At 42.7% G+C, this 57,671-nt stretch carries 34 protein-coding genes and 4 pseudogenes (1 of these 38 running past the window's edge); 12 read left to right on the top strand and 26 right to left on the bottom strand.

Going from position 1 to position 57,671, the window contains the following annotated elements:
- The 5 genes from LC586_RS17480 to LC586_RS17460 form a co-directional block, all read right to left on the bottom strand.
- Nucleotides 1-621, bottom strand: the 5' end (the start) of a protein-coding gene (locus LC586_RS17480; protein WP_229486019.1) for a CO2 hydration protein. It extends 687 nt beyond the left edge of the window; the window shows 621 of its 1,308 coding nt (coding positions 1-621); its start codon is at nt 619-621; its stop codon lies beyond the left edge, outside the window.
- A gap of 133 nt (nt 622-754) precedes the next feature.
- The gene (locus tag LC586_RS17475; protein ID WP_229486018.1) at nt 755-2,251 is read right to left on the bottom strand and encodes an NADH-quinone oxidoreductase subunit M; all 1,497 of its coding nucleotides are present in this window, start codon (nt 2,249-2,251) and stop codon (nt 755-757) included.
- A 147-nt stretch (nt 2,252-2,398) separates the two neighbouring features.
- The gene (locus tag LC586_RS17470) at nt 2,399-3,115 is read right to left on the bottom strand and encodes a carbonic anhydrase (RefSeq protein ID WP_229486017.1); all 717 of its coding nucleotides are present in this window, start codon (nt 3,113-3,115) and stop codon (nt 2,399-2,401) included.
- 52 nt (nt 3,116-3,167) lie between these two features.
- Nucleotides 3,168-5,045 (bottom strand): NAD(P)H-quinone oxidoreductase subunit F, encoded by a 1,878-nt coding sequence (locus tag LC586_RS17465; RefSeq protein WP_229486016.1) that lies wholly within the window; start codon nt 5,043-5,045, stop codon nt 3,168-3,170.
- A 370-nt stretch (nt 5,046-5,415) separates the two neighbouring features.
- Complete coding sequence (locus LC586_RS17460) at nt 5,416-5,601, bottom strand: hypothetical protein (protein ID WP_229486015.1); 186 nt, start codon at nt 5,599-5,601, stop codon at nt 5,416-5,418.
- An 810-nt stretch (nt 5,602-6,411) separates the two neighbouring features.
- Between LC586_RS17460 and LC586_RS17455 the strand changes: the two genes are divergently transcribed.
- The 3 genes from LC586_RS17455 to LC586_RS17445 all read left to right on the top strand — a co-directional run bounded on the left by LC586_RS17455 (nt 6,412) and on the right by LC586_RS17445 (nt 14,602).
- On the top strand, nt 6,412-7,926 hold the full coding sequence (locus LC586_RS17455; protein ID WP_229486014.1) for a hypothetical protein: 1,515 nt from the start codon (nt 6,412-6,414) through the stop codon (nt 7,924-7,926).
- A 588-nt stretch (nt 7,927-8,514) separates the two neighbouring features.
- A complete protein-coding gene (locus LC586_RS17450) occupies nt 8,515-13,935 on the top strand; it encodes a phytase (protein WP_229486013.1) in 5,421 nt (1,806 codons plus the stop codon).
- Between the two features lie 352 nt (nt 13,936-14,287).
- Complete coding sequence (locus tag LC586_RS17445) at nt 14,288-14,602, top strand: hypothetical protein (protein ID WP_229486012.1); 315 nt, start codon at nt 14,288-14,290, stop codon at nt 14,600-14,602.
- A 184-nt stretch (nt 14,603-14,786) separates the two neighbouring features.
- Here the strand turns inward: LC586_RS17445 and LC586_RS17440 are convergent, their stop codons facing one another.
- From LC586_RS17440 to LC586_RS17430, 3 genes are all read right to left on the bottom strand, one after another.
- Entirely contained in the window at nt 14,787-15,188 is a 402-nt protein-coding gene (locus tag LC586_RS17440) for a hypothetical protein (RefSeq protein ID WP_229486011.1), read from the bottom strand.
- 572 nt (nt 15,189-15,760) lie between these two features.
- A complete protein-coding gene (locus LC586_RS17435; RefSeq protein ID WP_229486010.1) occupies nt 15,761-16,771 on the bottom strand; it encodes an alpha/beta fold hydrolase in 1,011 nt (336 codons plus the stop codon).
- Between the two features lie 77 nt (nt 16,772-16,848).
- Nucleotides 16,849-17,358: a HugZ family pyridoxamine 5'-phosphate oxidase gene (locus tag LC586_RS17430; RefSeq protein ID WP_229486009.1), complete on the bottom strand. Its 510-nt coding sequence runs from the start codon at nt 17,356-17,358 to the stop codon at nt 16,849-16,851.
- Nucleotides 17,359-18,025: 667 nt separating this feature from the next.
- On the opposite strand from LC586_RS17430, the gene LC586_RS17425 reads away from it, so the two are divergent.
- A complete protein-coding gene (locus LC586_RS17425; RefSeq protein WP_229486008.1) occupies nt 18,026-19,510 on the top strand; it encodes a CIA30 family protein in 1,485 nt (494 codons plus the stop codon).
- A gap of 63 nt (nt 19,511-19,573) precedes the next feature.
- Nucleotides 19,574-19,921, top strand: coding sequence for a hypothetical protein (locus LC586_RS17420; RefSeq protein ID WP_229486007.1), 348 nt, complete (start codon nt 19,574-19,576; stop codon nt 19,919-19,921).
- 17 nt (nt 19,922-19,938) lie between these two features.
- On the opposite strand, the gene LC586_RS17415 is transcribed toward LC586_RS17420, so the two are convergent.
- From LC586_RS17415 to LC586_RS17400, 4 genes are all read right to left on the bottom strand, one after another.
- On the bottom strand, nt 19,939-20,262 hold the full coding sequence (locus LC586_RS17415) for a transposase (RefSeq protein WP_229486049.1): 324 nt from the start codon (nt 20,260-20,262) through the stop codon (nt 19,939-19,941).
- A 128-nt stretch (nt 20,263-20,390) separates the two neighbouring features.
- Nucleotides 20,391-20,726, bottom strand: a complete 336-nt coding sequence (locus LC586_RS17410; RefSeq protein ID WP_229486006.1) for a XisI protein — start codon at nt 20,724-20,726, stop codon at nt 20,391-20,393.
- The gene (locus LC586_RS17405) at nt 20,714-21,067 is read right to left on the bottom strand and encodes a XisH family protein (protein WP_229486048.1); all 354 of its coding nucleotides are present in this window, start codon (nt 21,065-21,067) and stop codon (nt 20,714-20,716) included. The genes LC586_RS17410 and LC586_RS17405 overlap by 13 nt, the downstream gene beginning before the upstream one ends.
- 284 nt (nt 21,068-21,351) lie before the next feature.
- Nucleotides 21,352-26,715: a translocation/assembly module TamB domain-containing protein gene (locus LC586_RS17400; protein ID WP_229486005.1), complete on the bottom strand. Its 5,364-nt coding sequence runs from the start codon at nt 26,713-26,715 to the stop codon at nt 21,352-21,354.
- A gap of 625 nt (nt 26,716-27,340) precedes the next feature.
- Here LC586_RS17400 and LC586_RS40695 point away from each other — a divergent pair.
- Nucleotides 27,341-27,463: a hypothetical protein gene (locus tag LC586_RS40695; RefSeq protein WP_267921695.1), complete on the top strand. Its 123-nt coding sequence runs from the start codon at nt 27,341-27,343 to the stop codon at nt 27,461-27,463.
- 80 nt (nt 27,464-27,543) lie between these two features.
- On the opposite strand, the gene LC586_RS17395 is transcribed toward LC586_RS40695, so the two are convergent.
- Entirely contained in the window at nt 27,544-27,741 is a 198-nt protein-coding gene (locus LC586_RS17395; RefSeq protein WP_118166258.1) for a hypothetical protein, read from the bottom strand.
- Between the two features lie 201 nt (nt 27,742-27,942).
- On the opposite strand from LC586_RS17395, the pseudogene LC586_RS17390 reads away from it, so the two are divergent.
- Nucleotides 27,943-28,803: pseudogene (locus tag LC586_RS17390) on the top strand (chloride channel protein); the annotation flags it as partial.
- A gap of 86 nt (nt 28,804-28,889) precedes the next feature.
- On the opposite strand, the gene LC586_RS17385 reads toward LC586_RS17390, so the two are convergent.
- Complete coding sequence (locus tag LC586_RS17385; RefSeq protein WP_229486004.1) at nt 28,890-29,033, bottom strand: hypothetical protein; 144 nt, start codon at nt 29,031-29,033, stop codon at nt 28,890-28,892.
- Between the two features lie 43 nt (nt 29,034-29,076).
- Between LC586_RS17385 and LC586_RS17380 the strand changes: the two are divergent.
- Both LC586_RS17380 and LC586_RS17375 read left to right on the top strand, forming a co-directional pair.
- Nucleotides 29,077-29,529, top strand: a pseudogene (locus tag LC586_RS17380) (RNA-guided endonuclease InsQ/TnpB family protein); the annotation flags it as partial.
- A gap of 2 nt (nt 29,530-29,531) precedes the next feature.
- Nucleotides 29,532-29,759, top strand: a pseudogene (locus LC586_RS17375) (chloride channel protein); the annotation flags it as partial.
- A gap of 196 nt (nt 29,760-29,955) precedes the next feature.
- Here the strand turns inward: LC586_RS17375 and uvsE are convergent.
- The 6 genes from uvsE to glf all read right to left on the bottom strand — a co-directional run bounded on the left by uvsE (nt 29,956) and on the right by glf (nt 40,640).
- Nucleotides 29,956-30,912 carry a UV DNA damage repair endonuclease UvsE gene (uvsE, locus tag LC586_RS17370; RefSeq protein ID WP_229486003.1) on the bottom strand — a complete coding sequence of 319 codons (957 nt, stop codon included), beginning with the start codon at nt 30,910-30,912 and terminating at the stop codon, nt 29,956-29,958.
- 346 nt (nt 30,913-31,258) lie between these two features.
- Complete coding sequence (locus LC586_RS17365; RefSeq protein ID WP_229486002.1) at nt 31,259-32,572, bottom strand: ScyD/ScyE family protein; 1,314 nt, start codon at nt 32,570-32,572, stop codon at nt 31,259-31,261.
- Between the two features lie 280 nt (nt 32,573-32,852).
- Complete coding sequence (locus tag LC586_RS17360; protein ID WP_229486001.1) at nt 32,853-33,425, bottom strand: hypothetical protein; 573 nt, start codon at nt 33,423-33,425, stop codon at nt 32,853-32,855.
- 725 nt (nt 33,426-34,150) lie between these two features.
- Nucleotides 34,151-35,137 (bottom strand): UDP-glucose 4-epimerase GalE, encoded by a 987-nt coding sequence (gene galE / locus LC586_RS17355; RefSeq protein WP_229486000.1) that lies wholly within the window; start codon nt 35,135-35,137, stop codon nt 34,151-34,153.
- Between the two features lie 144 nt (nt 35,138-35,281).
- Nucleotides 35,282-37,594: a family 1 glycosylhydrolase gene (locus LC586_RS17350; protein ID WP_229485999.1), complete on the bottom strand. Its 2,313-nt coding sequence runs from the start codon at nt 37,592-37,594 to the stop codon at nt 35,282-35,284.
- A 592-nt stretch (nt 37,595-38,186) separates the two neighbouring features.
- A complete protein-coding gene (glf, locus tag LC586_RS17345) occupies nt 38,187-40,640 on the bottom strand; it encodes a UDP-galactopyranose mutase (RefSeq protein ID WP_229485998.1) in 2,454 nt (817 codons plus the stop codon).
- A gap of 797 nt (nt 40,641-41,437) precedes the next feature.
- Here glf and LC586_RS17340 point away from each other — a divergent pair.
- A complete protein-coding gene (locus LC586_RS17340) occupies nt 41,438-42,184 on the top strand; it encodes a DUF4142 domain-containing protein (RefSeq protein WP_229485997.1) in 747 nt (248 codons plus the stop codon).
- 142 nt (nt 42,185-42,326) lie between these two features.
- Here the strand turns inward: LC586_RS17340 and LC586_RS17335 are convergent, their stop codons facing one another.
- Together LC586_RS17335 and LC586_RS17330 are read right to left on the bottom strand one after the other, a co-directional pair.
- Nucleotides 42,327-43,334, bottom strand: coding sequence for a glycoside hydrolase family 43 protein (locus tag LC586_RS17335; RefSeq protein WP_229485996.1), 1,008 nt, complete (start codon nt 43,332-43,334; stop codon nt 42,327-42,329).
- 708 nt (nt 43,335-44,042) lie between these two features.
- Nucleotides 44,043-44,852, bottom strand: a complete 810-nt coding sequence (locus LC586_RS17330; RefSeq protein ID WP_229485995.1) for a phytanoyl-CoA dioxygenase family protein — start codon at nt 44,850-44,852, stop codon at nt 44,043-44,045.
- A gap of 936 nt (nt 44,853-45,788) precedes the next feature.
- Between LC586_RS17330 and LC586_RS17325 the strand changes: the two genes are divergently transcribed.
- Nucleotides 45,789-47,648: a glycoside hydrolase family 2 protein gene (locus LC586_RS17325; protein WP_229485994.1), complete on the top strand. Its 1,860-nt coding sequence runs from the start codon at nt 45,789-45,791 to the stop codon at nt 47,646-47,648.
- The gene (gene galT, locus LC586_RS17320; RefSeq protein ID WP_229485993.1) at nt 47,627-48,727 is read left to right on the top strand and encodes a galactose-1-phosphate uridylyltransferase; all 1,101 of its coding nucleotides are present in this window, start codon (nt 47,627-47,629) and stop codon (nt 48,725-48,727) included. Before LC586_RS17325 ends, galT begins: the two co-directional genes overlap by 22 nt.
- Before the next feature lie 995 nt (nt 48,728-49,722).
- Here the strand turns inward: galT and LC586_RS17315 are convergent.
- From LC586_RS17315 to LC586_RS17295, 4 genes and pseudogenes are all read right to left on the bottom strand, one after another.
- A complete protein-coding gene (locus tag LC586_RS17315) occupies nt 49,723-52,317 on the bottom strand; it encodes a beta strand repeat-containing protein (protein WP_229485992.1) in 2,595 nt (864 codons plus the stop codon).
- An 853-nt stretch (nt 52,318-53,170) separates the two neighbouring features.
- Nucleotides 53,171-53,662 (bottom strand): annotated as a pseudogene (locus tag LC586_RS17310) (thiamine pyrophosphate-dependent enzyme); the annotation flags it as partial.
- 42 nt (nt 53,663-53,704) lie between these two features.
- Nucleotides 53,705-54,451: a hypothetical protein gene (locus LC586_RS41160; RefSeq protein ID WP_306423263.1), complete on the bottom strand. Its 747-nt coding sequence runs from the start codon at nt 54,449-54,451 to the stop codon at nt 53,705-53,707.
- A 471-nt stretch (nt 54,452-54,922) separates the two neighbouring features.
- Nucleotides 54,923-57,671 (bottom strand): 2-oxoacid:acceptor oxidoreductase family protein (locus tag LC586_RS17295; protein ID WP_229485991.1); only part of this gene is annotated, 2,749 nt, incomplete at its 5' end.

Here is a 57,671-nt window from a genome sequence, read left to right as displayed (position 1 = left end):
GCCCAGATTAGCGTAGTATGACATCTGGCGGCACTGTTCTAAAAACATATCTGGGAACAGCTTGTAAAGTCCCAGCATTACGGGGTTCCCTTGGAAGTAAGCTTTAATTGCTCGGTCAGCGTTGGCTTTGTATTCTTCTGAATCTAGGTAAGGGTCAAATTGTCCACCCATCCCTCTGTGCCACAACATCGCCCGCATACAAGCTTCAGCAAATTCCATGTTAATGCGATCGTGGAATAAGTGATGCAACAACTTGGGCATTTTGAAAGTTTCACCTTTCTCAATAAATGCCAAAAGTTCTGGATGTGCAGTAGCTTCGCCGCGCCAAATTCGTAAATCGGCATCATCGCCAGCGTAATGATTATGCCGTTCTAAATACTCTTTGGGTAAGAAGTATTTAAAGAAGGGAAGCGGGTTTAAAAATTCGCGTTCGGCAATATAAAGTAGGTCACGCCAGTAAAAATCCATCGGCACAGCATAAGCTTTGTATAAACCGATGATTTGCATTAAATTTTCTGGAGTATCAGGTAACATTGCACCGCCTGCTTCTAAGCGGTGAATTACTTCAGCAAATTCGTGATTAGAAGGAGGTAATTTAATTGCTGTTTTAATTGCTGTCATGGTAATCGGAAATTGGTAGAAACGCGATTTATCGTGTCTGGGGGATAGGTTTTGAGAGGTGATTTATCGGGTCTGGGGGATAGGTTTTGAGAGGCGATAAATCGCCGTCTCTACAAGTGTTTTGATTTATTTTCTATTTCAGCGCTACTTCAGAGATTACGGTTTTTTCTAAGGAGGGAATTGCAGCCACCATTGTTGTAGTTGTGGATTCGCTCCAACGCACTAACCAAGTGGGTTGTACTCCCAAAAAGATGATAAAAGCTGCCAAAATTAAAGCTGGTATTTTCTCAGACCAAAGAACTTTAGGATAGTAGGCGAAGTTATCGAGTTTACCAAAACAGGTACGGTTGAGGAGGATGACAAAATAAACTGCGGTTAATCCACTAGCCACTACACACAAAATTGTCGGAATGGGAAAGGCAGAGAAACTACCTTGAAAGACGATAAATTCTGCGATGAATCCTGTTAAACCGGGAATACCTGCACTAGCCATCCCACTTAAAACTAGTAAGGCACTAATTAGAGGTAAGCCGCGTATGGGACTCATCAAACCATTGAGTTTATCTAACTCGCGCGTTCCGACTTTAGCTTCTACAACTCCCACCAAGTGGAAAAGAATCGCCAGGATGATACCGTGGCTAAACATTTGGGCGACTGCACCTACAAGCGCTAAGGGAGTACTAGCAGCACCAGCTAGCAAGATATAGCCCATGTGACCGACGGAACTGTATGCTACCATGCGCTTGATATCTTTTTGAGCGATCGCAACTACTGCCCCATAGATAGCGCTGACTGCTCCCCAAATTGCCAGAGTCGGTGCAATAATACTCCAAGCATGAGGAAACATACCCAACCCAAATCGCAACAATCCATAGGTTCCCAGCTTTGCTAACACGCCACCGAGAAGAATGGCAATTGGTGCTGAAGCTTCAACGTAAGCATCCGGTAGCCAAGTATGGAAGGGAACTAAGGGAATTTTGATCCCAAAACCTAATACTATCCCTGCTAGTAAAAGGATTTGTTTTGCTGTTGACAAGTTTTCTGTTGAGACTGCATCAAAAGCAAAATTGGTAGAACCACTCAGCCACACCATACCCAAGAATGTTGCCAGAATTAATGCTCCCGAAACAGCAGTATAAATCAGGAATTTAATTCCAGCATAACCCCGTTTTTCTCCTCCCCAAATGGAAATTAGTAAGTAAAAGGGGATTAATTCTAATTCGTAAAACAGGAAGAATAGTAGTAGATTTTCAGCCAAGAAAGCACCTGCGACTCCTCCACTAACTAATAAAATCATGGAGTAAAACAGCCGAGGGCGTTCAGTTTTTTTACTACTGCTGTAAATAGAAATCCAGGTGAGCAGGCTATTTAACACCAACATTAATATAGAAAGCCCATCAACACCTATTTGATAGCTCAATCCAAGGGTTTCATTCCAGGGTAAATACTCTTTAAATTGCATTCCTGGATTGCTGATATCAAATTTTAGCAGGATAAAAAGGTTCCAGAAGATAACTATTCCAGAAAAAACTAATGCTGCTAAACGAATACGATCTTTAGGGATACTTACAGGTAATATTGCTATGAAAATAGCAGCGAAAATTGGAAGCCAAATCAATACACTTAACATGGTAATTTTGTCCTTTTTCCTTCGTTTTTTGTCCTTCGTCCTTTGTCGTTTGTCCTTTATGAATTACTCTTAACCAATACTTCTCTACGAGAGGCTGCGCCAACGACTGCGCTCAGTACAAGTGACTAATGACAAAGGACAAAAAAGCTAACTAACTACGCTGATTTTCCCAGTATCTAAATCGTAATAAGCTCCGACTATTTTCAGCTTTTCTGCCTTGATTAACTCAGATAAAACTGACGAGGTTTTCAATCTTTCAACCTGCGCCGCAATATTTGCTTTACAAGCGTTTTCTAACTTATCTCCTGATTCTCCTTTTGAGCTTTCTACGCTTGGTTTAATTGCCTCAAGCAAACTTCCAATTTTTCCTGGTACTTGAGCGCCTTTGATTGCGGCATCTACTGCACCACATCTTTCATGTCCCATTACCATAATGACTTTGGAGCCTAATACTAAACTGCCAAATTCTAAGCTACCAATTTGCTGTGTTGTGGCAATATTCCCAGCTATACGGCAGACAAATAAATCTCCAAGTCCTTGATCAAAAACAATTTCTGAAGGAACTCGTGAATCTGCACAACCTAGAATAGAAGCAAAGGGCTTTTGACTTTTGGCAACTTCGACTAAACGTGAATAAGTTTGGTTGGGATTGCGCCGTTTTCTTTTCACAAACCTGTCATTCCCATCTAATAACTCTTGCAATGCCTTATCCGGAGTAATGTCATCTTCTGCTGGAGCTTTTTTTTCGGCTGCAAGTAACTTTGAGCCAAGTCCGGCTGTCAATACACCTGTACCGATCGCACCTGCACTAAACTTGAATAAACTTCTTCTGGAAAGATTGAATTGGGGATGTTGTATGCTCATAGAATTCTCCTGAAAAGATTAAACTGTCTGCTTGTAATAAAACGGTGCTTAACTACCCAAGTGTCGAGATTTGAAAAATCAAATTTAAAAACTGCATTCCCCAAAATGGCCAAGTTACCCACATTCCTAAAACACCTACTCCTAAAAGAACGGTTAAGGCATAAAACTGGGTTTGACCAGAGGTGCTGTATTTAAGACCTTCACCACCCAAAAGCGAAAATAAACCAACGAAATTAACAATGCCATCGACTACAAAACGGTCAATCATATCGGCAAGTTGGGAAATTTTGGCAACGCTGAAGATAATCGTCATCCGATATAGTTTGGGGGTGTAAAAGTCGTATGCGAACAAGTCCTGCAAACCTTGCCAAGGCAGACGAATCGGTTTAGGAATATTACCTAAATAAATCACGCCAGTTATACTGCAACCGAAAATACTCGACCAAATTAAAAGCAGTGCGACATCTTTATTGAGAGTTGCCCAATCTGGTAAAAGTGATAAGCTTTGCAACACTAAAGGAAGATGTAGACTGACAGCAAGTAAAATTATCATTGGCAGAATCATCGGCCAGTGTGCTTCAGGCGATCGCTGACTCATTTGTCTAGCTTTACCGCCAAAAATTAAACCGAATTCTCTGGTTAAACTCACGGCTGTCAAAGCATTTACCGTTATTACTACTCCCACTAACCAAGGTTGCGTTTCCCACAAGCCATCTGCTAATTTGATCAACGCCCAAAAGCTACCCAAGGGTGGAAAACCAATTAATCCCAAAGTCCCGACGATAAAGGCTATTGCTGAAATCGGGCGACGTGTCCACAATCCGCCTAATTGGGTTACGTCTTGGGTGATGCTATTCCAAATAATTCCCCCGGTACTCATCACCAACAATGCTGCTGATATGGCATGGGTGAGTACTAACAACAGCGCCGTTTCGTATTGTTGCACTCCCACGGCAATGAATACTAAACCCATGTAGGCACTGACAGAATAGGATTGGCAGCGTTTAAGATCAATTTGAGCGATCGCAATTAAAGAAGCACCCAACGCTGTCACTACCCCAATGGCCACCATAGCCGAGGAAACTATGGGCGAGATAGTTAACACAGGTTGCAATTTAATCAGCACCCATGCACCACTAGCTACTACTACCGAATTCCGCAAAATCGTACTGGGAACAGGGCCTTCCATCGCTTCATCTAACCACAGATGCAGGGGGAACTGGGCACATTTACCCATCGGCCCGGCAATTAAGGCTAAACCTACCAGTGCCATTGTTGTCGGGTTGACGTTAGCAGTAGCCGCCCACTTGGCTAGTTCTGGATAACTCCAAGTTCCGGCTAAGGGCCATAATGCCAACACGCCCATCAGTAAGAATAAGTCTCCCACCCGCTTAGTTAAGAAAGCATCTCTCGCACCTGAGACTACTAACGGCTGGCTAAACCATAAGCCGACTAGTAGGTAGGTTCCCAGCGTCAGGACTTCCAAAATTACATAGCTGAAGAACAGGTTATTACACAGAACAAGGGCACATAGTCCCGCTTCAAATAATCCTAATAAGGAATAGAAGCGTCCCCAACCCCAATCCATTTCCATGTAGCCGATGGCATAAATCTGCGCCAGTAAATTCAAGCCAGTAATCACAACCAAAGCGCCGACACTCACCGAGGATATTTCCAAAGCAATGGTGAGGTCTAAACCAGCTGTAGATAACCAAGGAATAAATACTTCTTGGGCTGGCTGATTCCAAGTTGCTTGTAAGGCGATCGCACTATGTACAAACGCCAAAAATGTCATTACCAAGTTTACATAACCCGCCGGTCTTGGCCCCGTTTTCCGAATGATCCCCGGCGACCAAGGTACGGCTAACAAGCCACCTATTAAGGCATAGCACGGAACTAGCCAAACAGTCTCAAGTAGAAACTGAGCCATCAACTTACCTCTATATTGTCATCAAAAATTTGGGGTTTTGAGTCAACTCGCGTTGATCCCCGTTAACCCAGCGATGTCTACGATAGGCTACCCCTACGCAGATCAGACAAATTTATCTTTATTTAATTTTCTTAGAAACAGCTTACCGTTATCTTTGTCAAAATGGTATTACTTTATCTAAACAAATTTGAGATCAATACTCTAAATAAATCTTATATAAAAGACTATTGGAGTAATGAATAATAGCTATTGTTTTTTATCTATGAATTAACTGTTGGCTTAATCAATATTCATTATGAGTTTTTACTTATTGACATAAATGATAAAAGACGCAAAGGACTTGCGTCTCTACAATTCAGCTAAATGTGATTCACGCTTCGGTAATTTTGTCAACCTGCCAAAAAACAGAAATAATCGCAGGTGTTTGGTCAAATTGGCTGATGGGGGCGGGTTTCATGTCCCGGTAGTCCAACAGTTGGACTAAGATGAGGTAAGCGATCGCTAAAATGATCGAAATCGCACCTGTAATAATGGCAACTAATTTTGAACGCTCCATCAGTATTTCCTTTAATGCAAGTTATTGTACTGTGTCTATATTCACATTAATACTTGAGACACACACCACACGGTTGACGGTTGACGGTTGACGGTTGACAGTTATCGGTCATCAGTCAACGGTCAACAGTCATCAGGTAAATGTACTAGTTTTATGCGTAACAGCTTAGTACCAATATCTGCATTTAACCTAATTATTGCTGCTTAATTTTTAACTTCCTGTGGTTTGTGTACAGTTTTAAATTAAAACACAAAGTTTGGTCTTGCTCACAAGTCAAGAATACCCTTAAATGAGCGCTTATATTTAAGTCATCTCGGTAAATGCATTCGACTTATTTATCTTTATATAGTTTAGTTTTTTCGTGCCTATCTACTTATTGAAGCAAGATATCAATATAGAGTTTTGCTTACACTGCAAACATTCGCAAACCCTAAAAAGTGGGGCATAACATAACAAAGTTAAGATTAAAGTTAAGTAACAAGAGGCTTATAGCCATTCCTTATTACAGTTTCTTTACAGTTTATAAACATTATCTAAACATTATCAGTGACGGAGAAGCTACATACTTACTGTTATCTCGCTAGGATATTCACTTAGGGCTATTTCATTCTATACATAAACCGCCCAGAACTAAAGTTCTAGGCTAATAGCTAAAGTCCGTTAAAACGGACTAGAACCTTTTCTCAGTCATCTTTAGATGACTTTCGCTATTAGACTCAGAATTCATTCTGAGGCGGGCTAGATGAGAATGAAATAGCCCTGCATATTCACTAGTGCGGGATAATCACTTATATTTAAATTAAAAGTGTCATGATTAGTATTACTAAATTAAATAGAATTGACTTTCTAGTTATGATTATTATTGTCATAATTGGTCTTGTACATTTACCTTTTCCATTTGATGGAGATCAAGCCTTTTTTAGGCTAGGTGCTTTAGAGATGCAACAAGGAAAAGTACTCTATCGTGATTTTTGGGATGTAAAGCAACCAGGGATTTTCTGCTTTTATTTTTTGGCGGGAACTTTGTTTGGTTTTAATGAGATTGGCATCCATGCCTTTGAACTTATTTACATGCTATTTTTTTCTATAATATTACTGCTGACTCTAAAAAGCTATTTTCGGCATCAGATAATCGCAAGCTTAGTACCTTTGTTAACGGTTGGTGTTTACTATGTTGTCTCAGGCGCTTGGCACCTTACTCAAGTTGAAGCACTGGTTGGTTTTCCTTTATTCCTTTGCCTTTGGCTAACTTTTCAATCTTTTAAAAACGAAGGAAAGCAAAGATTTATCTTGCTTTTACTCTCAGGCTTGATTGGCGGAATTGTCCTGCTATTTAAATTAATATTTTTGCTTATATTGTTTTCGTTTTGGCTAACTATATTGATGTATTCTGTTTTAATAAAACGGCAGGGTATTCAAAAAATATTTATTGAGATTTGTTTGCCAATTTTTATAGGGATTATCTTTCCTCTTGTAGTCGTTGCCAGCTACTTTGCCTGGTATAACAGTTTTTCAATAGTGTATCAGACATTTTTTATATATCCACCTCTTATTATTGCTAATTCTGCATTAAATCAAAAGGACTTTGTTTCGGGAATCAAATGGTTTTTACAGAATTTTTACCCTTTAGTTTTAATAGCTATTATTGCAATAGATGCTTCATTGCGTAAGTCTAAGAATGTATTGACTTTGTTACTTGTTGTTTGGTGTGTTTTTGGTTTGAGTGTTATTACTTTACAATATAAAGCATTGTGGGAATACCATTTTTTACTATTGTTTGTACCCATAGGGATTTTAGCAGCTAAAGGATTAGATATATTATGGGACTATTTAAAAGAATTAAGGTCTCAAATACCGACAATTCTGCTGATATTTTTATTGTTCTTTCCTTTATCATCCACTCTTACAAAAAAGAGTATGACTCTGGTTAATAATAACTTTGCTTTAACTGAAGATACGCGATTAAAATATCAGACTGTCTTTAGAAAAAAATATCCATCCCTTCACTCAGAGGCTAACCTTATCTCTCAAGCAGGAAGTCTTGCTGGTGAGATTTATGTAGCTGGTGATCCATCTATTTACTACTTTTCTGGTCGGACTCAAGCAACAATCCTCCGTGGTTGGGCACTTGAATATTTTCTGCCTGAGCAATGGTTAACACTTAGAGAGCAGTTAGATTCATCAAAGCCTCCTTATATCTTTATTGATTATGTCCCCCAGGCTATAATCAAAGAAAATTTTCCCAAACTGCTAGAATTTGTTGAGCAAAAATACCAAATTTTACGTCAAAGTAATAATGGTATTTGGTATATCATCAAATCATAGTTGAAGAAGAATACAGAATGCAGAATGGAGTTGCACTAGTAGTCTGTCCCATTAATTCTGATAGGTGAATCAAATTTAAATTTCTCTTCTTTCCTTCTTCCTTTGCGCTCTTTGCGTCCTTTGCGGTTCGTTCTCTTATCCCTAAAATTTAATGAGACAGACTACTAGGATGAGGTAGGCGATCGCTAAAATAACAGAAATCGCATCTTTAAGCTGTGGGACAAAAGCATCCCTAAATCTGCAATTATTTTTTTCTTAACCCTTTGCTAGCCGTTTCTTAATCTAACTGGGATACTTTGAGAGTGCCCAATTCGCAACTCATAACAAAAACTTATATAGCTGTCTTCTAATCATCTCTAAAAATAGTGTTTTAGAAGGCATATTTTATATTGTCCATGTTGATATTGCAAACTCTCTAACTGCAAAGATGCACTTCGCAGTTAACGGTCTTTTACTGACAATATAAATGGCATTTACACTGAAAGTTTTTCACACTTTTGCAGCGATGCAATTGGGCAACTTGGTTCTGTGGTCTTCGCAGACAACCACTAATTTCCGCAAAACTTGAATCTACCCTAGCACCAACTTATGGTAAATAATAAGACAATCCGCTTTTCCCAATTCAATGCTTCCCTAAACCGCAGCGCTCAAGGCCAATTAGTGGCCGATTTGTCAACTCCCGATAATGCTCAGGCAAAAGCTGTTGCAGAAATTATCCAGCGTAACAACCCGGATGTGCTGTTAATTAATGAGTTTGACTACTCTCAAGAGGCAGTTCAACTATTCCAGCAAAATTATTTAGCTATCAGCCAAAACGGTGCGACTCCCGTTGACTACCCCTACTTCTATATTGCTCCTTCTAACACGGGTATTGCCTCTGGTTTTGACTTGAACAACAACGGCGCAGTAGTTACAACCCCAGGCGAACCGGGATATGGCGATGATGCCTTCGGATTCGGCAATTTTCCTGGTCAATTTGGGATGTTGTTGCTGTCTAAATATCCCATCGATACAGCTAACGTCCGCACCTTCCAAAACTTCCTCTGGAAGGATATGCCCAATGCTTTGCTTCCCGATGATCCTACAACACCACAGCCAAATGATTGGTATTCTCAGGACGAACTGGAAGTTTTACGTCTCTCCTCCAAAAGTCATTGGGATGTCCCAATCCAGGTAAACGGCGAGACAATTCATATCCTCGCCAGCCACCCCACACCCCCAACCTTTGATGGGCCAGAAGACCGCAACGGGAAGCGCAATCACGACGAGATCCGCTTTTGGGCAGACTATATTACTCCTGGTAAAGGTAATTACATCTACGATGATCAGGGAAAAATCGGCGGGATTGCTGCTGGGTCAAGCTTTGTGATTGTGGGTGATCAAAATGCCGATCCGGTGGATGGTGATAGTTTTGACAATGCTATTCGCCAACTATTGCAAAACCCCAATATCAATACTAATGTCATTCCTACTAGTCTTGGTGGCCCCCAACAAGCAGACTTACAAGGTGGTGCAAACGCTAGCCAAAAAGGAAATCCTAGCTTTGATACCGCAGACTTTGCTGATACGGCTCCAGGCAACCTGCGGACTGATTACGTGCTACCTTCACCTGACTTGACAATTGCCAACTCAGGAGTATTTTGGCCCCTGAATACTGACTCAACGTTCCCCTTGGTGGGTACTTTTCCCTTCCCCAGTTCTGACCATCGCTTAGTATTTACAGATGTACAAACTGGGCCAACTGAACCAGGTAAAACCATTTCTCGTATAGGATTTCAGGGGCAGTCTACTTTCGTTACTGGTTTTATTCCTGCTGGCGCGGCGGGAACTGTGAATGGAGGAGAAACTCCACTGGGTGGATTGTCTGGTGTTACCTACGATGCAGCTAACAACCGCTACTACGCTATCTCAGACGATCGCTCCCAATTTGGCCCCGCCCGCTTCTATACTTTCACTGCTGATACTGGGGTGACTTTTACCAATGTCATACCCCTGAAAGATAACAATGGCAACTTATTTGCAACCAACAGCCTTGACCCTGAAGGCATTGCTTTGACCAATAATGGGACAGTCTTCATCTCTTCAGAGGGTGAAGTTAATCCTACTGCTGGTCGTGTTACCAATCCCTTTATTAAGGAATTTTCCCTTACAACGGGGCAAGAAATAGGATCGCTACTTATTCCCAGCAAATTCCTGCCAGTAGTTGAGGATACCAACAGCAACGGTATTGTAGATGTAGGTGATACGCAGACATCAGGCGTTTACAATAATTTGGCATTTGAAAGCCTCACCATCACACCCGACCAGAAAACCCTATTCACCGCCACCGAAAACGCGCTTTCTCAAGATGGATTAAGGGCTTCACTCACTAGTGGTAGCCGTTCCCGGATTCTGCAATACAATCTGGTTAGTGGACAACCAGAGAAAGAATACCTCTACATTACTGATGCGATCGCCGATGTGCCGAACCCTAGCACAGGTTTCAGTGACAATGGTTTAGTAGATTTACTAGCGATCGATAACCGGGGAACCTTACTGGCGTTAGAACGTTCCTTTGCACAAGGTGTCGGCAACACCATCAAAATCTACGAAGTTTCCTTGCAAAGTGCAACAGACATTAGTTTCTACGATTCTCTCAATAATCTGAGTACTGAGCAACTAGCTGCTATCCAACCCGCTCAAAAGCGCTTACTGTTGAATTTAAATGATTTAAACTTGCCTAACGGTACAGATAACATCGAAGGTATCACCTTTGGCCCCAAACTAGCAGATGGTCGTCAGTCGATTGTGCTGGTAAGTGATAACAATTTCAATCAAAGCCAATTTACCGAAATTCTCACACTGGATGCAGACTTAGTTCCAACTGCTGCACCCACGCTAGAAACCCGTCCCGATTTGTTGGACGATGAAACACTCCCAGTTGATCAACGGGCTGATGCTGATGATCCTGCCATCTATGTTAATGCCACAAATTCTGCCGATAGCCTAGTATTGACCTCAGTAAAAAATGCCGGGCTGCGGGTTTATGACTTGTCTGGTAATTTGTTGCAAACAGTTAATCCGGGTGGTATTCGCTACAACAATATTGACCTGCAATACGGTTTTAAATTAGGCAATCAATCTGTTGATATTGCTGTAGCTAGCGATCGCGGTAATGATAAACTAGCAATCTTCAAAATTAACCCCAACCCTACCACTCCCGGTAACTACCTGGAAGACATCACCGACAGCAATATTGCAACCCTTTTCCAAGGGCTACCTTTTGCAGAACCTTATTCCTCATCTTCTCGGAGTGCTTACGGGCTTACCCTATACCGCAGTCCAATCACCAATGATTATTATGTCTTTGCCAATCGCCGAGAAACCGGAGATGTCGCTCAGTTTAAACTGATTGACAAAGGTAATGGCAAAATTGGGACTGAACGAGTGCGAGAATTTACCGTACCCACAATTGAGGGACGCGATCCGCAAACAGAGGGTATGGTAGTAGACCAGGAAACTGGTTTCCTCTACATCGGCCAGGAAAATGTCGGGATTTGGAAGTTCCAAGCAGAACCAAACGGTGGCACAACTGGTAAGCTAATTGATCAAGTCAGAGATTTGGGTGGTAGTTATCTCACCGATGACGTAGAAGGACTGACCATTTATTACGGCAAAAATGGCACAGGCTACTTATTAGCATCTAGCCAAGGCGACAACACTTTTGTTGCTTACACTCGTGAAGGTAACAACGAATATCTGGGTAACTTTGCCGTTGGTAACAATGGGGCCATTGATAGCGTACAAGAGTCAGACGGTGCAGATGTAATTAACGTGCCACTGGGGCCTAACTTTCCATTTGGTTTATTTGTCACTCAAGATGGTTCCAATGAACCTGCCAAAATAGTTAGCGATGAAGGTGAAGAAGAAAATATTAGTTCTAACTTCAAGTTTGTACCTTGGGAAAATATTGCCAATGCCTTCCCTAATTCTCTAACTATTGACACCACTAGTTACGATCCACGCAATCCTGTTGCTCAATCCAAGCTGACTATCTATGAATTTGAAAACCTACCCAAGTTAGGAACAACCTCTGAAAATCAAGATATTTTCTTAGGTGGTTTCTCTGGGTTGTATTTTCAAGGATTTGCAGCAAATGGCAACCTGAAGTTTGTCACCCACACAGACCGAGGCCCCAATGGAGAATCTGAGGGTTCAAACAGACCATTTTTCTTACCCGACTTCCAACCAGAAATAGTCAGTTTTGAACTCAACCGCACCACAGGTGAAATCAGCATTACCAATAGAACAGGACTATTCCGCCAAGATGGGACGACACCATTAACTGGATTGCCTAATTTGCAAGCTGGGGCAAATGGTTTGGCTTACACTGATGAAATTGCTGTTGACTTAGACAACAATATTCTAGCTAACGATCCTTTGGGTGCTGACTTAGAAGGTATTGTAATTGCGGAAAATGGAGACTATTGGATGGTAGATGAATACCGTCCGGCAATTTACCACTTTGACGTTAATGGTAAACTAATTGACCGCTTTATTCCTCAAGGAACTGCCACTGCACCCAACCCAGATCAACCAGTGGGAACTTTTGGAACTGAGGTATTACCATTCGTTTATGCCCAACGCCGCAATAACCGGGGATTTGAAGCTGTAGCCCTGGAAGGTACTAAATTATACGCTTTCATCCAAAGTCCCATTGACAATCCAGATGTTGCTAATGACGCGACATCTAAAGCTTCTCTCAACCTGCGAATTCTAGAGTTTGATATTGTCACCAAGCAGGTAACAGGAGAATATTTGTATCTCCTGGAAGGTTTACCTGCAACTGACAAAATTGGCGATGCAGTATCTTTAAGTAACGGCAAATTTGCAGTAGTTGAGCGAGATGATAATGGTACATCTGCTGGCAATAAACTAATTTACCAAATTGATTTAGCCGGGGCAACGAACATCAATAACCCTGCTAACTTTACTTTGCCAGCTAATAAAACCATCGAACAACTTTCCTCTGCGGAGTTAGTTGCTGCCAATATTACCCCTGTCACCAAAAGCCTAATCGCTAATGCCGCTCAATTGGGTTACACCGGGGTGGAAAAATTAGAAGGTCTGGCACTGGTAGCACCGAACACTCTAGCTTTGATTAACGACAACGACTTCAACATTACAGGTAATACGGCTGCTGAAAAACTCGGCATCCTGGAACTACCAAATAATCTGACAACTGTACAGCCTACTTTCCCGAACGGTTTTGGTTCTAGCAACAGCGATACTGTCAGTCTTCAGCCAGGACAATTCTTTAGTGCAGGTGACGGAGCAGATTTTGTAGAAGGCGCTCAAGGTAACACAATCCTAGCTGGAAACGGTGATGACACAGTGCTTGCAGGGAGTGACTCTTCAGTTTCCGGGAATGACGGTAACGATCAGATATTTATTGGTCAAAATGGCCCCGCTCAAAATACCAGCGCTGATGCTGGCAATGGTGATGATTTGATTGTCGTGCTAGAAGCCAGTGGTAGTAATAATCTATTTGGGGCGGCAGGTGATGATCGTCTCACAGTAATTGAAGGTTCTCGCCAATCATTATTCGGTGGCTCAGGCAATGATACCCTTAGCAGTGGCGGTAGCAATAACCGTCTCTACGGTGGTTCTGGAGATGACAAACTCTTCTCTAATGTCAATGATTCGCTATTTGGTGGCGATGGTGATGATGTGCTATTTGCTGGTCAACAGGGTAGCGGCCTCAGTGGTGGTGCTGGTGCTGACCAATTTTGGATTACCAATGGTAGTCTGCCAATTAGTAATAACATCGTGACTGATTTTACAGTCGGGATTGACAAAATCGGACTTGGCGGTGTTGGCGTAACTCAATTTAGTGGGCTAACACTGTCGCAACAGGGTAGTAACACTTTAGTAAAAATCGGAAATACAGAGTTAGTTTCATTGCTAGGAATTATCTCAACCAGCCTGACTGCAAATGATTTCGTTTTCTCTGCTAGCGTCGTGGCTTAGTTTGTTGCCTAGTGTTATCCCAATCCTAAATCATTTGTGAACAACGAGATACCTGACTTTCTTAAGAAGTCGGGTATCTAAATATTTCATTAGTTGCAAATATTTTCACAAATCCAGGACTTATGCAAAGCTGGTGAAACTTCTGCATCAAATGTCTTTTACTGCTTGCAAATAACAAGCTTTAATAGTTCTCTTTATTTATGCCAACTTACTATGATATTATTTAAAGTTATTTTTTATCTTGTATTAATCTGAATTTTGCAGTGCAGATGTATGTATCCAACAAGGTGCAGGCGATGCCTCAATACGGTTCGGATAAGCAAAAGAAGCAGGGGAGGAAAGAGGGTTATTGTTGAGTAATTCTTCTCTCAAGAACAGCTTCTCTTCTCGAACTGCCTCAACCAAGAAATTCCTTAACCGAACAGTATTGGGCGATGCCTACGACGGGTTATATCATGTCCGGCAAATTGCTTATGATATGTCATTGCGAGTGCAACGAAGTGGAGCGTTCGCGGAGCGTCTCGTAGAGAAGCAATCACAAGGACTCTGCGATTGCTTCACTTCGTTCGCAATTGACTTGTGTTCAACCGGACATGATATTATTTGGCATCGCTTCTCAAAAACTAGCATTCTTTGGATGCAACATGCAGTATGGGCGCACAGCTAGCTGTACGCCCATACTAAAAGACTATATTTTATGCAACTGAGAAACGCTACAATCAATCATCTGCAAGAGTAAGCGCGTTACCCAAGTATTAGAATTCGGTGGTTGAACACCAGCGTCCCTATTATTACTCTTTTATTGGCGAAAAGTTATTAGTACTCGCTGCCAATAGGATATTGTAACGCATCTAGCGTCCAACTTTGTTTGAGATATCTTTGGCTGCTTCTGCCGCACTGTCCCCTACATCACTAGCAGTTTCTTGAGCGCCCTTTACGTATCCAGATCCAAACTCTTTAAGGGCTTCTCCTGACTGTTGCCCAATTTTCTGAAGTCTTTCACCAGGAGAACCTTCCGTTTCACGAGCGTCCTTATACCACTGCCCTACTGTTTTCGGTCTTTCAGCATCATTTTGCTCTACCTGTTCGCGAACTCTCTCCTTTAAGCCTTTATCATTCTGTCCCTGCCCATAATTAACATTCGTTGTCAGCACTAGAAAACCAACTACGACAACAGCCAAAAAAGATTTTACCTGAAGTCCTTTAAGTAAGGAACTGATGTTAGCAATCGTTCTATAAATCAAATTTATCATGCCAATTAGCTTTTTTTTTGACTACAAATAAAGATTAACTATAGAAAGGTAATTATCCTTCTAGCAAAAGGCAGATTTTAGTTATAAAAAAGAAAGGATTTTTAAATCTTTGGGAAGAGGTGATTTGTTAGATGCATGGATATTTGCAATTCGTCTATGGGCACGAGCAATGAGCAAGGCTGCCTTTCTCCAGAGAGTTTGTATAACAAGGCAGAGAGAGCATTATCCGAAATTGACTGCTGAATGAATACATCAAAATGTTATTAGAAACTCGATAAAGGGCTAAACCTTCCTTGATTTGCAATTTTTTCAATCCACTCAGGTAAATCATTATGTTCAAAAAAATACAACATTAGAGAAAACACTGGTTATATTCCTAGACTTGCAGATGACAGAGTAGGATATTTTATTACTGCTTATGAACTACTCACCCCTACAACGTTATCGGGGTGAGTTTCTACATCCACCCCAGTAGAATTGAGTTTTCCCACTTAGAAGCTTCTGGCGATCGCATCGCTAAAGCATTAAATGCACAATTACTTTCTAAGTAGATATTGGTCATTTGTCATTGGTCATTTGTCATTAGTTATTCTCCCCCTGCTCCCCCTGCTCCCCCTGCTCCCCCTGCTCCCCCTGCTCCCCCTGCTCCCCCTGCTCCCCTGCTCCCCCTGCTCCCCCTGCTCCCCACTCCCCACTCCCCCAAGATACATTTGCAATAAACCAATTACAACTTCTGGCATTTCCAAATGAGGTAATATTCCTGCATCTGCGATCGCATAAAAATCTCGAATTGCACTTGGATTTAAATTTGCCAAGCGTTGTCCTAATTTGATGCTGGTAAATTGTGCCTTTTCTCCCCAAAAGATGACAGTAGGAATTGTCAGTTGTTTAATATATAAACTCAGATCAAAGTAAAGATCGCCCCGCAAAAATGACAAAGCGGCAAACTTGGCATTAGGCTGTTGTGCAGAGGTTAAATAAGCCTCCACCATTTCTTGAGAAACTCGTTGTGACTTGGCAAACAGAAAACTTTGTAAAAAATTTCGGACTGCAATTTCATTTTCAGCACCAAGCATATAAATAAAATTGTCCAACAGAGGCGCATTGATCACCGAAAGCGGAAGTCTGCGTCCAGCACCCTGCCCAAAATCATCAAATCCAGAGGGGGACACCAAAAACAGTGCTTTGAATAAATTGGGTTGAACAATAGCTAGGCGAATAGCAAAAGCGGCTGTCAGAGACGATGCTACCACCGTCACTGGTTGACGACAAGTTTCGATGATAAACTCTGCGATCGTGCTGAGATAATCCCTAATTTTATAATCCCGGACTGGATGAGCCGATTCTCCCCAGCCGATTAGATCGGGAGCTAAAATGTGGTAATTAGAGGCAAAAGCCGGATAAACTTTAGACCATTCATACGCAGACGCCCCACCACCAAAGTTATGGAGAAACAGTAGTGGAGGTAAATCTTCAGTATCAGCAAATGCCCAAGGTGCATTCGTTTGGGTATAGTAAACCATTGCCCCCAAGGATGTATGGATAAGTTTATGTCCAAAGCCAGGAGGTTGAAACTGAAGCATAAAATTAAAAAGTATAGTTTAATAGCACTTTACCCGAAGGCAAAATTACGAGTTTGCATACAGTCAAACTAATTGATTCATCCTTGCTTTTTGTCGGCATCTCCTGTGATCTGAACAAGTTGATGGAGGTTATCGCCACTAATATGATAGGCTGCCCCAAAACCAACTACAAAACGACCTTCACTCGGAGTTAGCTGGAAAATCCGAAAGTCAGACAAGCCGCGCAGAACCTCGATAATTTCACCAAACCGCCCTTGAAATTGCTCAACAATTTGATTCCACTTGTCAGTTTCACGCTCTATCAAAGTTGCCGTACAATCAAAACTCAAACGACGACGGGCAAAAATTAGATTACTCTTGGCTTCATCCTCGATAAACAAGACACTAACATGAGGATTGACATAGAGATTTTTGGTATGAGTTGAAAGACCACTGACATAAATGTAGATGTTTTTGGAATCATCTATTACAAAGGGAGCATAACTAGCATTGGGTATTGCCTGTGCGTTCACGGTGCTAATAATTACACTCTCAACTTCTTCAGTAAACTTTTCGTACTCAGCTTGAATGTTTTCAAGTTGGCTCATAAGTAAATTACCGTTTAATTAGGAACACCTAATTAAGTATCCTAGCGTGCTTGAGCGATATCTACGACGGGCTATGACGCTCGATAGCGCAGCGTAAGCCTTCTCTTCTCCTTCTCCTATCAAAGACGCACTCGCACTCGAGAGGCAACGCCTTCTCTACGAGACGCTGCGCGAACGGCATAGCAACGCTATGAGCGACGCAGGAGCGTCTGACTGGCTAACGCTTCGCTATCGGCTTGGCATGGAATGCCAAATGATTTGGCTTAAGGGAATAGGTTACAGCAAATGCGATCGCTCAACAAGCAAATGCGTACGCTCAACAAGCAAATGCGTACGCTCAACCTGACTTTTCATATCATGTCCGCATAATTAGTTATGATTCCCACAGTCATTGCACCCCACCCCGCCAAAGCTACGCTTTGTCTCCCCTCCCCGCAAGCGGGGAGGGGATTAAGGGGTGGGGTTCTTCGGGTTTAATAAGTAATCAAACGGACATGATATCACGGGATGTGGAAAAGGGGATAGACTTTTGCAAGAGGTCTAGTGTACATGGTCTGCTTCGCCATTAAACTCTAGCAAGGTACTGTCAATATCCAAGCTCTGAGTACCGGAGGATTTGGAGAAACAAACATTGGGCTAAACTAAAGAAAGTTATGAGGACGCAAATATGACTGACAAAAATCGTTCTCAATGGGATTTAGGCAGGTTTATTGAAACCCTGACTTACTTTGAGGTAATTCCTTTCCTTAACTGGGTACAGCAGTTAATCCAAGGCCGTCCTAAGGATAATCAATATAGACCCAATGGAGGAAGAAATGTGGGTGTAATATTAGTAGCAGGTGCAACAGGCGGTGTAGGTAAACGAGTGGTGCAGCGATCGCTCCAAGAAGGTTATAAAGTTCGCGCCCTAGTTCGAGACATTGACAAAGCTCGGTCAATTCTTGGTAATGATATAGACTTGGTAGTTGCGGATATCACTCAACCAGAAACTTTAACTCCTTTAGTTATGGCTGATATACAAGCTGTAATTTGTTGTACAGCAGTACGCGTGCAACCAGTTGAGGGAGACACAGCAGATAGAGCCAAATATTATCAAGGTGTTAAATTTTACCAGCCAGAAATTGTTGGCGACACCCCAGAAAATGTAGAATATCAAGGTGTTAAAAACCTAGTCCAAGCGGCTGCAAAATATTTACCCCAAGCAAACGAAAAACCGATATTTGATTTCACCAAGCCATCAGCAGAATTAAAAGATTACTGGGGGGCGCTGGATGATGTCGTCATGGGTGGCGTGAGTGCCAGTAATATTCAATTAGTAGAAAATACAGCTTTGTTTGCTGGTAATGTCTCCACGGCTAACTCTGGTGGATTTGCTTCTATCAGAACCAAGAATTTTGATCCACCCTTCAACTTATCTGATTGCGAAGGTGTGAAATTGCGCGTCAAAGGTGACGGTCAGCGTTATAAAATATTTCTGCGGACAGATACAAAATGGGATGGGATTGGCTACAGCTATTCTTTCGATACCGTAGCTGATACCTGGATAGATGTTCACATTCCCTTTGCAGATTTGATTCCCGTCTTTCGGGCAAAAGTTGTCAAAGATGCGCCACCAATTGAGCAGAATAGAGTTTGTTCATTCCAACTGATGTTGAGCAAATTTGAATATGATGGCGCTTTGAATCCTAAGTTTTCTCCCGGTGGTTTTGCTTTACAGTTGGAATCAATAAAAGCTTACGGTGGGACAACTTTACCACAATTTATTCTCGTCAGTTCAGCAGGCGTGACTCGTCCCGGACGCCCCGGCATTAATTTAGATGAAGAACCGCCAGCAGTGAAATTAAATGACCAATTGGGAGGAATTTTAACTTGGAAGTTGAAGGGAGAAGATAGTTTAAGAGAAAGCGGAATTCCTTATACGATTATTAGGCCTTGTGCTTTAACTGAAGAAGCAGGAGGTAAGGAATTAATATTCGAGCAAGGCGATAATATTAAGGGCAAAATCAGCCGTGAGGATGTAGCAGAACTTTGCGTGCGATCGCTAAATTTAGGAAAAGCTTGTAATGTCACGTTTGAAGTAAAACAGACAGACAATACTGTTAACTCTATCGATTGGCAGAAGTTATTTTCTAATTTAGTAAAGGATAAATAAGTGAAGTAACTACAGACTTCTACTCTGTAGTCATCCCAACACATCCTGTCTAAATAGACTGCTATGAAAAAAATCCAAGTGCTAATATTTGCCGGGATTTTAGCAACAATTCTCTGGGGTGGGTTATTTGGAAACACTGCTTCATCCCAGCAAGTAGAGTCCCGTATCAACAACCTGGAAGCGGACTTTAATCGTGTCGAGTCACGATTAAACCAGTTAGAGTCTCAACTCGGTCGAAGTCGCCAGTCTTCATCCCCAAGAACAACACTTACCCCACGACAGTCAACTGGTTCCAGAAGGAACTTATCACAGCAAGATCCGATGTTTGATCGGCTGGCAACTTTGGTGGTTGAATTGAAGCAACAAGTCAACAAATTAGAGGCGCGAGTTTCTAAATTAGAAAGTCCCTGAGTATTTAGGGCGTGTCATCAATTGAGCCAAATGACACAAACAGCCAGATAAATTGCACCCATAAAGTTTGCAGCGCGTTTGTCATAGCGTGTGGCGTAGGCGTAGCCCGCCGTAGGCATCGCTCGATACTGCTTGAGTTTGGCAAAGAAGTTTTCAATTAAATGACGGGCTTTGTACAATTCCTTATCGTAGTGACGAAGGCTAGTACAGTTGCGCTTGGGGGGAATCACTGCGGTTTTGGCCTGTGTCTGAAGTCGCTCAATCATTCGCTCCGAAGCATCATAGCCATAAAATCTAGGACTAAAGTCCTTACTACAAACTTGTTCACCCTTCGTAACCAATGGGATAGACTACTAGGTGAATTTAGTAACTGAAAAATCGGGGGTGTTAAATCTGGGCGTTGAAGAAATGATGCTGGTTGAGGCTGTATTTGGTTTTATTCTAAATTGTAAGCCATCCAAATTTGGAACTAACCCACTGCAAACCCAGTATATTGCCTCACCAAAGGTTCATGAAATGCCAAAACAATATCTGACTTTGGCACTCCCAACTTTACTAATTCATCGGCAATACCAATTTCCGTACCATCATGGTGTATCCAAATTTTATCACCTTTAATATCCAGATGCAAAACACAACCGTACATTGGCTGCCGATTCTTCCATCCTGTATGAACAACTTGATAGCGATCGCGCTCAACATCAAAAACTAGCTCAGTTTCAGCTTCACCATCTGATGGACTAATACTTGCATAATCACTCAATAATTTTTTGATATAAGTTCGATAGCGTTCTAGTTTTTCCATTCTAAAATTACCTCGCCGATTGGATCGTAAATGATTAATGTAATTTGAAAACGTTGAATTATGGTTTGGACAAAGGTCAGCATAAAAAACTTGCGATATACACCTATTGGAACTGCTAAATATAAAATTCGTTCGGGTTGCCGTTCTTCCAAGGCTACTCGATAGTTAATAAACTGCCCTACCGCAGTATGAAATTCAGAAATATTTGATGTGCCGATAAAACTTTTAATTTCAACAGCGATTTTTTCCTCTCCCCGTTCTGCCGCGATGATTTTTTCTGCTCCCAAGTCAATTTCCATATCAGCCCCACCTGCCTTAATCCTCAATGGGTCATCTGTAATCCAATACGGTTCACTTAAGGCTAAAACTCTTTGTCAAAGTCAATTTTTTTAACGAACCGCAAAGGACGCAAAGGACGCAAAGAGAAGGAAGAAATGCTTAACTGAACTGTATTGATCTGTAATCAGCCAACCTTCCTTTTCTAAAAAATCAGAGTTTGAGAGATATTTTGCGTAAGTCCTATGGAAGTCCCTGACGATAAGCAGTCTTTTCTGGAATTGAGCCAGCCGCAATGCATCGACTCACAAAGCCATTGCATCGGCTTGTAAAAATTAGCCCATCCTACCTAAAATCTAGTTTCATACTGAACTTGGAATTGATTTTCATCCCCTAAATTAGTTGAGCCTCGCATCAAAATTTCATCATTGAGTCGATAAAGCACGTTATAACGGAAAGACTCATCGCTAGAAAGAGGGCGTGATAAAGAAGCAGAGAAATTTCTATTGATGTCAAATACACCTTCTGCTGATAAATTCAGAACTGAAGTTCTCGTTGTTTCATTACTAGTAGTAGGGGTGGGAAATATCCGAAATTCGCTGAAACCAACAGCCTGTCCGATCGCAGTAATAGTTCCTTGCAAACCACCTAAAATGGTAGAGCTAGCGAAATTAGTCAGCCCTTGTCCTGCATCTGTTTGACCGAAAGAATTAAGAATCGAGCCACCCAGTAAAGCAACTATTTCTCCCTTACTACGGCTAGGTTCACTCGTCAGTTCGAGATTGTCGCCCAATTCACTAGCTGGACCGTTGGCCCTGGCTTGAACGCGAACGGTACGTAAAGTCCCGAAGTTGGTAGCAGAAACATCGCTGATTTCAGCAGACAATGGTGATTCCAAAATTCTACTGTTCGTTCCTGATGCTTCAGGTACAATTGCGGTAAGTCGGACATCCAGGGTAGGGTCAAGCCCTTGACTTGGAATAAACCGCGCAGTTTGTTCGTAACCTCGCGCCAAGGTAAACTCAGTGGAAAATATGCTGAGTCGTCCTCCTGTCAAACGAATCACTCCTTCGGGGAGTGGCTTGGCTAACGTACCATTGATAGTTAGACCGCCTTTTGCCTGAAAGTTCAGTATGGGCTGACTCAATGCGGCTCCTCCTGGTACAAAGTCGAGTAGTGACTGAGTTGTAACGCTAACATCGTCGTCTAGAATTAACCTTAAATCTGCAAACTCTATAGGTAAATTGGGTGGAGTAACTGCGCTAGCGTTAGTATCTGCTGTAGTGACTGGGCTAGCGTTACTCTCTGTTGTAGGTGTGACATTAACTTTAACCTCTTCTCTATTTATGACGTTCGCGTTAGCTTCAGATGTAGCTGCTGATTTTTTGTTAGCAGTAGCCGAGTTTCCAATGATTACCCGACCATCACTCAGCTGAATCTCTCCACCAATTACAGGTTTTAGTGCTGTTCCCCGAATTACAACATCGCCGCCGACACCGCCTTCATACAGTCCTGCAAGCTTAAAATTGAGTTTGTCTGCTATTGATACTGTGAGGGGATTCGCTGGGGCTTGCTGAGGATCAAAAATTGGGAGGATGCCTGATGCACTTATTTGCCCTTGATTGTAAGTGCCTTGGATACCTTGGACATTCACTGTATTGCCATTAAATTGCGCTGTCCCTGTGACATTCGTTAGGGGTTCAGATAAGGCTTCAGCGCGAAAAGTTGCATTGTTGAGTGTGGCATTTCCGTTAATAATTGGTTCGTTCAAAGTACCCTGAACGTTTAAATCTACTTGTCCTTGACCGTCTACCCAAGCGACTTGATTGTTGGTAAACAGGTTTAACAGTGCCAACCCTTCATTGTTCACGCTGGCGTTGATGCTGATTTGATTGCTATCTGGTTGCACTTCGGCAAAAGGCAAAGCAACAGGTACGCTACCTGTAATTGTAACTGGTTGCGTTCCTGTCACTAGCAAAGTACTGTCAAAATTCAAGCGAGCATTGTTGTAGCCAAAGTTCACCTGTCCTGTTTGCACAGGTTGCTTGTTGAGAGTCGCATTAGCCAGTGTTACTTCCCCTTGCACTCTGGGATCTTGTAAACTACCTCCTAAGGTGGCATCAGCATTTACATTACCAGTGATATCTATCGGGTATTTTTCTATAAAAGGTTGTAAAAGCGATAGAGGTAAACTTGCTACATTCAAGTTTCCAGATAGTTGCTCAGTTCCTAACTGTCCCGAAAAAGCCACCAGTCCTTGATTGATACCAACACTCAACGGCGAAAGTGTGACGACGCCATCAGCAAAATTGCCTTGAGCAACGACTTCATTAATAGAGTATTCACCCCATTTCCAATTAGCACCTTGGAAATTAAAGCCGACATTTAACCCAGATTTTAACGAGCCATTAGCTGTAATTCCTCCGCTTAAAACACCCGTTAATTCTGCAAGGGTGGGTAAAGACGCGTCTTCTTTTGTTTCTTGTTGCTGTTGTTTTGCTACTAATGTTGTAATTTTTGAGAAATATGCTAATTGTGTGAGCAAATCTGTATCGGGTAAACTGACAGGTTTGGTATTAAGTACCTCTGCTCCAGCCAACTTTGGAGGCTGCAACCCCGTGCTAAGGTCTTGAAAATCAAAGATATTAAACGCTTGTAATAGTCTCTCAACTCTGGCTTGGTCTAAATTAGCTTGGAATTGAAATTGCGGGTCATTCCCTGTTTGTACATTTCCACTGAGGGCGATGTTGCTATCTGCAATTCGCAATTGACCATTAGCCAAGCTAGCAGTACCATCAGCATAATTAATAGTGCCGCGAAATTCATCTGCTGCGACTCTGGCAACACGAGGCCCTGCGATCGCAACGTCTCCCGCAATGGCATAATTATTCAGATTAACAACTAAATTCCCCGATAGTTGCCCCGCCAAAGGTTTCAATTGATTGTTCGGTAAAAAGCCCCCAACCAAAGCTATAGGAAACTGTTGAGCGTTGATGAGTAAGTTCTCTCCCTCAGTTCTACCTGTGGTAACTGCATCATCCCGCTTGACTAAAAATGAAGTCGGACGATAATCTGCACCTAAGTTAAGTGCAATCCTGTCTTGCTTCCCGGCTAATCGCAGACTTGCCCCTTGTCCTCCCTGAAAATTCACGTTTCCAGTTAAAAGTGGGTCAAATGCCAAGTTACTCACATTGAAATTCCGCAGCCGGATATTACCATTAGCTTGAGGTACATCTGGAGTACCTGTAACTTGCCCATTAAAATCAAGTAGCCCCGCTAATGCTACGTCTCCAGGAACTTGAAAGCCAGTATTTTTTAAGTTAAAATTCTGCGCCAGCACATTTAAATTAAATCCCGCAATTTGGGGTGCGCCAGTTGGTGGAGTTTGAATAGCGATCGCACCATTAGCATTCAATCCTTGGGTACTTGCGTTTTCAACGATAATCTGCTGTCCATTCCACTGAAATTGAGCCGTAAGCGGTTTTGCCAGCAGTGCTACTCCTTGGGAAAGGCGGATTTGTCCGGCGGCGCGAATATCTGCAAGCTGGAAAGATTGAGTTGTGCCTGCTAACTGAAGATTGCTATTAAGCCGTCCTCGCAGTTGTGGTGAGAAACGGTTGAGTTGAATTTGGGAAGCGTTGACAACTCCTTGCCAGCGTTGTTGTGCAAGTTGACCTCTAGCTCTGATTGTACCACCTGCCACGTTCAAAACCGCATCTGGAAAGACGATATTCTGTCCTTGTTTGGCAACAACAACTCGTCCGCTAGTGGGATAGGTGGCTTTCGGCGCTTGCACCCGCGTTACTGCTTGCAGATTGCTCAGAGTGCCAGAAATATTGGCATTTGCTGATACATTCCCAATGGTGATGCCGGGTGAAGTGTTATAGGCTCGTGCGATCGCATCCCCTGGTAAATTTTGTGCTTGCACATTAAATGATACCCTGCCTTGGGGTGCAAGCTGAAGTTGGCCACTGGCTGTTACTTGCCCTCCCACCTCTGGATTTGCTTGAACGCTAGCAACATTTACGTTTAATGGTCTACCTAGAGAACCAGTAACTTTTGCGTTCGCAGATATACCTCCAATATTAATCGGGGTTGAAATACCGTAACCTTGAGCGATCGCATTTGCTGGTAAACCTTGAGCTTGAATACCTAAAGCTACTTGACCTTGAGGTGCTAGTTGAACTTGACCACTGGCTGTAATTCTTCCTCCTGTTGGCGGCGTTACTTGAACACTGGAAACATCAAGTTTCAATGGTTGTTTGCCAAGTGAACCAGAAACTTCTGCTTTTGCTGAAATATTGCCAACTGCGATCGGTAGAGCAACGCCGTAGTTACGCGCTAGTATATCCCCGGATACACCATCAACTTGAGCATTAAAGATTACGTTGTCTTTGGCTCCTATATTAGCTTGACCGCCTCCTGTGATTTGACCACCTGCTGCGGGGATTATTTTCAGATTGGAAACTGCAATTTGAGATGCAGTTTGAGATACATTCAAGCGGAAGTCAGTATTGACGGCTGTGAAGAGAACGCGGTCAACTTGAATCGGTTTTGTATTGCTTACTGTACCGCTAACGACTGGCTGCTGTAGTGCGCCGCCTACCTTAATATTTGCTTGAATTTCGCCACTAGCTGGGACTGGCGAATTTACATTCAGTGTGTCTAAGATATTTTTCGCACTAACTGGTTTTATTTGAGCCGAGAGATTAAAACCTGTTTGGGTATTAATTGTTCCATTAGCCAGAATAGGAACTTTGCCAAAGTTCGTATTCAGATTTTCTAAAGAAACTGTCTGACCTTGAAATATAAAACTCCCATTAAAATTAGAAACTTGCTGAGGAATCTTTGGAATTTTAGCAGCGATTTGATTAGCTGTAGCTGTTCCTGTAACAGCTATTTCTGACAAGTTCGGTGGAATCTGAACCCCTAAGTCAGCATCTAAACGCCCTGCTTGCAAGGCAATTGGCAACTCAATTAATCGACTTATATCAGATGCTTGTAAATTTTGTGCTTGTAGCTTGAGGTTAGTTTGTTGAGCTTTTGTTTGTGTCTCACCAGAGATTTTAACTGCGCCTCCTCTAGCGAGTTGACCATTAATGTCATAACCAATTCGTTGATTTTGATCAAAAAATCGGGCAATACCACCAAATTGATTTAATATTACTGACCCTTTCGGTCTGGTTGGTGCGGAGGCTGGCAATAACTCTACATTCCCATCTTGAATTTGAAGTGTCTCCAACTCAGTTTGAATAGCACCTTTTCCTTCCGCAGCCTTGACTTGGGCTGTAACCCAGCGACCATCCTGATCTTGTTGGATGTAGACATTGGGTTGAACTAACGTGACATTTAATGCTAGTTTTCGGGTAAGGAAAAGTTGCAAGGGCGAGAACTGCACATCTAAGGCTTTTGCTACCACCTGATCTGAATCAGTGGAAGTTGCTGGTATTGATAGAGAGCTAAATCTTAGACTACTTAGCGAAAAACGTTCAACTTTCCCTACTTTTACTGGACGCCCAAGCAATTGTTCGAGATTTTGCTGTACTAATGGCGCTAAATCTTTATATATGTAGCTTCTAGCCCACCAAGCACCGACTGCAATTCCAACCAGCAAAACGACACCAAAAGCCAAACTGGTACGTCCTAAGAGGAGGAGCCATAAACGACGATTAGGTGGTTTCTGGTTATTTTCTGATTTTGGAGAGTGCGTCATTATCGTTACAGTACTTTTATCTGGAATAAGCCGAGAGACAGGCTAGTAGCAGTTGTATCAGCCAGTTGCATGTGGCTTTTTAATATATTTTGAGTAACAATTTTCCCAAAATTAGTTGTTCTCGCCTTTCAATTTGGAGATTTCATCTAGAGTATGGTACTTAATTAGCACTTCCTCAATCTGAGCAGTAATTACGTTAATTCTCTGCTTCACCTTTTGAAAGTCTATAGTAATCCAAATAGCTGTTTGACAAATTTTGTCTCCTTTTTGTTAGCCAAAGTATATAATTATATGTGTTTTTCCACAATATTTATATTGCCATAAACTATCTTTTTGTATAAATAATTAATATCTTTAGATAGATTTTATTTTCTTAATACTATACCTCAAAGTTTAGGTAACAAATCATTGAAGATTAAACTACTATAGGACTTACGCACTGTACAAATGCATCGTGATGTCCATTACCTATCTTGAGGAAGTTTTCAGGCTTTTCTTAATTATCCTGCGATCGTAAATAGACCATGCTGTAGGGGCTAAGCATTGCTTAGCCCTTACAAAAGATATGGTTTTTAACCTTAATCCATATTTGGTATTCATTGTCAATGCGTAAGTCCTATACTATATGAAAATTACTGTCAAAGAATTTTATCCAGTAATTCATCAAGTGAAATTTGATACTCCGGCTGTGCTATTAGACATCAACACGCCAGAAGTATATCAGGAAGAACTGTATAATCTTGGGTAACAACAGACTACTAACAAGATTCCCGACTTTTTAGAGAAGTCGGGAATCAGAGCATTTTGATTACTTTTTCGCAAACCCAATCAATCATCAGTTGGATCATCGATCATTTCCGGTACTAAAGCTGGGTTACTTTTACGTTCTTCTGGTGATTGCTCCCGAATAACATCGTCTATTCTCGCAGGGTGTTTGATTTTGTCCAGTACCTCTGGATCTAGTTGCGATGGATCGCCTTCTGGACTAGACTTTTCAGCTTGACTAGGAACTGTTTCCTTATTCATCACTATTTCCCCAAACTTATACGCCAAGCTTAAGTTCTTTTGTGATGAGGTACACACTATCTTGAGACTTAATTTCACACAGTGGTGGGTAAGAAAAGGGATAACCCCTTGTAGACCAAAGATGATTCACTAAACTAAATAGCTTTACTATAAAAAACGTAAATATTCTGTATTCTCCGTTTCACAAATAGGAAATAAGCAGTGTTACCAAAAAAGCCCCCCGCTACCAATCAAACTCAACGCTGGACATTTGCTCAACTTTTTGGACTGGTAAAACGTAATCCCTTGATGATTTCGCAGTGGGTGATCCGCTGGGTAGTTGTGGGCACTGCTGGTGGTCTATTTGCTGCGTTGTACTGGAATGTTTTAGAACTTTTAACTCACCATCTGCAACGATTTGAAAGCTTTAACCTTCTGATAGTGATGCCACTAGCCGGTTTAGTTATTGGGCTGGTGATTCATTTTTTGGGAAATCCCGGTGAAATCGCCGTGATTGTTGATAATATCCATTTTCGTGGCGGACGCCTAGATGCTCGGAAAAATCCCTCAATGATTCTTGCTTCTCTAATCAGCATATCGGCAGGCGGTAGTGCTGGCCCAGAAGCACCACTGGTGCAGGTAACAGGTTCTTTTGGTACTTGGGTTGCCGATCGCTTAAAACTCCAGGGTGAAGACCTCAGAACCATGAGTTTAGCAGCGATGGCGGCTGGCTTCACTGCCTTGTTTGGCGCACCTCTTGGCGGTGCAATGTTCGCCCTGGAGATTTTACACCATCAGCATATTGTGGAATATTACGAAGCCTTGATGCCAGCCATTGTTTCGAGTTGCGCTAGTTATTTGGTATTTGCAGCAATTACACATCTAGGAATTGCGCCCACTTGGTATTTTCCCCAGTACCACCTAGACAAGATTGATGATTTTGCGATCGCTATCATATTCGGCATCATCGGGGCGGTGGCGGGATGGATTTTTATGGGCATTTTTCGGGGCTGCGATTACTTGCTTGCTCGAATTCCGGGCCCCATTTATCAGAACGCCGTAATACCCCATCCCTCTATAGGGTGGGGATGCAAGGTGGCGATTAACGATTGCATCTGTAATCAATTTTTGCCGCAGGCAAGACAGAGAATAGATGCATGAGGAATGAGCTATTTCTTAGCAGGTAGCGCGAGGGTTTTAATATAATCTCTAAGGATTTCAGCCATAGATAGTTGTTTCTTCTGCGAGTATTCCTTGATAATTTGATATTCCTCTTCAGTCACATTAAACTGCATTTTTCTTTGTCTAGCCACTTGATATACTCCAAAACCTACTCTATATTTAAAGTACATCTAAGTCAAATCCATTAAGCGAGTCAGGATCGTTAAACGTGCGGATGGCTTTTACGTTCAATTCTGCTTGGATATAGAAGTCAGTTTAGAGCCAAGAATAGGTGATGGTGAGATTGGACTAGATGTGGGGTTAGAGCATTTTTACTCTGATTCAAATGGACACCATGAACCTAATCCCAGATTCTTGAGGAAAGCTGAAAAAAGTATCAAACACGCTCAAAGACAGATATACAAGAAAGAGAAAGGTAAAAACCAACGACGGATAGCAAGAGCAAGATATGCCCGTAAACATTTAAAAGTAAGTAGGCAACGTAATGAGCATTCCAAGAGACTGGGACGTGCGGTGTGCAAGGCTAACGCCTTAGTAGCCTATGAAGACTTAAATGTAAAAGGGCTAGTAAAAAATCACTGTCTTGCAAAATCAATTAACGATGTTGGTTGGGCTTTGTTCCGTCAATAGTCTTAATTCCGGGACTTAATCCGGCCCTTGCGATGATTTGTACAATGGCGGCTATCAATGCATCCGTAACGCGCACACCTATAAGTACGACTTTGCTACTGTCAAAACTGGCTAATTTGAGTCCTTTTACGCCAATCCTTTTTGCCAGTTTAATTGGATTTTTTCTCGCGCCCAAAGTTCCCCTAATTGCATCTCAATTGAAGTCTCAGAGAGAAGCTACTGAATAAAAGGGTAGCCGATAGTCTGTCAAGCGAAGTTTGAAGGGTAAAGGAACGAACCGCAAAGACGCAAAGAACGCAAAGGAAGAAGGAAAGAAGAGAAATTGATGAGTAAGTAAGTTCGTAGTAAAAACTTTAGTCCTTATCTTCTAAGCACTAAAGTGCTTACTACAAATCTTCAAAACTAGCTAGGTATTGTGTTAATCTAGGTACAACTATTTTTCATTAGCCAGGAAGAACGCAAATGTGCGATCGCTTCTTCTTTTTGTTTGGCTTCGACCTCTATCCACGGTGCTTGGTGGTAAACGTTGGGCATATCGGTAATCAAGTTGCTGTGTTTCCTGTCATTGAAAGCTTGCTCACCATTGGAAATATGGACTAATTGCCAATCTGGATTTGTCCAAGTTTCTCGCGCTGCATAAAACATGGATGCTACACTCGGATGATCGTAGCTATCTAAATTTTCGTGGCAAATATGGTGATGGGCATCAAATACCATCGGTACGTCAGCTTGCTGACATACTGCTAAAATTTCGTCGGCGCTATAGGCGTATTCATCGTTTTCTAGCGTCAAGCGGGTTTTGATATTTTCTGGTAGTTCGGAAATTACTTTTACTAGTTGTTCAGGACGTTGAGATTTGCCACCATGAATATTCATCAATGACCAAGGCGATCGCGGTAAGCCGAGTAAGTCAAATATATGTGCATGTCCTGCTAAATTATTGATACTTGCCTGTACCACCTCGGGAGAATCAGAACTCAGCACTACATATTGATCTGGATGCAACACCATTCTTATGCCCAATGCATTTGCTCGTTGACCGATTGTTGCTAAATCAGCGCTCATTGTTTCTAATATATTTGCGCCGATTCCGTCTTCTAAGTCACTTAGGGGAAATAGAGCAGAAGACATCCGGTAAAGCTGAATTTGATTCTGCTCACAAAAGGAAAGGGCGTCATGCAAACGCTGTAAGTTATGCCGATACAGTTCACTTAGGGCACTTTTGCGATCGCTAAGGGAAAGTTTTAAATATCGGGTGCGCGTCATTGTCCGAAAGCGCACTTGTTTGTCAGAGGTGATGCAAACTAGCCCTAAATGGGGCAGTATACTTCTTTGGCACTGCTGTGAATTAGGTAAATTTTGAAACTCGATTACGGTCATTAGCTAATACTAACTGTTGCCTATTTTGAGCCATTCTTTAATTTAAACAAGTTCTGCCACTACCTTACAAGTACCTAAAGAATGAAGTCTTAAGCCTTAGAGGTTGTTTGAAAAGTTATAAGGGGTAAAATTTTATGCCAATCGTCTCGCTATAATTCGGATCGTGGCACAATACAGTTCAGTTAGGAATTTCTTCCTTCTCTTCCTTTGCGTTCTTTGCGTCCTTTGCGGTTCGTTAAAAAAATTGACTTTAACAAAGAGTGAAGCATTAACCCAAGCGTATTGGATCATAGCAAGGTAGACAAATGTTTCTACCGTTTCAGGGAGTATGTCCTTGTTGACCCAATTATTTATAGGATTGCAATTTTGAGTTCCCTGAAGGGCTGCGCTTGGTGAATGAACAAACACCTAATGCACCAAACGCTACTAATACGCCTAATATAGAAGTCGGTTCAGGAACTTTTTTTGTAGTGTCAATCCTCAAGACTTGTCCTTGTCCTGGGCGATCGCCTTTATTTGAAACGTAAATAGCACCATCAGGGCCAACAGTCAAGGCAGTAGCAGACTCTAACCCATTACCACTCAGCAGTGTTGTCCGAGTTCCATCAGGGGCTATTTGCACTAAAGAACCATCTGAAATACCTTTCCACTGTGGTTCATTGCCATATTGTAAAGCATATAAATTACTTTCAGCATCAAAAGCCAAGTCACTCAGTTGGGTAAAACCATCAGCGTAAACTGTAGTTTCACCATCAACTCCAATCCGAAAAATCCTCGCTTTACCTTCTGGAAAAGGGAAACCAGTGTATTCGCTCACATATATTGCACCATCGGGGCCAAATGTAACACCTGTAGGTACTGATTGAATTTCAATCTCCTGCGGTGTTTGTCCAGATGGCGGCGCATCAGGAGGTAGTACTTGCCCTGGCTCAGGAGCGGGGAAAATGGGATTAGTTATCTTTTGTGTCGGAAGCACAGTTAGTGACTTTAAATCACTTCCATCAAGTCCCACAGTCAAAACGTTGTTTGCAGCCGCATCAACAATATAAGCAGTATCATCCTTAATTGTAAAAGCATAGGGGTTACTAGCTATTTCACCGCTAACATCAAGCACATCAACCCCATCTGCATTATTGGCGAATTCATATTTTGCCAAATCAGCAATACTTTTCAACGAACCTGTTTTCAGGTCTACTTTATAAAGCTGTCCCCAGCTAGGAGAATTTTTTGGAAAATCGGAAATAGTTGGATTACCAGCATACCCAATTAGAAGATAGGGATTTCCCAAGCGATCAAATTGGATATCTTGAGGCCCTTCACCTGTAGTACCAGTAGGTCTTAATGCTATTGAAGGTAATCCTGTAATTACACGTTCTTGTTTCCCATCCTTAACTCTAGTCACAGCACCACTTGTACCAGCACATGAAAGCAGACCTTCCAAACTAGGGCCGGGGATACATCGCCCATCTCCCCCCACACCTGACTCTGTAATATAGAGACTACCGTCAGGAGCAAAATTAAGACCACGGACATTATCAAGACCATCAGCAACCACACTAAATGACGCAGCTTTTGCTGGTTTTATTTCAGAAAAAACGGCAAGACAAACAGTGATAAATGTAAAACTAAGAGCAGATTTATAAATTAAAGATAAAGGCATTGGACAATCCAAATAGGGTAGAGGTTTATTAAGTATTTTTATTAACCAATGGTTGCAATAACATGGTGCGTTATAGCAATGATCTCTTAGATATAGCGTTTCTCAGTCGCCTAAGGTACAAATTCATTTACAGCAGATTTCAAGGAAAGTGAGGTACACAAGCTAAGTCTGTTACTCAGGTATAAAGCGTGTTTTACTCCTGAATTCTGCTGTATGTTATTACCGTTATTCATACCTCATTTAAGTGAGAACCGCTATATTGCATTTATTACGCCACGGTTCATCCAGCTAATCGACGGTAGCGCCGACGCACGATAAAACTAGCTCCAATCAAACCTATGCTAATCAGTGGCGTCATAGTTTTTGGTTCTGGAACTTCTTGGGGAACTTCGATAGAACCGCTTACTAAAGCCTGACCCTTCAAGGTAATAGTTGATCCCAGATTAACTATGTCTTCTTCAGAAAATAATAGTGTGCTTGTAGCGTTTTTGAATATGCCTTCACCATTGGTGATATTTACGACGCCAGAACCTTTCGCTGTCAGATTTTCAAAATTCACTGAAGCACTAGCATCACTTGTTCCAAATAACTTGTTAGTACCACTACCAAATACAATGTAGCCCTGCGGGAAACCTTGGACGCCGAATACCTCTGGATTATTATTAAAAGTCAGATTTCCATTGGCATCGAGCACGGAGTATGTTAGACCCTCGTATAGTCCTAAATCATACGGGGCATCATCACTTAAACCTACCTCAAATACCTTTGAAACGTTGCCTGAGATCGGCTCAATATTAACTGTTGTGCGATAGTTGCCAGTAAATGGATATATGGTTTGTGCTGTAGCTCTCATTGCATCTGAGCAAATGCTAGTGAAAGTGAGAACCAATGGAACTAGCCACACCTGGAGTGAGCGAAGTATCATTTCAAACTTCTAACCTCAAAAACTATTGATTTTGACAACAAGTCGAATATTCAATTTTCGGAAATATGGTACTTTTGCAAAAGTTTCTCAATTCGGGTCAATTGTGTGAATTGTTCTCTAGAGAAGACAATCTAAAGATTTTGAAACTAAAAAATTAATGTAAACAGACCCTACGGCATTAGAATTTACAGGATTTAAAATGCAGTTGCAATGAATAATCTTTTGATAAACTTGTCAATTTTTTATTAGTACTGGACTGCCTTTCTAGGGAATTTAAGAATTCCACAGGTTTATTTAGGAGGGCAGAAAATTTATCTATCTGAACATTTAGCATCCTTTCTAATATGTCCACCTCATTGGGACGACCTCCGGGTTTTAGCTTTGGTATTAACCCGCTCATCAATTCAAACTAATCTGGAGTCAAGTTGCTAAGATAAGCTTTACTCATAGCTCTCAATGGTGCTTTGTCTACGTATTTACTGTTATGTGTTAGTATGTTTTTATACATAATCGACTTTTTAAACAATTTCGGATGCTTTAAAAGTATTATTGCTAACACCAAAATCTCAGAAACCTAACCCTCCTTCGCTTGTAGGGAAGGAGGGTTTGAAAGCCTTTCTATTCATGTACTGAGATGCTTTACCGTGCTGTCTTTATCTATGTCGTCGCTGATGCCATTGCCAAGCATGGGTGAGGATTTCCTTCACGTTGGGATACTGGGGATGCCAACCCAAAACTTTAGTTGCTTTGTCGCTGCTACCAACTAAAATAGGAGGGTCGCCTGGTCTGCGATCGCGTTCCTCTATTTTGATTTTTTTGCCTGTTACTTCCTGAGCAGTTTCTATCACTTCTCTGACGGAAAAACCACTGCCATTTCCAAGATTAAATACTTCGCTTTCTCCATCTTTGAGCAGATATTCCAAACCCAAAATATGAGCTTGCGCCAAATCAGTTACGTGAATATAATCCCGGATACAAGTACCGTCTGGGGTCGGGTAATCAGTGCCAAAAATAAAGATAGATTCGCGTTTACCCAAAGCAGCTAGTAGTACTAATGGTATGAGGTGAGTTTCCGGTTCATGGTCTTCACCGAGCAACCCATTGGGGTCAGCACCGGCGGCGTTAAAGTAACGGAAACGTACAGATTTTAAATTGTAAGCTGTATCAAAATCAGATAAAATTCTTTCTACCATCCACTTGCTAGTAGCGTAGGGACTAATGGGATCTTGCGGATGTTCTTCGGTAAGGGGAACAAACTTTGGTACACCATAAAGGGCACAGGTAGAAGAAAAGATAAATTTCTTAACTGACGCAGCAAGCATTGCCTCTAAAAGTGTCAGGGTTCCTGCAACATTATTTTGGTAATATTTAGCTGGGTCGGTGACAGATTCACCCACGGCAATATAAGCAGCAAAATGCATTACTGCCTCTATATTATGAGTTGAGAATATGTTATCAAGCAGGGCGCGATCGCTCATGTCGCCAACAATCAACTTGACCTGCAAAACTTCTTCTACAAGTTCACGATGTCCATTGGACAGATTATCCAGAACAATTACTTCATAACCTGCATTTTTCAGAGCTAATACAGCATGGGAGCCAATATATCCGGCTCCTCCTGTTACTAAAATGGTTGACATAATTGGGGATTGGGGGTAAAGAGAAAATTTAGTTACTAGTACAGCGCGGCGGAAATCAAGCTACCATTTTAAAACTTGCAAAAGCCTTGATATATAAAACTTTTGACTTTTGAGTTTTGACCTTTTGACTTCCGGCTTGCGGTATTAGATTCTTTCTTCCAAGTAACGAGAAATTGCACTCTCAAGCGATGGCATAAATTCACCTCGGCTACTACCAAGAACGCTGTAAGTTGGGCGGGGAGCAGTTAAACCTAGTTGTTCTGTGGGCAAAGAAATCAGATTGCTGACACTGACTCCAGCTTGTTTAGCCGCTAACCGCGCGAAATCAGCCCAGGCGATCGCACTCTTATTCGCCAAATGCCACAGCCCACACTCGCCGTCAATTAATAAATCTAGGCTGGCATGAACTAAATCTGGTACATAAGTAGGTGAAACAATTCCATCCTCTGCGGCAATGAAATTATTACCAGCACTAAGCTGACGCAGGGCGATCGTGACGAAATTATACTCATCCCACGGCCCAAAAAATGCACTAGTGCGAATCACCAGCGATGCGGGATAAGCCTGCAATACCAACTTTTCTGCCAAAACTTTGCTGCACCCATATACATTGAGAGGGCCAACGGTATCAGTTTCGACATAAGGATTAGATACAGCACCGTCAAATACCAAATCTGAGGAGAAAGTTAATAGCGGTACGTTATGTTCAGCACAAGCAGCAGCTAGAATCGCTGGACCTTCGGCGTTCACTTGTATGCAAACATGGGGTTCACGTTCGGCATCGTCCACCCGCACGTATCCGGCCGCGTTCACAACTGCCCACGGCTTCAACTGGGTAAACATCGCATCTACAGAGGCAGGATCGGTAATATCCATTTCTTGACGCGTCAGCAGGTGATATGAAATTCCGCGCACTTCGCACAACCGAGCAAAAGCCTTTCCAAGAGTTCCTCTAGCACCGACGATCGCCAGGGGACGTACCAATTTTGGATTTTGGACTTCGGCTACGCTCAGTCGAACGATTTTGGATTTTGGATTATTGGTTGACTCGTCAGTTTTCGAGATTTGGGAATTTTTCCTACGACAACTGACTGTTGGGTATAACAGGCGCTGTTGTCGATGCCACCAGCCAGGGGTTTCAAGTAGCGGATGATTTAGTTGATGCCCATTTGCTAGATTCTGCACCATTTTAGCGATCGCTGTTGGTCGAGGATGTGGCGATTCTCCTTCAAAGACGCTACGCGAACGCAAATCAAATACCCCTGGCTCGTAGTAGCCGTCAGCTTTTGTGACTAAACTATTCCAATCGTAGCTGCCAAGGAGCGCCCAAACAGTGACAGCGCGGATATCTACACCCTCAGCTTGTAATTCCTTCGCCGCATTCCACACCTCATAAAGCCAGCGTAGCTGCTCCTCACGGGTGCAGCTAATATGAGCTTCGGTGACAGCAAGGGGCAGGTGATAGCGTTCCCATGTCTCTAGTAGCAATGTATGCGGCCCTGCTAAACCCTCAGCACAAACTCGCACCGCCTCTACATCTGCATACTTGTCTCGTCCATTACCGCCATGCGTCCAAGCTGGATAATTTTCTGTATGCTCATCCAAAAAGCGTTCGCTGGTTAAATAATGGTTAATCCCAATGATGTCAGGGGGACAAGTATTGTGCAAAAATGTCTCAAGTTCAGCCTCGTTAATACCACAATTCTTTAAGTAACCCCACATTGAATGAGTTGGGTTGATTCGACCGCATAATAAATCAAGGCTCAACCAACGGCGATCGTTCTCAAATTCTGCTTGATATTCTAGTTTCGGTGTACTGTAAATCTTACCTAAATCCTCGGTTTGCACTAGTTGAGCGCTAGGGTTGACTTCTCGGATTGCCTTCATTGCCAAGGCTACTCCGCGACACTCTCCCAACAAAGCACGGGCGAAAGTTAACTCATCCCGCCCGTGAGGATACCAGTGACCATACATTCCACTGAATCGCGCAGTTGTCAGTGGCTCGTTTACAGGCGTGTAATATGTTACCCAAGGATAGCGATCGGCAACGGCACGGGCGAATACAGCTAGTTTCTCTGGAAATTGTGGGTCTACCAAACTCGTATCTCGTGGGCCACTACCATGATGCACTAATCCCACAATCGGACAGATGCCAAGTTCTTGCAAGCGCCCTAGTCTTTCATCCGCCCAAGACCAATCAGCATTTTCTAGCCCATTAGGTGCTATCTTCTCCCACAATATAGGGTAGCGGATGGCTTTTATCCCTAGTTCTGCAAACAAATCTAAATCATTTAAGCGCGTTGCATGACCGTTGCGTTCCAACTGGTCTAAATACTCATCACCCACGCGATTAACTGTACATTCTACACCAGCCCACACTTCCAAGGGGAGTTGTGAATTATTCTCTCTCAAGACGTTATTCATCGCGTCTTTATTTGAGTTAAAGACAAAAGACATAATTTACACAACCAAAGCTTCTATTACCTTTATCAGGACTTACGCAAACAATAGCCGAAACCCTTTTTTCTTCTTAAGGGCAATTCATGAATCATTGGTAGAAATAGCTTAACTGTTAGCTGACTCACCCGCCTGGAACTAAAGTTCTTTGGCTTTTAGCTAAAGTCTACTGAAGTAGACTAAAGATTTTTGGTATATTTAGTCATCAAGAGATGACTTTTGCTATTAGCAAGGAACTTCAGTTCCTTGCGGGACATGACTTTTACGTTAAGTTGACATTAATGTTCATGAATTGCCCCTACGGCATGTAGTTTTGCGTAAATCCTACTTTAATATTTCCGCGTTTTGATAACGCAGATATATATAATGTCTACTATTTGCGGATCGTTGACTACAAAAGCATGAAGAAAAATACAGAATTCAGAATCAATTAGTGGAATACTCAGGCCCAACAGTTTCCTAGTAACCACTAAATCATCTGCCAGCCACATAAAATTGCCAACCTAACTTCTGTAGAGACGCGATGGATTGCGTCTCTACTTTAAAAAATCGCAGCCTAAGCAATACCTGCCCATAATCAACATCAAGAAACTTAAGCCTTAACCGCTATTTGTTTGTATGTTGCCAAAGCCTGCGCCACACAATGATCCATGTTGAGATACTTGTATGTAGCTAGCCGTCCCACAAAATGCACACCTGATGTTGTTTCAGCCAGGGCTTTGTATTGTTTGTAAATTTCCTGATTTTCAGGACGTGGTACAGGATAATAGGGATCGCCCTCTGCCTTGGGAAACTCGTAAACAATACTAGTTTTCGAGTGTTCCTGTCCGGTTAGGTACTTAAATTCGGTAATCCGGGTATAGAGTTGTTCGTTGGGATAGTTAATTACTGGCGCTGACTGAAACACAGGGGTGTGATGCGTTTCGTGTTTGAAATCTAATGAGCGATAGGGTAGTTTACCGTAGCGACAATCAAAAAACTCATCAACTGGCCCAGTGTAAACCATCTCGCGGCAAGGTATAGCCTTCTCGATTTCGCGGTAATCAGTGTTGAGCATTACCTTAATGTTCGGATGATTTAACATATTCTCAAACATCCGGGTAAAGCCATGCAGGGGCATTGCTTGGTAACTATCTGTGAAATATCGGCTGTCGCGGTTGGTACGGGTGGGAATTCGGGCAATTACTGTTTTGTCAAGTTCTGAAGGATCGAGTCCCCATTGCTTGCGAGTGTAGTTTTTGAAGAACTTTTCGTAAAGTTCCTGACCAACTTTACTAATCACTACATCTTCAGAGGTACGGATGTTTTCTCTCGGTTCTGCAACGGACTGAAAAAACTCTTCTGCCTGGAATGAATTGAGGTTCATGCCATAGAGTTTGTTGATGGTGTCAAGGTTAATGGGGATGGGAACAAGTTGACCATCTACGCTGGCTAGAACGTGATGCTCGTAAGAACGCCAGGGAGTGAACTGTGAAAGGTATTCAAATACTTCGCGGGAACTGGTATGAAAGATATGGGGGCCGTATTTATGTACGAGAATCCCGTGGTCGTCATAATGGTCGTAAGCATTACCGCCAATGTGGTTGCGCTTGTCTACAACCAATACTTTTTTACCGGAATGTCTCGCCAAGCGTTCAGCGATAACGCTACCAGAGAAGCCTGCACCAACAACTAAGTAATCAAATATAAAGTCTCTGGTAATGATGCTTGGTGCTTCTGGGATATCTGTTGAGATGGGAGATTTCCCATTTTTACCATTAGTTGTGGTATCTGGTGTAGTTGCGATCGCAGAATCTATCAACTGCATCATCGATCCCCAAGTTCGATCCCAAGAAATCTGCTCTAAGAATGCATCTACCCGACTCAACCATCCTGATGCTGGAGTATCTTCTTGCAATGCTTGTTCTGCTGCGGCGACGAACTCTTCAGCAGTGTCTGCAATTCGTACTAGCTTCAAGTCTCCATAAGGGCGCACCACATCTCGAATCGAAGTAGAGACTACAGGTTTACCTGCGGCTAAATACTCTGGTGTTTTAGTCGGACTAATAAAACGTGTTGACTCGTTTCGCGCAAACGGCAACATTGCCAAATCCCAACCCCCCAGATATGCAGGCAAGTCTTTATAGTCTTTACTACCGAGATAATGAATATTTTCATGCTGTGGCAGAATTGCTGGGTCAATTTTCACAACTGGCCCAATTATCACTAAATGCCAATCAGGACGAGCCTCGGCAATTCCAGCTAGTAATTCAATATCCATCCGCTCATCAATTACACCAAAAAAGCCAAGGCGCGGATGAGGAATATTTGCTTGGTCTGCTGGCTCTTCTTTAAGGGTTCTTCCTTGTCCAAAGTGGGCTACATCTACACTACTTGGAAAGGCATAAACGTTTGCATGCTGGTTTACCTTACTTTCGTAAAGGCTTTGTCCCCCTGTAAATACTAGGTTTGCCCGACGAAATAGTTCTGCTTCGTAGTTCTTTAAAGTAGGGGATGCTCCTTTAAAAGCAGACAATTCATCCATGCAATCGTAGATAACAGCTTCAGGTTCTAAATGGCTTGCCCATGCGATCGCCATTGGTGTATAGTACCAACAAATGTATTTAGAGATATTATATTCTGCAAATAACCCATCCAGCAGTACTTTTATATCTGCGTTTACTGCTTCTTCACTTAGACCTTCTGGTAAATATGGAACAACAACTATCACTCCACTTTTGTCTTCACTAACGTCCAATCGCCCCAATGGTTCCCGGCTAAAAATTGGCTCTTCAATAAAGAACACTCTCTTTTTTTGAGCGCAGCGACTTAGAAGATGTTGTGGTCTTTGATAGACAAAATTCCAGCGCAGATGAGATAAGCAAACTATATCAGGCGTATCGGTAAAAGCTTTTGTTGACCGAGAGTTTTTGTTAAATGAGGATAAATTTATTGATGTCCCTAGCGATTGCGAAATCGCAATCTCCGATGATTTTGCCTCATTTACCGTTGGCGACACAATATGACTCACACCGTTGTTTTGTACTTGCACTTTATTGCTTGACATAGATTATTAACTCAACTTGCAGAATGTTGGACTAACAAGTTCTCTTTCTGGTAAGAATTAATCTTATTATTTGCTTTTTTTAATCTTATATTCATCTATCTAAATATAGTAATTAAAAATTATTGTATTATTCTTAAGTATTAAATTTCTAACGTTAAGAATACTGAATTATATGTCAAATTTAGCTAAATCTATAATTAGATATACGCCAAAAGGCTTACATAGCGTTATATTTGTAAGTAAAGATTAAAACTAAGTAAAGTACAAGTATAACAAATAGAGCTTACTTAAGTATCAACTACATTTATAGTTAATGCTCAGAAATATCTGATGATGCCCAGTCCAAAAATTATTAATATAATTCTGATATCAAACCAGTTCGGCCAAGGCTTCCATTATATTTATCTTTCAACTAATAGGACATTAACAATTCAAAATTCTTGCATTAAAGACATTAAAATCTATATCTATCAGAACTTTAGACTTTTTGCCGCTCGCCTAAACTACCTAAAATTGTCCAAATTTCCGGCTTTGGACTGGAACTTTTGAGCAATTGCTTAATAACATGGTTTATATCTTTTGATTGGATAAAGTCGATCTGAGAAAAATTTACTTTTTATTTGGGGTTCTAAACACACCTCAAGAAAGATGGATATTTATCGCAAGGAGAAGACTATTGGAAATAGCGTACTTTTCCAGACATATCAAGTTCTTTGCAGGATCATCAATCTCGCCAAAAAAATTTTGAGCTAATGGAAATACACGCTAGTTGAGCCAAGCTTTATTAGGAACTGATCATGATTAAACGAACCTTAGTTACTATTGTTCTCCTTGCAGTCGGATTTTTCGTCTCATTGGGATACTCAGCATTACTTCCAAATAGTGAGTTTGTGAAGGCTCAAACAAATCGAACAACCCCAACCCAAAATACCCAAGTTAACGAGGTTGATCGGCAGTTCTTTATAGATGCAGGTCAAGCAGGCTTAGGTAACATCGCGCTGGGGCAATTAGCATTGCAGCGTTCAACTAATCCTCAAGTTAAACAATTTGCCACAGCAGAGATTCAAGAGCAAACACAGGTGAAAAATGACTTGACACGGATTGGTTCACGATTGGGTGTAACTCCTCCCACCACTCCTGCGCCAAAATTTCAAGCATCACTGGCGCGACTGTCTCAGTTAGAGGGCGATCGCTTTGAGCAAGCGTATATGGATGAGGGCGGTGTAAATGCTCATCTAGAGAACGCAGCTCTTTTTCAACGCGAAGCGGCGCTTGGACAAAACCCTGACCTTGTAGCAGTAGCGAATCGAGGATTACCAACCATCAGGAAGCACTTTAACACTGCTAGCGCCATCACAAAATATCAATTTGGCGAGGTTGCGCAAAGATATAATAATTTGCCTAATAATTCTGGTGCATCAGCCCCTCAAGGCAATACTTCCCCTACAGCAGGAGGCGATAGCCTACCTGAGAACAATCCTTCACCTACAGGAGGAGGCACTAGGATACCTCAAGGTAATACACCTACAAGAACCGATCGGTAAAATCTTCTCCCATTGGCGATGTCTCATACCATTTCACTTTAATAATGATACAAATAGGCTGGTAAGGGCATGGCATTGCCATGCCCCTACGATAAATCTATATGTGTCAAGGTTTTGGTGAATTGGTATTAATCTTTGGAAATCAAATTGATTTGCAGGCGATCGCTTGTGGTGTCCAGGTGGGGCCTTCGCAATATGGGCCATCTGGCGTCCAAATGAGTTTATCCAAGCACATTCGCCGCGCATCCATGTTCGCCGCCCAGGCATGGTAGACAATGTACTCAGTCTGACCATCGGGCCCGACAACGATTGAGTTGTGTCCAGGCCCTTTGACACGATCAGGAAGCGAACGCAGCACCCGTGGCCCCGTTTCGTTACCGAAATCCGAGTAAGGCCCCATCACATTATCCGCAACTCCATAATCTACACCATAGTCCTCAGTTTCCCAGCGCCCACCACTATAAAAGCAATAATATCGACCTCCATGTTTACGGACACAGGGGCCTTCTAAGGTATGCCAATCAAAATGCTCACCATACATCAATCGGTTGGCTAAAAATCGTTGCCAATCGGAACGCGCCCGTAAGACGACTTTCCCAACACCGCAAAGTTTCGTCATATCTTGGAGTCGGTCTACAAAGAGGGCAGTGCCAGCACGCACGCCGCCCTCGGTGTCTAAAAAATCACAAGCATAAAATAAATACCACTGTCCATCATCATCACAAAATGGGTGGGGGTCAATGGCAAAGGAGCAAGACTCCGGGTCTACAAGTGGCTCACCAATATCTTTATAGGGGCCCAAGGGAGTATCGCTCGTGGCAACACGCAACTGATGATTCTTGTCCTGGTGTCCTACAGAGTAGTAGAGGTAGAACTTGCCGTTGCAATAAGCAACTTCCGGGGCCCAAAAATTATCCCCAAGGGAAGGGTCTGGTCGCAACAGGGCGTTAGCAACAAAATCCCAATTGATGAAATCAAAGGAGCGTAATAGAGGAAATACACGCAGTTTGTTAGTAGAATCCGCTATTTCGTCTACCATTCCTTCTGCTTCGGCTGCACCAGTGCCGATCGCATAGTATATACCCTCAAATTCCCAAACAAAAGGATCGGCAAAATAGCCTTTGTAGACTGGATTGGTATAAGTTAACATCTCGGCGCTCGCTATAGCGTGTTAACTCAATTCTTTAGGAAGTGCGATCGCAAAAACAACTATCTTTATGCTGGTTCGCGCCCTTGAATTGTCCGGCATTGCTGAATTTGAGTATGAATGATTCCAAACTCCTCTACAAAAATACGAAAACTCTAATATCATGTTCGGCAAATCACTTATAATATGTCATTGCGTTCGCCCTTGGCGTTCCCGAAGGGTATGCAACGAAGTGGAATGAAGCAATCGCAAAGGTTTGGGATTGTGCGCTTTGCTCGCTTTTGACTAAGTATTAAGTCGAACATGATATAAGACTACCCCTTCCAAGGTGACTCGTAAAATAAGATTGTTTTTTCTCAGCGCTCTCTGCGTCTGGAGCGGTTTAAAAGCGATTTACAGCAGATTGCAACAGGCGTGAGGTACAGATATCGTAGAGGCAAAACATGTTGTGCCCCTACCCGTGTACTTTATTTACCTGAAATACGCTGTATTTAACCGCAGAGGCGCAAAGAACACAGAGTAAAGAGGTTAAAGAGGAATTAATTTATTGACTAAAATTTTTACCCACCTTGAAAGGGCTATTACGCATTGACAAGAAAAACAAAATATAGGTGATTTGAAAAATCATATTTGTCGTAAGGGCACAGCATTGCTGTGCCCGTAGGGCGTGGTATATTTACCTTAAAATAGCTGTAAATGGGGAATAACTTATTAGTACTTAAAATTTACGTAAGTTTCAACCTTCTCCTTTGGCAACTGTTCCACCACCTGACAACGAATCATTTGCCTTAAATTCTCTGGTAGGTTCTCATAATAGTCTCGTTGGAGAGTTAAATCTACCTTCGGCGTGTGTAACCAATGCATAGCATAGCCCATAACTACCATCGGTCTTGGCTGGTTAGTCCGATTTGGTGAACCCCGGTGCAGCGCCAAAGGTGTCCGAATCATCGCATCCCCTAGCTCCATATAAAAAGATTCCATCGGAATTTCACCAGTGGCAATTTTCTTTAGTCCCTCTTCACGCGGCAAGATATGCGTACCACGCGCCATCTGGAACGGGCCGTTTTCTGCCGTTACTTCCACAAGTGGGAAGTTAACCGCAAGGGCGTAGAGTGGCGTTACTATTTGGTCGGAGAACAAAGGGCGATAGTCCCGGTGGATTTCCTGATAATCCGAACCTTGTACTGGGAGATCAACTCCCAACTGAACCATCACATATTCCTGAAAAAATACTCGCTCAAGGACACCCATAATCACCGGATTGGCGAAAACTTCCACGTTAGCAAAGGGGGAAACCCAAGGCAACGTTAGATAGTAACGGGCAATTTCACGGGGAGCCAGTCCACCTGGTTGATTTTGGCGCTCTCGGAATAAATTTTCAAAAGCTTTTGCCCATTCGCTAATCAATTCTTTATCAAAAAGACCACGAATCACACAAATTCCGTCTCGATTCAGGTCTTCGGCAAATCGGTTTAGGTCAGTATCTGTATATTTATTTACTCTGCTTATACTTTGAACCATTTTCTTATCCTCGCCAATTTATCATGTTAAAGTCGAATTTAAATCGGACTCTCAACAGCAGCTTTTGCAATTGTTCGTCGATAATAGCGCACCATTTCTGGAATTGACTTATCAGTTTTTGTAGACTTAGGTTATCGGAATCTCTTTTTAGATAAGGCTTTATATTGATTAGTTTCTAGGGTTTTCCGGTTGTGAGGTAACGTGCTGAATCAGAAATACAGCAATGGTTCTTAAGCCAGTTCACTGCCCAAATTGTGATATTATAAGTGTAGTAAGAGGTGATAAAACTACTGAAGGCAAAAATTGCTGCCTTTGCCGCCAAGATGGGAGTTTTCGCCAGAAATTCAATACCGCGACTGCTGAAAATTAGCTACAACTCCGCAATCCAGGAATTAAGATAATTTGTAATTATTAATTAAGTTTTGTAACGGAGATTTAGCGCCAAACCGGAGCAAAAGTCTGCTTTGATGTGGATTTTGCAATCTTAGACCCCCCCGCTTGTGAGTTGTTCTTGACTTAAACCCCCAGAATTAGTTAAAAAAACTTCCAGCGTTACCGGGCAACAGAGTTAATTTGCAAAATCGAATTCAACATAACTCTTGTGGGGTGGGCGTTTTCTCCCCTAGTAAATGCAATTTAGATGTGGAACATTACCTAATTTTTTGCTGCCGACTTGGCAAATATTCACGATATGTGTGCCATAATGTCACGAGTCAACAGTCTATACCTAATTTTATAGTCCTAATACTAGGGCGCTTGATGTATTTTATGTTTACTATTAAGCGATAAATAGCGTTAGGTAAGTACATGTATAAAGTTATATTGCTTACAGAGGAAGGAGAAAAAAGCTCCTAGAATGTCTCAAAACAGCCTAGTTTAGTCTAAACCGAAGGCACAAAAAAATTTGTTCTATTGTAGTTACATTAAGAGGTTTTAATGAAGTTGTTGGATATACAAAATCGTAAAGTTGAATTACCCTCTAATACAGACAATCAAAGGATTTCTGGTTTCCCAGAAGCTGGGTATCCACGTCCACAGTTACAGCGATCGCACTGGCTAAATTTAAACGGTGAGTGGAAGTTCGCATTTGACGATGAAGGGCGATGTGTTCAACCAGGCGATATCCAGGGGTGGACTCATCATATACAAGTTCCCTTCGCTCCCGAATCTACCAAAAGTGGTATTGGTGATACAGGTTTTCATCCAAACTGCTGGTATGAGCGGGAATTTGAAACACCTGAAGGTGACGGCAGATTACTACTGCACTTTGGGGCTGTGGATTATCGCGCCCGTGTATGGGTCAATGGTCAATACATGGTAGAGCATGAAGGGGGACATACTCCTTTCACGCTGGATATTACCGCCGTTTTGAATGACACTGGCATAACTAAAGTAACAGTGTGGGCCCAGGATGATCCTTGTGACCTTGCCAAGCCTAGAGGAAAGCAGGATTGGCAATTAGAACCGCACAGTATTTGGTATCCTCGCACCAGTGGTATTTGGCAAACAGTCTGGATTGAGCGGGTGGGTAGAACTTACATCGATCATATTCGGTGGAGTCCCGATTTTGAGCGCTGGGAAGTTGGTTGTTATGCTGCGATCGCAGGTGATGCCCCTGCTGGTATCCAAATCAAGGTAAAACTGAGCATTGGCAATACCGTGTTGGCAAACGATACCTATGAAGTGTTTAACGGAGAAATTGGCCGTCGCATTTCCCTTTCCGATCCTGGTATCGACGACTACCGCAATGAATTGCTGTGGAGTCCAGAAAAGCCCACTCTAATGGATGCCCACGTTGAACTTTGGTATAAGGATCAACTATTGGATGAAGCAAAATCCTATACAGCAATGCGGACTGTGGGGATACAGCGCGATCGCTTTATGCTCAATGGTCGTCCTTATTATTTGCGCTTAGTTCTGGATCAAGGCTACTGGCCCGATTCGCTAATGACAGCACCGGACGATGGAGCATTGCGGCGCGATGTCGAACTCGCCAAAGCAATGGGTTTTAACGGAGTCCGTAAGCACCAGAAAATTGAAGACCCGCGATTTTTATATTGGGCAGATGTGCTGGGGTTGTTAGTATGGGAGGAGATGCCCAGTGCATATCGTTTCACACCTAAAGCAGTGGAACGCACGACACGAGAGTGGGCTGAGGTGATTAGGCGGGATATCAGCCACCCCTGTATCGTAGCTTGGGTAACGTTTAATGAATCCTGGGGAGTTCCGAATCTGGTTGAGACTGCGGCTCACCGAAACTACGTTTTGGCAATGTATCACTTAACTAAAACTCTCGATCCGGGCCGCCCAGTAATTGGCAACGATGGCTGGGAAAGTACAGATACAGATATTCTGGCTATTCATGACTACGACACCCACCCACAACGATTAGCTCATCGCTATGGGCCAGAAGTGAAGCTATCAGATTTGTTTGACCGGAAGCGTCCTGGAGGGCGCATCCTGACACTGGATAACTTTCCGCATCAAGGACAGCCAGTGATGCTGACTGAGTTTGGTGGCATTGCCTATGCCCCTGTTGATAACCCCGATGCAGATAAAGCTTGGGGATATGAGCGTTGCTCGAATATTTCCGAGCTAGAAATTAAATACGCTTCTCTGCTCGAAACGATTAATGATATCGAGCTATTTAGCGGATTTTGCTACACCCAATTTACAGATACTTTCCAAGAAGCTAACGGTTTATTATACGCCGATCGCACGCCTAAATTTCCCCTACAGGCGATCCGCGCTGCGACCCTTTCAGGACAAGGATTATGTACTCCTACAAGCTGTTAAAGCCGGATGGTCGCCCACTGACCTTATATAGTCGATACCCGATTGCCGAGAATATCATCGCCACTAGCCCTAGTAATGAACCAGTGCAGGCAAATCCCCACCTGCGCTGGCATCCTTTACGCGGCGAATGGGTTGCTTACGCTTCTCACCGTCAAGGGCGGACTTTCATGCCACCCCCGGAGTATAACCCCCTCGCACCCACTACGAAACCGGAGTTTCCTACAGAACTTCCCCAAGGTAAGTATGATGTGGCGGTGTTTGATAATCGCTTTCCCTCAATGGCTCAAACGGCACACGACCCGCCGAAATGTATTGTGGAAACATTGCCTGCTAATGGGGCGTGTGAAGTGGTGGTTTTTGCTCAAAATGCCCAAGCTTCCCTTAGTTCCCTGGAACTGGAACACCTTGATTTGCTATTGGAAGTGTGGGGCGATCGCACCCGCGTATTAGGAGCAAATCCCCAAATTCAGTACGTGCTGCCTTTTGAAAACAAGGGTGTAGAGGTTGGTGTAACATTGCACCATCCTCATGGGCAAATTTACGCCTATCCTTTTACACCGCCAGTGCCGGCGCGGATGCTGTCAATGCAGCAGGAGTATTATGAAAAACATCGGCGTGGTTTACTGCAAGACTTGATTCAGAAAGAAATTGCAGACAATCAACGGATTATTTATCAAGATGAGTATGCGATCGCATTTGTCCCGGTATGCGCTCGTTACCCCTATGAAGTTTGGATTGCACCAAAAGAGCCAGTTGGCACTTTTATGGATCTTACCCCAGAGCAACGTTGGGGACTTGCTAAGGCGTTAAAAACTGTCACTCTCAAGTATGACGGCTTGTGGAATCGGCCATTTCCTTACTTGATGGCTTGGTTCCAAGCACCAACTGACGGTTTAGCCCATCCAGAAGCGCATTTACACGCCGAGTTTTTTCCACCATATCGGACAAGCGAAAGGCTGAAGTATCTAGCGGGAACTGAACTTGCAGCAGGGATGTTTGCCAATGATGCTTTGCCAGAAGAGAAAGCCAAGGAGCTACAAGCTGTGGTGGTAAATATTGAAGAACCAATTTCGGCGTGACAAACCTACCTATTTATTCCTGTTTGTCCACTTCTTGAACAACAAACTGTCTTAACCGTTCCTTCTAATCGGGGACGGTTTTTAACTTTTCTGTAATACTGTTTCACTTTAATAATGATAAGCTGTTACGCATTTACAGCTATTTTCAGGTAAATAGACCACGCGGTAGGGGCACAGCATTGCTCATAGGTGTCAACTTAACGTGAAACCCTTGCAATGACGTTATATCAAGTCCACTCAATTACTAATTAAGCCACTAATTAAGCCGTCGGAACCCCACCCCGCTTTTGTCTAACGACAAAATCTCCCCTCCCCGTGAACGGGGAGGGGATTAAGGGGAGCCAGTGCGGTCTTGGGGTTCACCTGCGTGGAGCCGGATAGCGTGTGGGGTAAAATGACTGTGGAATGAAGCTCTCTGACTTAAGTTGACACCAATGAGCAAAGCTTAGCCCCTACGATAGATGTGGTTCAAATATATGATTTCTGCTGTAACTTGTACATTTACCTGATGACCAAGCCCGAAGTTAGTTCGGTACTGGTGACCGATGACGATAAAGATGACTGCTTTATTTCTGTAGGACTTACGCACTGTACAAATGCATCGTGATGTGCATTACCTAAAATGGGAAGTTTTCAGGCTTTTCTTCATTATCCTGCGATCGTAAATAGACGATGCTGTAGGGGCACAGCATTGCTGTGCCCTTACGAAAGATATGGTTTTTAACCCAATACAGTTCAATTAAGCATTTTTTCTTCTCTTTCTTCTCTTCCTTTTCTTCCTTCTCTTCGAGACGCTGCGCGAACGTGTCCTTTGCGTTCTTTGCGGTTCGTTAAAAAAATTCACTTTGACAAAGAGCAAAGCCTTAACTGAACCGTATTGGTTTTTAACCTTAATACATATTTGGTATTTCTTGTCAATGCGTAAGTCCTATTCTGGTCATGTTTTAAGTTTGACGTTTGGAGTTCCTTGCAAGGAACTGCATGTTTTGTCGGAATTATGCTTGCAAGACAAAATCTGATGCCGTCAGAGTTGGCGCACTAGTTAGAGTCGCAAATAAACCACCACTGCCAAAACCAGTTGCGTTGCCATTAGGGTTGTAGAACAACTGCCCACTCACGGGATTGTAGACAATTATCGCCGTGCTAGTCCCCGCTTTCTTAGTCACTTCAAAACCACTCAAGTTATTAAAACCCGTTCCCGCAGCAGAGGTAATGTCACTAAAAGTAGTTTGATCCAGTACAATCTTGTCACCTTGGGAACTGTTGAAGTCAGTAATGGCATCTACACCAATAGCAGTCAGGGCAAAAGCAGCATCGGTGTTGTAAAGGAAAGAGTCAGCACCTACACCACCAACGAGAATATCATTGTCTTTGCCACCCACAAGAGTATCATTACCGAATCCACCGATGAGAATATCATCGCCTGACCCGCCTCGCAACAAGTCATTGCCACTGAAGCCATTAATGATGTCATTACCTCCTTGACCATTAATCACATCATCTGAGTTGTCAAAACCTGCGATGTTATTGTTTAATTCATTCAGGAAGGTGACAGTGTTTTTGTTGAAAATGCTAGTTTGAGTAGAGTTGGCATTAATTACATCAAAGCTGTCGGAGATGCTGAATTGCCCATCAAATAAGATATTGCCCAGTGCAAATCTTGAATCAGTTTCTGGCAAGTTATCCAGGTTTTCTAAGAGGAAGTTTTGCAGAGTTACTTTGGTAGATGCCACATTTTCAAAGGTAACTTCTAAGTTGTTGCCTTTTTGAGTTAGTTGCAGATTTCGGGCAGTTAAGCCATGACCTGTAAATTGCAGTGTATCAACATTGGCAATCACTGCCTGAGATGGGTTTGTGCCTTTACCAACGCCACTAAAATCAGTGATAATGTCATTGCGATCGCCAGAGCGAAACACAAACTTATCTTGACCACCGTTACCTGTGAGGCGATCGTTACCAGCTTTGCCGTCGATGATGTTGTCGCTGGCTGTGCCTACAAGGGTATCTGTGCCAGGAGTTCCCGTCAGGTTAATGGTGCTGCCACTGCCTATATTCTTACCGCCAAACACTACATAGCTTTGCCCAGCATCAGAGATGCCATTGGGGGAGGCATTTCTTGCCCCAATAATCAGGTCGTCAAGGCCATCGTTGTTGATGTCCCCTGCATTGCTGACTGAGGTGCCTGAATAGTCATCTGCTGCAATGCCGTTAATTAAAAAGCCATTAGTGCCATTCAAATCAGAGAAGTTGAGGATGCCGCCACTGCCCAGATTTGTCCCCCCAAACACTACATAGCTTTGCCCAGCACCATAGATGCCGTTGGGGGAGGCACTAAATGCCCCAATAATCAGGTCGTCAATGCCATCGTTGTTGATGTCCCCCCCATTGCTGACTGAGGAGCCTGATTGGTCAAATTTTGCAATGCCGTTAATTATAAAGCCATTAGTGCCATTCAAATCAGAGAGGTTGAGAGTGCCGCCACTGCCCAGATTTGTCCCCCCAAACACTACATAGCTTTGCCCTGCATTATATTTGCCGTTGGGGGAGGCATTTCTTGCCCCAATAATCAGGTCGTCAAGGCCATCGTTGTTGATGTCCCCTGCATTGCTGACAGACCAGCCTGAGTAGTCATCTGCTGCAATGCCGTTAATTATAAAGCCATTAGTGCCATTCAAATCAGAGAGGTTGAGGCTGCCGCCACTGCCCAGATTTGTCCCGCCAAACACTACATAGCTTTGCCCAGCAACATCTTTGCCGTTGGGAGAGGCATTGTCTGCCCCAATAATCAGGTCGTCAATGCCATCGTTGTTGATGTCCCCTGCATTGCTGACTGAGGTGCCTGAATAGTCACCCCTATCAATGCCGTTAATTATAAAACCATTAGTGCCATTCAAATCAGAGAGGTTGAGGCTGCCGCCACTGCCCAGATTCCTCCCCCCAAATACTACATAGCTTTGCCCAGCAACATCTTTGCCGTTGGGGTCGGCACCATATGCCCCAATAATCAGGTCGTCAATGCCATCGTTGTTGATGTCCCCTGCATTGCTGACTGAGATGCCTGAATAGTCAAATTCTGCAATGCCGTTAATGAAAAAGCCATTAGTGCCATTCAAATCAGAGAGGTTGAGGCTGCCGCTACTGCCCAGATTCCTCCCCCCAAATACTACATAGCTTTGCCCAGCAACATCTTTACCGTTGGGGGAGGCATTATATGCCCCAATAATCAGGTCGTCAATGCCATCGTTGTTGATGTCCCCTGCATTGCTGACTGAGTAGCCTGAGTCGTCAAATTCTGCAATGCCGTTAATGAAAAAGCCATTAGTGCCATTCAAATCAGAGAGGTTGAGGCTGCCGCCACTGCCCAGATTCCTCCCCCCAAACAATACATAGCTTTGCCCAGCCCCAGAGATGCCGTTGGGGGAGGCATATGGTGCCCCAATAATCAGGTCGTCAATGCCATCGTTGTTGATGTCCCCTGCATTGCTGAGTGAGGTGCCTGAGCCGTCATTTACTGCAATGCCGTTAATTATAAAGCCATTAGTGCCATTCAAATCAGAGAGGTTAAGGAAATTGAATAATGAATTAGCCATAATTACCTTTCCCACATCTGGTTATTAAATAGTTATTGACTGCGTAGTTCATATATTAACTCGGAAAAAGATAAATCAAGGGTTTATACAAAACATCCCACTTTTTTTTTACAAAGCATTCCAAATTCGAGGATGACAGCCGCTCGTAGACATCGCGCTCTTTTTAGAGATTGTATTGAGGAACGAAACCCAACATTGGGGCGTTTGTTGACTAAAATTTGAGTTCAACACAACTTAAACTACAGCGTTAGTAACAAAAATAACGACTTTAGTAACCAAAATGATTATTTTGTAACGAAAATTTTGATGTTTGTAACGAAAATAATGACTTGAATAACCAAAATGGTTATTTAATAACCAAAATTATAATGTTTGTAACAAAAAGAATTATTTTACTAACCAAAATGATTATTTTGTAACGAAAATAACGATTTAAGTTACAAAAATGGTATGTTGTAACGAAAATTGCGACTTGATATCATGTCCGCTTGATTGCTTATTAAACCCGAAGAACCCCACCCCGCCAAAGCGTAGCTTTGTCTCCCCTCCTGAAGAGCGGGGAGGGGTTGGGGGTGGGGTTCTTTTATTATGCGTAACTTGGCGGACATGATATGAGTTACTAAAGTTGCAATGTTTATAACTAAAATCAGGGGCTAAGTAGGTAAACATAATTAATTACACAATGTCATTGCGAATGTAGCGTTCGCGGTAGCGTCTCTAAGAGTTGCGAAATGAAGCAATTCGCTTGCGGCTGGGATTGCTTCTCTTCGAGACGCTCCGCGAACGCTTCTCTACGAGAGGCTGCGCCAACGCTCGCAATGACTGTAATTAATTTTGCGTAGTTACTTAATGTTCAGAGAATATCGCGTTTTGCCAGATATTGGTACATCTGCCAACGTGCATCTACCTCAGCTTGCGCTTGTTCTAACAAGTGCTTGGCTACTTCAGGTTTACTCTTGGTGAGCATTTTGAAGCGATTTTCTTGATACATCGAATCTTCTACAGATTGCGTAGGCGATCGCATATCCAATTGCAATGGATTTTTACCCTGGAGGAGCAACTTTGGATTATGCCGATACAGCAACCAACGTCCTGATTCTACCAGAGTTTTCTGATGATTCATCCCTGTGGTCATGTTAATGCCGTGGGCTATGCAATGGCTGTAAGCAATAATTATTGATGGGCCATCATAAGCTTCTGCTTCCAGAAATGCTTTCAGGGTATGTTCATCTCTAGCGCCAAGGGCTACACTCGCTACGTAGACATTTCCGTAGGTCATGGCAATCATCCCTAAGTCTTTTTTAGGTGCAGGCTTACCACTGGCGGCATATTTAGCAACTGCGGCTCATGACGAGTTCTAAGCCTGGAACTCGGTGTTTTGTCCGAATTATGCTTGCAACACAAAATCTGATGCGGTAAGAGTTGGCGCACCAGTTAGAGTTGCAAATAAACCACCGCTACCAAAACCAGCTGCGTTGCCATTTTGGTTGTAGAATAACTGCCCATTCGCAGTATTGTAGACAATTTTCGCCGTGCTAGTCCCCGCTAAATTAGTCACTTCAAAATCACTCAAGTTATTAAAACCCGTTCCCACAGCAGAGGTAATAGCACTAAAAGTAGTTTGATCCAGTACAATCTTATCACCTTGGGAACTGTTGAAGTCAGTAATGGCATCTACACCAATAGCAGTCAGGGCAAAAGCAGCATCGGTGTTGTAAAGGAATCTGTCAGCACCCGCGCCACCAACGAGAATATCATTGCCTACACCACCCACAAGACTATCATTGCCCTCTCCACCGATGAGAATGTCTGCATCAGCAGTTGCCGTTAGGATAATCGCGCCGCCACTGCCGATGTTCTTCCCCCCAAATACTACATAGCTTTGCCCAGCATCAGAGTTGCCGTTGGGGTCGGCATATCGTGCCCCAATAATCAGGTCGTCAATGCCATCGTTGTTGATGTCCCCTGCATTGCTGACTGAGTTGCCTGAGCGATCACCCCTATCAACGACTTTAGTAACTAAAATGATTATGTTGTAACGAAAATTCGATTGTTTGTAACGAAAATAACGATTGTAGTAACCAAAATGGTTATTTTGTAACGAAAATTCGATTGTTTGTAACGAAAATAACAACTTTAGTAACCACAATGATTATGTTGTAACGAAAATTCGATTGTTTGTAACGAAAATAACGATTTTAGTAACCAAAATGGTATTTTGTAACGAAAATTGCGACTTTAGTAACTCAAGTCGCAATGTTTATAACGAAAATCAGGGCTAATACCAATTCACGAAAATCCTGATACATTATAGATTTCTGGTAGGGGCTTGTCTTTGCCCATTGGTGTCAACTTAAGCTAAAAATCGCTTATCTGTTGGCTTCCACGCCCGCCCAGAAATGAATTTCAGGGCTAATAGCTAAAGTCTACTAAAGTAGACTAAAGATTTTTGGCTATATTTAGTCATCAAAAGAAGACTTTCGCTATTAGCAAGGAACTGAAGTTCCTTGCGGGACATAGCTTTTACGTTAAGTTGACACGTATGGTCTTTGCCATGCCCCTACCAGCGTATTTGTATCATTATTAAAGTGAAATGGTATAATGTTCAGAGAATATCGCGTTTTGCCAGATATTGGTACATCTGCCAACGTGCATCTACCTCAGCTTGGGCTTGTTCTAACAAGTGCTTGGCTACTTCAGGTTTACTCTTGGTGAGCATTTTGAAGCGATTTTCTTGATACATCGAATCTTCTACAGATTGCGTAGGCGATCGCATATCCAATTGTAAAGGATTTTTACCCTGGAGGAGCAACTCTGGATTATGGCGATACAGCAACCAACGACCTGATTCTACCAGAGTTTTCTGATGATTCATCCCTGTGGTCATGTTAATGCCGTGGGCTATGCAATGGCTGTAAGCAATAATTATTGATGGCCCATCATAAGCTTCTGCTTCCAGAAATGCTTTCAGGGTATGTTCATCTCTAGCGCCAAGGGCTACACTCGCTACGTAGACATTTCCGTAGGTCATGGCAATCATCCCTAAGTCTTTCTTAGGTGCAGGCTTACCACTGGCGGCATATTTGGCAACTGCTGCTCGTGGCGTAGCTTTGGAAGATTGACCGCCTGTATTAGAATACACTTCTGTATCCATTACTAAGATGTTGACATTTCGACCACTAGCAATTACATGATCAATACCGCCAAAGTCAATATCATAAGCCCAACCGTCACCGCCAACAATCCAGACGCTTTTTCTCACCAAGTAATCTGCAAGGGATTTTAGATTTTGGATTTGGGCATGGGGGAGCCACTGCGGTCTTGGGGTCTCCCCAAGTGGAGCAAGTGGCGTCATGGGGCATTGGGCATGGGAGTGGTAATTCCTTTTTTCTAACAGTTCATCTAGTTTTTGTTTCAACAGCGCTACCCGTTCTCGTTGTTCCCAAATATCAGCCTCAGTGTTTTGTTTGGCATTGAGAATAGACTGTACCAACTCGTGAGGTATTCCCAATTCCCCATTCCCTATTCCCCATTCCCCACTCCCCAATTCTTGCAACAATTCCGCCGCAAACTCAGCTTGTTTGTCGAGGGAGAGACGGAAGCCGAAACCGAATTCGGCGTTATCTTCAAATAAATTATTAGACCACGCGGGGCCGCGTCCTTGGGCGTTGGTTGTCCAAGGTGTTGTGGGGAGATTACCACCATAAATTGAGGAGCAACCTGTAGCATTGGCGATGACGGCGCGATCGCCAAACAATTGTGTTAATAATTTTAAGTAAGGGGTTTCACCACAACCTGCACAAGCACCAGAGAATTCAAATAAAGGTTCTTGCAGTTGTTGTTGGCGAATCTGGTTTAATTTTAGCGATCGCCTGTCAGGATTAGGTAAACTCAAGAAGAAATCCCAGTTTTTTCGCTCTTGTTCCCGCAATGGCAACTGCTGTGCCATATTAATCGCTTTCCGCGATGGCTCAGATTTATCTTTAGCAGGGCAAATATTTACACAAATAGTGCATCCTGTGCAATCTTCTGGGGCAACTTGAATGGTAAATTTCTGATTGGCAAAGTCTTTATCTTTTGCAGCAGTTGACTTGAAGGTTCCTGGTGCATTGACTAACTCATCCGCTTGATAAGCTTTTGCACGAATGGCACTGTGAGGACAAACCATCACGCACTTACCACATTGAACGCAGACATCTGGCTCCCACACAGGTATCTCTTCGGCAACGTTACGTTTTTCCCACTTGGCAGTACCTACGGGAAAGGTGCCATCGACAGGTAGTGTGCTAACAGGTAAGTCATCACCTTCCCATACCATGATTTTGCCCAGAACTTCTTGTACAAATTTGGGAGCGGAGGGAGACGCGATTAATCGCGTCTGTACAAATTTGGGAGAGATGCGATTAATCGCGTCTATACTGGGGATTGTTTGTGGGACATCTACTTTATGCAAGTTGTCTAGGGTGTTGTCTACAGCTTGCAGGTTCATGCGGACAACTTCTGCGCCTTTTTTACCGTAAGTTTTGTCAATTGCTTGTTTGATTTTAGCGATCGCTTCTTCTTGCGGCAAGACACCCGCTAAGGCAAAGAAGCATACTTGCATAATGGTGTTAATTCTGCCACCCATGCCACTTTCGCGGGCAACCTGGCTAGCATTGATTACGTATAACTTCAAATGCTTATCGATAATTTGCTGCTGCACTTTGAGCGGCAGATATTCCCAGACGCTATCTGCATCATAAGGACTGTTAAGCAACAAAGTCGCCCCAGGAATAGCAGCTTTCAAAATATCTATGCGTTCTAGAAATCCCCAGTGATGACAACCAATAAAGTTGGCTTGGTCAATTAAGTAAGTAGAGCGAATTGGTTTTGGCCCAAAGCGTAGGTGAGAAACAGTCATCGAGCCAGATTTCTTGGAATCGTAGACAAAGTAGCCTTGGGCGTAATTGTCGGTTTCTTCACCAATAATCTTGATGGAGTTTTTGTTAGCCCCAACAGTGCCATCAGCGCCCAACCCATAGAACATTGCCCGAACAACATTATCCGATTCTGTAGAGAAATTAGGATTAAAGCTCAAAGAAGTATGACTAACGTCGTCATTAATCCCAATAGTAAAATGATTTTTTGGTTTAGCTTGAGCAAGGTTGTCAAAAATGCCCTTCACCATCGCCGGAGTAAATTCCTTAGATGAAAGACCGTAACGCCCACCAATAATTTTGGGGGATGAGGGGGATGAGGGGGATGAGGAAGATGAGGGGGATGAGGGGGATGAGGAAGATGAGGGGGATGAGGGGGATGAGGAAGAATTTACTTCCCTATCTCCCCCTGCTCCCCCTGCTCCCTCATCTCCCCCT

The organism is Nostoc favosum CHAB5714 (assembly GCF_020829495.1).
In the GTDB taxonomy this organism is placed as follows: Bacteria; Cyanobacteriota; Cyanobacteriia; order Cyanobacteriales; family Nostocaceae; genus Nostoc; species Nostoc favosum.
This window is presented reverse-complemented; position numbering and strand designations above follow the sequence as displayed.

Excerpts from the sequence above, each read along its gene's own strand:
- LC586_RS17365 (WP_229486002.1), bottom strand. The coding sequence starts at position 32,572 with ATGCCTTTATCTTTAATTTATAAATCTGCTCTTAGTTTTACATTTATC.
- LC586_RS17325 (WP_229485994.1), top strand. The coding sequence starts at position 45,789 with ATGAAGTTGTTGGATATACAAAATCGTAAAGTTGAATTACCCTCTAAT.
- LC586_RS17425 (WP_229486008.1), top strand. The coding sequence starts at position 18,026 with ATGACTGACAAAAATCGTTCTCAATGGGATTTAGGCAGGTTTATTGAA.
- LC586_RS17465 (WP_229486016.1), bottom strand. The coding sequence starts at position 5,045 with ATGGCTCAGTTTCTACTTGAGACTGTTTGGCTAGTTCCGTGCTATGCC.
- LC586_RS17335 (WP_229485996.1), bottom strand. The coding sequence starts at position 43,334 with ATGTTAACTTATACCAATCCAGTCTACAAAGGCTATTTTGCCGATCCT.
- LC586_RS17435 (WP_229486010.1), bottom strand. The coding sequence starts at position 16,771 with ATGCTTCAGTTTCAACCTCCTGGCTTTGGACATAAACTTATCCATACA.
- galT (WP_229485993.1), top strand. The coding sequence starts at position 47,627 with ATGTACTCCTACAAGCTGTTAAAGCCGGATGGTCGCCCACTGACCTTA.
- galE (WP_229486000.1), bottom strand. The coding sequence starts at position 35,137 with ATGTCAACCATTTTAGTAACAGGAGGAGCCGGATATATTGGCTCCCAT.
- LC586_RS17450 (WP_229486013.1), top strand. The coding sequence starts at position 8,515 with ATGGTAAATAATAAGACAATCCGCTTTTCCCAATTCAATGCTTCCCTA.
- LC586_RS17430 (WP_229486009.1), bottom strand. The coding sequence starts at position 17,358 with ATGAGCCAACTTGAAAACATTCAAGCTGAGTACGAAAAGTTTACTGAA.
- LC586_RS17360 (WP_229486001.1), bottom strand. The coding sequence starts at position 33,425 with ATGAGAGCTACAGCACAAACCATATATCCATTTACTGGCAACTATCGC.
- glf (WP_229485998.1), bottom strand. The coding sequence starts at position 40,640 with ATGTCAAGCAATAAAGTGCAAGTACAAAACAACGGTGTGAGTCATATT.
- LC586_RS17440 (WP_229486011.1), bottom strand. The coding sequence starts at position 15,188 with ATGATAAATTTGATTTATAGAACGATTGCTAACATCAGTTCCTTACTT.
- LC586_RS17410 (WP_229486006.1), bottom strand. The coding sequence starts at position 20,726 with ATGGAAAAACTAGAACGCTATCGAACTTATATCAAAAAATTATTGAGT.
- LC586_RS17420 (WP_229486007.1), top strand. The coding sequence starts at position 19,574 with ATGAAAAAAATCCAAGTGCTAATATTTGCCGGGATTTTAGCAACAATT.
- LC586_RS17470 (WP_229486017.1), bottom strand. The coding sequence starts at position 3,115 with ATGAGCATACAACATCCCCAATTCAATCTTTCCAGAAGAAGTTTATTC.
- LC586_RS17340 (WP_229485997.1), top strand. The coding sequence starts at position 41,438 with ATGATTAAACGAACCTTAGTTACTATTGTTCTCCTTGCAGTCGGATTT.
- LC586_RS17400 (WP_229486005.1), bottom strand. The coding sequence starts at position 26,715 with ATGACGCACTCTCCAAAATCAGAAAATAACCAGAAACCACCTAATCGT.
- LC586_RS17330 (WP_229485995.1), bottom strand. The coding sequence starts at position 44,852 with ATGGTTCAAAGTATAAGCAGAGTAAATAAATATACAGATACTGACCTA.
- LC586_RS17315 (WP_229485992.1), bottom strand. The coding sequence starts at position 52,317 with ATGGCTAATTCATTATTCAATTTCCTTAACCTCTCTGATTTGAATGGC.
- LC586_RS17350 (WP_229485999.1), bottom strand. The coding sequence starts at position 37,594 with ATGTCTTTTGTCTTTAACTCAAATAAAGACGCGATGAATAACGTCTTG.
- uvsE (WP_229486003.1), bottom strand. The coding sequence starts at position 30,912 with ATGACCGTAATCGAGTTTCAAAATTTACCTAATTCACAGCAGTGCCAA.
- LC586_RS17460 (WP_229486015.1), bottom strand. The coding sequence starts at position 5,601 with ATGGAGCGTTCAAAATTAGTTGCCATTATTACAGGTGCGATTTCGATC.
- LC586_RS17395 (WP_118166258.1), bottom strand. The coding sequence starts at position 27,741 with ATGAATAAGGAAACAGTTCCTAGTCAAGCTGAAAAGTCTAGTCCAGAA.
- LC586_RS17455 (WP_229486014.1), top strand. The coding sequence starts at position 6,412 with ATGATTAGTATTACTAAATTAAATAGAATTGACTTTCTAGTTATGATT.
- LC586_RS40695 (WP_267921695.1), top strand. The coding sequence starts at position 27,341 with ATGAAAATTACTGTCAAAGAATTTTATCCAGTAATTCATCAAGTGAAA.
- LC586_RS17475 (WP_229486018.1), bottom strand. The coding sequence starts at position 2,251 with ATGTTAAGTGTATTGATTTGGCTTCCAATTTTCGCTGCTATTTTCATA.